The 54,710-nt window shown below is 40.2% G+C and carries 40 protein-coding genes (1 of these 40 only partly in view); 22 read left to right on the forward strand and 18 right to left on the reverse strand.

Annotated elements, in window-relative coordinates; genetic code table 11:
- Together secA and dapF are read right to left on the reverse strand one after the other, a co-directional pair.
- A protein-coding gene (secA, locus tag ACFSKL_RS05945; RefSeq protein WP_376884353.1) for a preprotein translocase subunit SecA crosses the window boundary here: on the reverse strand, positions 1-2,124 show its 5' portion. 1,254 nt of this gene lie to the left of the window's left edge; 2,124 of the gene's 3,378 nt are visible here — the first part of the coding sequence; the start codon lies at positions 2,122-2,124; its stop codon lies beyond the left edge, outside the window.
- 143 nt (positions 2,125-2,267) lie between these two features.
- Positions 2,268-3,050: a diaminopimelate epimerase gene (gene dapF, locus ACFSKL_RS05950; protein ID WP_376884355.1), complete on the reverse strand. Its 783-nt coding sequence runs from the start codon at positions 3,048-3,050 to the stop codon at positions 2,268-2,270.
- A gap of 334 nt (positions 3,051-3,384) precedes the next feature.
- Here dapF and ACFSKL_RS05955 point away from each other — a divergent pair, with 334 nt between their 5' ends.
- From ACFSKL_RS05955 to ACFSKL_RS05975, 5 genes are all read left to right on the forward strand, one after another.
- A complete protein-coding gene (locus tag ACFSKL_RS05955) occupies positions 3,385-4,152 on the forward strand; it encodes a superoxide dismutase (protein ID WP_376884357.1) in 768 nt (255 codons plus the stop codon).
- Positions 4,153-4,366: 214 nt separating this feature from the next.
- A complete protein-coding gene (locus ACFSKL_RS05960) occupies positions 4,367-4,510 on the forward strand; it encodes a hypothetical protein (RefSeq protein ID WP_376884359.1) in 144 nt (47 codons plus the stop codon).
- 23 nt (positions 4,511-4,533) lie between these two features.
- Complete coding sequence (locus ACFSKL_RS05965) at positions 4,534-5,316, forward strand: hypothetical protein (RefSeq protein WP_376884362.1); 783 nt, start codon at positions 4,534-4,536, stop codon at positions 5,314-5,316.
- Between the two features lie 99 nt (positions 5,317-5,415).
- Positions 5,416-5,883 carry a pyrophosphohydrolase domain-containing protein gene (locus ACFSKL_RS05970; RefSeq protein ID WP_376884363.1) on the forward strand — a complete coding sequence of 156 codons (468 nt, stop codon included), beginning with the start codon at positions 5,416-5,418 and terminating at the stop codon, positions 5,881-5,883.
- Between the two features lie 175 nt (positions 5,884-6,058).
- The gene (locus ACFSKL_RS05975) at positions 6,059-7,138 is read left to right on the forward strand and encodes a fatty acid desaturase family protein (RefSeq protein WP_376884365.1); all 1,080 of its coding nucleotides are present in this window, start codon (positions 6,059-6,061) and stop codon (positions 7,136-7,138) included.
- A gap of 496 nt (positions 7,139-7,634) precedes the next feature.
- Here ACFSKL_RS05975 and alr read toward each other — a convergent pair whose 3' ends face one another.
- Entirely contained in the window at positions 7,635-8,789 is a 1,155-nt protein-coding gene (gene alr, locus ACFSKL_RS05980) for an alanine racemase (RefSeq protein WP_376884367.1), read from the reverse strand.
- Positions 8,790-8,988: 199 nt separating this feature from the next.
- On the reverse strand, positions 8,989-10,122 hold the full coding sequence (locus ACFSKL_RS05985) for an amidohydrolase (RefSeq protein ID WP_376884369.1): 1,134 nt from the start codon (positions 10,120-10,122) through the stop codon (positions 8,989-8,991).
- A 197-nt stretch (positions 10,123-10,319) separates the two neighbouring features.
- Between ACFSKL_RS05985 and ACFSKL_RS05990 the strand changes: the two genes are divergently transcribed.
- Positions 10,320-10,496, forward strand: coding sequence for a hypothetical protein (locus ACFSKL_RS05990; RefSeq protein ID WP_376884371.1), 177 nt, complete (start codon positions 10,320-10,322; stop codon positions 10,494-10,496).
- A gap of 125 nt (positions 10,497-10,621) precedes the next feature.
- Here the strand turns inward: ACFSKL_RS05990 and ACFSKL_RS05995 are convergent, their stop codons facing one another.
- Together ACFSKL_RS05995 and ACFSKL_RS06000 are read right to left on the reverse strand one after the other, a co-directional pair.
- On the reverse strand, positions 10,622-11,839 hold the full coding sequence (locus ACFSKL_RS05995) for an exo-alpha-sialidase (protein WP_376884373.1): 1,218 nt from the start codon (positions 11,837-11,839) through the stop codon (positions 10,622-10,624).
- Between the two features lie 16 nt (positions 11,840-11,855).
- The gene (locus tag ACFSKL_RS06000; protein WP_376884375.1) at positions 11,856-12,296 is read right to left on the reverse strand and encodes a hypothetical protein; all 441 of its coding nucleotides are present in this window, start codon (positions 12,294-12,296) and stop codon (positions 11,856-11,858) included.
- Between the two features lie 73 nt (positions 12,297-12,369).
- Between ACFSKL_RS06000 and ACFSKL_RS06005 the strand changes: the two genes are divergently transcribed.
- Positions 12,370-14,043: an amidase gene (locus ACFSKL_RS06005; protein ID WP_376884376.1), complete on the forward strand. Its 1,674-nt coding sequence runs from the start codon at positions 12,370-12,372 to the stop codon at positions 14,041-14,043.
- 67 nt (positions 14,044-14,110) lie between these two features.
- On the opposite strand, the gene ACFSKL_RS06010 is transcribed toward ACFSKL_RS06005, so the two are convergent.
- Positions 14,111-15,142 carry a phosphotransferase enzyme family protein gene (locus ACFSKL_RS06010; protein ID WP_376884378.1) on the reverse strand — a complete coding sequence of 344 codons (1,032 nt, stop codon included), beginning with the start codon at positions 15,140-15,142 and terminating at the stop codon, positions 14,111-14,113.
- 176 nt (positions 15,143-15,318) lie between these two features.
- Between ACFSKL_RS06010 and ACFSKL_RS06015 the strand changes: the two genes are divergently transcribed.
- Positions 15,319-17,094 (forward strand): sodium:solute symporter family protein, encoded by a 1,776-nt coding sequence (locus ACFSKL_RS06015; protein ID WP_376884380.1) that lies wholly within the window; start codon positions 15,319-15,321, stop codon positions 17,092-17,094.
- 530 nt (positions 17,095-17,624) lie between these two features.
- Here the strand turns inward: ACFSKL_RS06015 and gldD are convergent.
- Entirely contained in the window at positions 17,625-18,203 is a 579-nt protein-coding gene (gldD, locus tag ACFSKL_RS06020; RefSeq protein WP_376884383.1) for a gliding motility lipoprotein GldD, read from the reverse strand.
- A gap of 214 nt (positions 18,204-18,417) precedes the next feature.
- Here gldD and ACFSKL_RS06025 point away from each other — a divergent pair, with 214 nt between their 5' ends.
- Positions 18,418-18,948, forward strand: coding sequence for a DinB family protein (locus ACFSKL_RS06025; RefSeq protein WP_376884384.1), 531 nt, complete (start codon positions 18,418-18,420; stop codon positions 18,946-18,948).
- 262 nt (positions 18,949-19,210) lie between these two features.
- Here ACFSKL_RS06025 and ACFSKL_RS06030 read toward each other — a convergent pair whose 3' ends face one another.
- On the reverse strand, positions 19,211-19,816 hold the full coding sequence (locus ACFSKL_RS06030; RefSeq protein ID WP_376884386.1) for a nitroreductase family protein: 606 nt from the start codon (positions 19,814-19,816) through the stop codon (positions 19,211-19,213).
- 545 nt (positions 19,817-20,361) lie between these two features.
- Here ACFSKL_RS06030 and ACFSKL_RS06035 point away from each other — a divergent pair.
- The 5 genes from ACFSKL_RS06035 to ACFSKL_RS06055 all read left to right on the forward strand — a co-directional run bounded on the left by ACFSKL_RS06035 (position 20,362) and on the right by ACFSKL_RS06055 (position 26,106).
- Positions 20,362-21,393, forward strand: a complete 1,032-nt coding sequence (locus ACFSKL_RS06035) for a TolB-like 6-bladed beta-propeller domain-containing protein (protein WP_376884388.1) — start codon at positions 20,362-20,364, stop codon at positions 21,391-21,393.
- Between the two features lie 216 nt (positions 21,394-21,609).
- Positions 21,610-22,869 (forward strand): 6-bladed beta-propeller, encoded by a 1,260-nt coding sequence (locus ACFSKL_RS06040; RefSeq protein ID WP_376884389.1) that lies wholly within the window; start codon positions 21,610-21,612, stop codon positions 22,867-22,869.
- Between the two features lie 83 nt (positions 22,870-22,952).
- Entirely contained in the window at positions 22,953-23,447 is a 495-nt protein-coding gene (locus ACFSKL_RS06045) for a hypothetical protein (RefSeq protein ID WP_376884391.1), read from the forward strand.
- Between the two features lie 188 nt (positions 23,448-23,635).
- Positions 23,636-24,898 (forward strand): 6-bladed beta-propeller, encoded by a 1,263-nt coding sequence (locus ACFSKL_RS06050; protein ID WP_376884393.1) that lies wholly within the window; start codon positions 23,636-23,638, stop codon positions 24,896-24,898.
- 20 nt (positions 24,899-24,918) lie between these two features.
- A complete protein-coding gene (locus ACFSKL_RS06055; RefSeq protein ID WP_376884396.1) occupies positions 24,919-26,106 on the forward strand; it encodes a 6-bladed beta-propeller in 1,188 nt (395 codons plus the stop codon).
- Positions 26,107-26,315: 209 nt separating this feature from the next.
- Here the strand turns inward: ACFSKL_RS06055 and ACFSKL_RS06060 are convergent, their stop codons facing one another.
- Positions 26,316-28,559, reverse strand: coding sequence for a TonB-dependent receptor domain-containing protein (locus tag ACFSKL_RS06060; protein WP_376884398.1), 2,244 nt, complete (start codon positions 28,557-28,559; stop codon positions 26,316-26,318).
- A gap of 187 nt (positions 28,560-28,746) precedes the next feature.
- Between ACFSKL_RS06060 and ACFSKL_RS06065 the strand changes: the two genes are divergently transcribed.
- Positions 28,747-30,798: an alpha-L-fucosidase gene (locus tag ACFSKL_RS06065; RefSeq protein ID WP_376884399.1), complete on the forward strand. Its 2,052-nt coding sequence runs from the start codon at positions 28,747-28,749 to the stop codon at positions 30,796-30,798.
- Between the two features lie 194 nt (positions 30,799-30,992).
- Here the strand turns inward: ACFSKL_RS06065 and ACFSKL_RS06070 are convergent, their stop codons facing one another.
- Positions 30,993-33,320, reverse strand: coding sequence for a M1 family metallopeptidase (locus ACFSKL_RS06070; RefSeq protein ID WP_376884677.1), 2,328 nt, complete (start codon positions 33,318-33,320; stop codon positions 30,993-30,995).
- A 59-nt stretch (positions 33,321-33,379) separates the two neighbouring features.
- Positions 33,380-33,961, reverse strand: coding sequence for a HupE/UreJ family protein (locus tag ACFSKL_RS06075; protein WP_376884401.1), 582 nt, complete (start codon positions 33,959-33,961; stop codon positions 33,380-33,382).
- Positions 33,962-34,056: 95 nt separating this feature from the next.
- Between ACFSKL_RS06075 and ACFSKL_RS06080 the strand changes: the two genes are divergently transcribed.
- Positions 34,057-34,545, forward strand: a complete 489-nt coding sequence (locus ACFSKL_RS06080; protein ID WP_376884403.1) for a DUF6702 family protein — start codon at positions 34,057-34,059, stop codon at positions 34,543-34,545.
- A gap of 117 nt (positions 34,546-34,662) precedes the next feature.
- On the opposite strand, the gene ACFSKL_RS06085 is transcribed toward ACFSKL_RS06080, so the two are convergent.
- On the reverse strand, positions 34,663-35,700 hold the full coding sequence (locus ACFSKL_RS06085; protein ID WP_376884405.1) for a DNA cytosine methyltransferase: 1,038 nt from the start codon (positions 35,698-35,700) through the stop codon (positions 34,663-34,665).
- 278 nt (positions 35,701-35,978) lie between these two features.
- Here ACFSKL_RS06085 and ACFSKL_RS06090 point away from each other — a divergent pair, with 278 nt between their 5' ends.
- On the forward strand, positions 35,979-37,310 hold the full coding sequence (locus ACFSKL_RS06090) for a hypothetical protein (protein ID WP_376884407.1): 1,332 nt from the start codon (positions 35,979-35,981) through the stop codon (positions 37,308-37,310).
- Between the two features lie 255 nt (positions 37,311-37,565).
- Here the strand turns inward: ACFSKL_RS06090 and ACFSKL_RS06095 are convergent, their stop codons facing one another.
- Positions 37,566-37,820 (reverse strand): hypothetical protein, encoded by a 255-nt coding sequence (locus ACFSKL_RS06095; protein ID WP_376884409.1) that lies wholly within the window; start codon positions 37,818-37,820, stop codon positions 37,566-37,568.
- 250 nt (positions 37,821-38,070) lie between these two features.
- Here ACFSKL_RS06095 and ACFSKL_RS06100 point away from each other — a divergent pair, with 250 nt between their 5' ends.
- The gene (locus ACFSKL_RS06100) at positions 38,071-39,384 is read left to right on the forward strand and encodes a 6-bladed beta-propeller (protein WP_376884411.1); all 1,314 of its coding nucleotides are present in this window, start codon (positions 38,071-38,073) and stop codon (positions 39,382-39,384) included.
- 84 nt (positions 39,385-39,468) lie between these two features.
- On the opposite strand, the gene ACFSKL_RS06105 is transcribed toward ACFSKL_RS06100, so the two are convergent.
- The 4 genes from ACFSKL_RS06105 to mfd all read right to left on the reverse strand — a co-directional run bounded on the left by ACFSKL_RS06105 (position 39,469) and on the right by mfd (position 48,025).
- The gene (locus ACFSKL_RS06105) at positions 39,469-40,077 is read right to left on the reverse strand and encodes a hypothetical protein (protein WP_376884413.1); all 609 of its coding nucleotides are present in this window, start codon (positions 40,075-40,077) and stop codon (positions 39,469-39,471) included.
- Between the two features lie 574 nt (positions 40,078-40,651).
- Positions 40,652-43,087 carry an alpha/beta hydrolase family protein gene (locus ACFSKL_RS06110; RefSeq protein WP_376884415.1) on the reverse strand — a complete coding sequence of 812 codons (2,436 nt, stop codon included), beginning with the start codon at positions 43,085-43,087 and terminating at the stop codon, positions 40,652-40,654.
- A 181-nt stretch (positions 43,088-43,268) separates the two neighbouring features.
- A complete protein-coding gene (gldJ, locus tag ACFSKL_RS06115) occupies positions 43,269-44,492 on the reverse strand; it encodes a gliding motility lipoprotein GldJ (protein WP_376884416.1) in 1,224 nt (407 codons plus the stop codon).
- Between the two features lie 179 nt (positions 44,493-44,671).
- Positions 44,672-48,025, reverse strand: coding sequence for a transcription-repair coupling factor (gene mfd / locus ACFSKL_RS06120; RefSeq protein ID WP_376884680.1), 3,354 nt, complete (start codon positions 48,023-48,025; stop codon positions 44,672-44,674).
- A gap of 148 nt (positions 48,026-48,173) precedes the next feature.
- Here mfd and ACFSKL_RS06125 point away from each other — a divergent pair, with 148 nt between their 5' ends.
- The 4 genes from ACFSKL_RS06125 to ACFSKL_RS06140 all read left to right on the forward strand — a co-directional run bounded on the left by ACFSKL_RS06125 (position 48,174) and on the right by ACFSKL_RS06140 (position 54,583).
- Complete coding sequence (locus tag ACFSKL_RS06125; protein ID WP_376884418.1) at positions 48,174-48,782, forward strand: cytochrome c oxidase subunit 3; 609 nt, start codon at positions 48,174-48,176, stop codon at positions 48,780-48,782.
- 175 nt (positions 48,783-48,957) lie between these two features.
- Positions 48,958-49,935 (forward strand): FtsH protease activity modulator HflK, encoded by a 978-nt coding sequence (hflK, locus tag ACFSKL_RS06130; RefSeq protein ID WP_376884420.1) that lies wholly within the window; start codon positions 48,958-48,960, stop codon positions 49,933-49,935.
- Complete coding sequence (gene hflC / locus ACFSKL_RS06135) at positions 49,932-50,870, forward strand: protease modulator HflC (RefSeq protein ID WP_376884421.1); 939 nt, start codon at positions 49,932-49,934, stop codon at positions 50,868-50,870. Before hflK ends, hflC begins: the two co-directional genes overlap by 4 nt.
- A 782-nt stretch (positions 50,871-51,652) precedes the next feature.
- Positions 51,653-54,583: a DEAD/DEAH box helicase gene (locus ACFSKL_RS06140; RefSeq protein WP_376884423.1), complete on the forward strand. Its 2,931-nt coding sequence runs from the start codon at positions 51,653-51,655 to the stop codon at positions 54,581-54,583.
- The last annotated feature ends 127 nt before the right edge of the window (positions 54,584-54,710 follow it).

The following is a 54,710-nucleotide window of genomic DNA, read 5'->3' on the forward strand; positions in this document are numbered from 1 at the left end:
TCCCGCAGACCTTGATTCTGCTGTCAACTTAATATCTGTACCCCTACCTGCCATGTTGGTGGCGATGGTTACAGTTCCTGGCTTACCAGCCTCTGCTACTACATCTGCTTCCCTGGCATGCTGCTTCGCATTCAAAACCTGGTGCTGGATCTTCTTGATTGTCAACATCCTACTAAGCAATTCCGAAATCTCCACAGAAGTGGTACCCACCAAGACTGGGCGGCCTGCTTGGGTCAATTCTACGATTTCATCTGCTACAGCATTGAATTTCTCTCGGACTGTCTTATATACTTTGTCGTCTCTATCTTGTCTTACAATTGGTCTGTTGGTAGGAATGACTACTACGTCCAATTTGTAGATTTCCCAGAATTCACCTGCTTCTGTCTCCGCAGTACCTGTCATACCGGACAGTTTGTGGTACATCCTGAAGTAATTTTGGAGGGTAATCGTGGCATATGTTTGGGTGGCATCCTCCACTTTTACATTTTCCTTTGCTTCTATTGCCTGGTGAAGGCCATCAGAATATCTTCTTCCTTCCATCACACGGCCTGTCTGCTCATCTACGATCTTTACCTTTCCATCCACCAAGATGTATTCCGTATCTTTCTCAAACATACAGTATGCCTTCAAAAGCTGGTTGACCGTATGGATCCGCTGGGCTTTTACCCCGTAATCTTTGATGATCTCTTCCTTTCGGACCAATTTTTCCTTATCATCCAAATCAGGATTTTTTTCCATCTCGGCGATTTCTACACCGATATCGGGAAGTATAAAAAATTCAGGATTCTCATTTTTCTTGGTGATGACTTCAATCCCGTTATCCGTCAATTCTACACCATTGGTCTTTTCTTCGATGGTAAACAAAAGCGGTTCGTCTGCCTCAGGCATGTTGCGCTTGTTGTCTTGCAGGTAGTAATTTTCGGTTTTCTGAAGAATAACTCTTATCCCCGGCTCAGAAAGGTATTTGATCAATGGCTTGTACTTTGGCATGCCTCTATAAGCCCTGAACAATGCCAATCCACCGTCCTTCTCATTTTTCTCTGCAATAAGCTTTTTGGCCTCTGACAAATATCCCTGTACCAATTTGCGCTGCTCGTCCACCAACGTGGCAACCCTTGGCTTCATATCCATAAATTCATGCTCGTCGCCTCTTGGAACTGGCCCGGAGATGATCAAAGGAGTCCTTGCATCATCGATCAATACGGAATCGACCTCATCAATCATCGCAAAATGATGCTTTCCTTGAACCAAATCGCCCGCATCACGAGCCATATTGTCTCTCAGATAATCAAAACCAAATTCATTGTTGGTTCCATAGACGATATCGGCTTTGTAGGCTTTTTTCCTTCCTTCGGAATTTGGGGTGTATTTATCGATACAATCCACAGAAAGGCCATGGAATTCGAATAGAGGAGCATTCCACTCTGAATCCCTTTTTGCAAGGTAGTCATTCACAGTCACCAAATGCACGCCTCTACCTGCCAAAGCATTGAGGTAAGATGGCAAGGTAGAAACCAATGTCTTACCTTCACCTGTTGCCATTTCGGCTATATTCCCCTTATGCAATACCATCCCGCCGATCAGCTGCACATCATAGTGGACCATATCCCATACTACTTCAGTCCCGGCAGCCATCCATTTGTTGTGCCAAATGGCATCATCACCAGACAACTCAACATTTGGTTTTTTGGCAGCCAACTCCTTATCGTAAAGATTGGCTTTTACTTTGAGGCTTCCGACTTCTTTAAATCTCCTTGCTGTTTCCTTTACTACCGCAAAGGCAAGTGGCATTACTTTCTCCAAGACAACTTCCAGTGCTTCGTCCCTTTCTTTCTCGGTCTTGTCAATTTCATTGTAAAGGGCATCTTTTTCATGGACCTTTTCGGGAGCCAAAGCTTCGATTTGATCTCTAAACCCTTTGATTTTCTCATCAAATGATCTCAAATCCTCATTGATTGTTGCCTTGATCTCGGCAGTTTTGCTCCTCAACTCATCATCTGACAGGGATTTGAGCTTTGCAAATTCCTGATTGATCAATGCTACTTTTGGGGTCAATTCTTTTATATCTCTATCTGACTTAGTTCCAAAAACTTTTGCCAGACCTTTTGCAATAATTTCTAACATATGATACTGTATATAAATGGGGCTTAAAATTACTTCGTTTTTATTACAATAGAAAATTAGAAAAAGGATGATACAGCATTTTGAAGGCCAAAAATCACATTTCTGTTTTTCTTTTTTTCTTAAAATTCAAATTCCAAAGGCAATTATTGATGTATGCTTTTCCACTTCCCTTCAAAAACCCGCTCGGCTGGGCCAATCAATTTGATGTTCTTAAATGAGCCATCGGATGCGGCCGTAAACTTTACTTTTAAATTTCCTCCCTGTGTTTTGATACTTACCTCATTGAGTGAGTTTTGATAACCATAGACCAGAGCACAAGCTGTGACACCGGTACCACAAGATAAAGTCTCATTTTCAACACCCCTCTCGTATGTCCTCACATGGATCTGATCAGATGACAGTGGGGTTACAAAGTTCACATTTGTACCCTTTGGCTCGTATGCTGCACTATATCTGATTTCGGAGCCTATCTCGACGACCGGATATTTATCTACATTTTCTACAAACCTTACATGATGTGGAGATCCTGTATTAACAAAGAAATCCTGTCCCATGTTGGAAATGCTCTTTACTTCACCCATTCCCAAGGAGATGATACCATCTTTGATTTTCGCATGATGTGGACCGTCGATGGCAAGGAAAGATGCTTGCTCATCTACAATACCCAAGAAATTAGAGAAAGCAACAGCACACCTGGCACCATTGCCGCACATACTTTGCGAACCATCTGCATTGAAGTAAACCATCTCAAAATCAAAACCTTCCTTGTTCCGAATCAAGATCAAACCATCAGCCCCAATCCCAAATTTCCTGTCACACAGCTGTTGGACAAGAGGCAAATCTGCATCAGGAAACACTTCTGACCTGTCATCAATCATGACAAAATCATTTCCGGTTCCCTGATATTTATAAAAAGATATTTCCATTTTGTTACTTCTCAATTGCTATTTTAACATTACGTACATACGCTTCCTTTGCCAGTAACCTTGATAAACATCTCCAGCAAAGGATTTATCCAGTCCGTTGACTTTCATCCGTTGGCACTTATGCGCCATAGGGTAGTTGATGATTATTTCAAAAACCAAACCAAGGGCTAATGCTACTGCAAACATAAGCATCTTGTCATAAAATCAGACTTATTGTCCGAATATTGGTTTTATTATCGGCATGAAATCTTTAACTTAGGCCAAATTGAATAAATACAACCCGGATAAATTCAGTCTCAAAACAGAAACCAACAAAAGGAAAAACCATAACAAAATGAAAAAATCATCCTTTAATGTATCAAGAAGAGTATTTTTAAGCCAAAGCTCAAAAGCTACCCTAGCCTTGGGAATTGGATCTAGTGTAATTGGATCAGCTTTTCTTTCTGCTTGTGGTGGTGGAGCTGGTGAAGAAAGCAAAATTACGCTAAGCACAGGCTTTGACCAAAACAAATTGGCATATGACTATAATGCACTGGAGCCGCATATCGATGCCATGACAATGGAGATCCATCATACCAAACATGCCGCCGGCTATGCCAAGAATCTTGCCGAAGCCGCTGCCGAAGAGGGTGTAGATGTAAGCAAGCCATTGGAAGACGTCTTGATGAATATCTCAAAATACTCAACCAAAATGCGTAACAATGCCGGAGGCCACTACAACCATGAATTGTTTTGGAAAACAATGGGACCGGATGCAGGTGGTAAGCCTGAAGGTGAATTGGCAGCTGCTATTGATGCTTCATTTGGAAGCTTCGAAGATTTTGCCAAAAAATTTGAAGATGCGGGAAAAACTAGATTCGGTTCAGGCTGGGCTTGGCTGGTATTCGACAAAGACCAAAAGTTGGCAGTCGGATCTACCCCAAACCAAGACAACCCACTGATGGATGTATCAGATTTCCAAGGTGTGCCGCTTTTGGGGATTGATGTTTGGGAACATGCTTATTACCTCAAATATATGAATGACCGTGGTGGATATATCGGCAACTGGTGGAATGTCATCAACTGGAAAGCTGTATCCGAAAGGTATGATGCCCTGACTTAATCGTACCTTGATTTGTTGGAATTTGAGGTTTTCCCATAAAGAAACAACCATTTTATTTCAAATAAGCCAATTTTTTTGGATCAATACCATCAGGCTAAAGGAGAAAGATCAAAGGTGTAACCCCTTAGAGCTTTCTCCTTTTTCATTGTTCCCATTTCCTTATCCGGGATGCTTTTCAAAATAATATTTGGTGGAACGATCTCAAAATTTACTTTTGGAACAAGCCTATATTTTTACACCAACTAAAAATACAGCAAAAACAAAGCTCACCGAACAAGTAAGATCAGCCAGTAAAAAGGCTCAAAATCTCAATATTATGGCATTTTTTGCCCTATTCCTTGGCACAGGCATTGCGTAGGTATGGTTCTAAACCAACATAATATGAAGATGAAAATTTCAATGAAAAACTATCAGAAAATTGCCCTAGCTGCTGCTATCGGTTTTATGTCATTCTCATGTACCAACGATGATGATATCAACGCTGATGGCCCACAAAGTAAGGTTGCACTCAGTGCCACCGCTTCCAATGGTAGTGCTTCTGGCGCAGGGATCAATGAAAGAGTGGATGTAAACGGTTTTGCTGTAAGCCAATTTTCGGTTGGGACAAAGGATGTAGAGATGAAATATGCTGCAAAAGCTGATCTGCTTGCAGGTATCAGCATTGGAGATATTACCTTAAAAACAAACGTCAATACGGCCTTGCATGCTGAGTCTTCCAAGTCCAAGAACCTGATCCTTGTCAACAATGGGGAATTGAGGGTATCGACCATAGCGGAAGGTAGGAGTCCAGATGGCAACTATACCGAAGTGGAATTTAGGCTTTTCAAGAAAACTGAAGGCAATGACAACGATCCTATGCATGAAAAATCACTTTGGATTGCAGGAGAGATTGAAGGAAAAGTATCCACTATTTGGCTAAATACAGAAAAGTTGCTGAAGGCAAAATCTGAAAATGCCACAGGCGTAGAGGTTGATGGAGATACAGAGATGGTTCTTGTATTTGACTTGAACAAGCTTTTTGCAGATGTAAACTTTAGCAGTGCTGTAGATGCGAATGCAGATGGTAAAATTGATATTGGTCCAAACAGTGCCGATGGAAACGCAAGTATCCTTGCAAAAATCGAAAGCAACCTTGAATCTTCAGTAGTATTGAAGAAAAAATAACAGAAACAGTATTTTTTTTGAAAAAAGGTCGGAATGTTCCGACCTTTTTTATTTTCTTTAAGGCTACAAACATCGAAAATAATCAAAATCCAGCCAAACATGGAAGACCCCAAATCCCTAAACTCCGTTGCAGAATTCCACCAAACTTTCATGCACCCAATCCTTAACAGCCCACAAATCCCTGACAAAAAAAGATGTGAACTTCGTGTTTCCCTGATTGCTGAAGAATTGAAGGAATTGGAAGAGGCCATCGCAGAAAACAATTTGGTAGAAGTAGCAGATGCACTGTGTGATATCCAGTATGTACTTTCCGGTGCCATTTTGGAATTTGGGCTGGCAGATAGGTTTAAGGAATTATTTGAGGAGGTTCAACGTTCCAATATGAGTAAGGCTTGTAGAAGCCTTGAAGAAGCTGAAGCAACAGTTGCGCATTACCAAGCACAGGGTGTTTCTTGTTTTTATGAAAAGAAAGGAGAGCTTTACCTAGTCTTTAGGGAAGGGGATAGAAAAACACTGAAATCAGTCAACTATTCGCCGGCAGATTTAAACAGTATTTTGGCTTCCTAGACTTTATTCCCTAACTTTAAAAAAGTTCACATTACTATTTTAGAAGAAGCCGTAGCAAGGCTAAGAATATCTTAATTCTGTGAAGTAAGAAAGCTAAATGAAGTCATTTCAAATGCACAACTTACAAAATGGTGTTTACCCAGCCATCATAAATTAAATTATTCAAATTACCAATATGAACCAGTCCATTAAGTTCGTCGACACGAACAATTCTCAGTTTTTTGCAACCATTAAATCCAGAATTGAACATTATTTCCAAAGCAACAACATCTCCAAAACAGCCAATGGCTTGATGGTTTTCAAAACGGTGTTGTACCTGGCATTATTTGTCTCATTTTATTCCCTCATTCTTTTTGAAGTGTTCCCCCTGTGGGGAAGTCTGATACTTGCAATCGGACTTGGGGCTACCATGTCTTTTATAGGCTTCAACATCTGTCATGATGCCCTCCATGGATCCTATTCCAAAAAACAATGGGTAAACAATTCCTTAGGTTATATTTTCAACCTGATCGGTGCAAATGTCTATATCTGGAAGATTACGCACAACAAAGTCCACCATACCTATACCAATATTATGGGACATGATGGTGATCTTGATGTAGCTCCAGGCCTGATCCGTGTATCCAATGATGAAGAAATAAAACCTATCCATAAGTATCAGCAATTTTATGCGTTTTTTCTCTATTCCCTTGCTTCCATTTCTTGGTTTTTCAGGAAAGATTATGTCAAATTCTTTCAGACAAGAATTGGGGCTCATGTCAACAATCATCCGAAAATCGAGTATTTCAATTTGTTTTTCTACAAAATCCTATACTATACCATGTACATCATTTTGCCATTGGTAATCATGGATATTACTTGGTGGCAGTTTTTGATTGGATATTTGGCAATGAACTTTACGATGGGATTGGTACTGGGACTGGTATTCCAGCTGGCACACCTGGTTGAAGAGACACACATTCCCCATCCGAAGGGAAATGAAAACATCGAGGAATCCTGGGCTGCACACCAAATGAGAACGACTGCAAATTTTGCAAGAAAAAGCAGGTTGGCAGCATTTGTATGCGGGGGGTTGAATTTTCAGGTGGAGCATCATCTTTTTCCAAAAATCTGTCATATCCACTATCCAGCTATCTCCGAAATTGTCAAACAAACCGCCCATGAATTTGATTTGCCATACCATGACAACGAAACTTTCTACTCAGCCTTGAAATCACATTATAATTTCCTCAAAAAGGCAGGGCAGGCAGCTTGATTTGTGATTAGGAAATAAATCATTTGTTGATTGGTATATCTTATAAATGTAGATTATGCTCAATTCTGACATTAATAACCTGAGTTCAACTATTCTCACTTTGTCAACCTGCCTGCCGGCAGGCAGGAACGGTTTTAAATGGTGAGAACTACGAAAAGAAGGTGCGAACTTTTTTATGAAGTAATATTGGGATATTGAGGATTAAAAAAGTGAAGTAGATTGCCGTTTAAAACCGAATAGTCGGCTCAGTCAATAAAAACACCCATTTACTGCGTTAAATTTCTGAGCGATAGCTTAGGCTATCCCTCAAAAATTTGCCTTGTAACTGGATATTTTTATTGATTTTGACTTTGTGATAACAATCGAACTCAGGTTAATAACTTTATCAAAATCTAAATTTTTATAGATATGAAACCCATCACGTCTCTGTAGAATAGGCGTGGTGGATTTTATATCAATTAGAATCAAAAATAGAATTTGTTCGAGAACAAAAACTTCACGCAATAACTTTTCTCGGGATATCCAGTGGCAACCTGGTAAGCAACTCGTAGTTTACCTGTTGTATGGATTCTCCAAAGGAAGCGACTGTGATTTCATTCTTCCTTTGCTTCCCTATCAGGACTACTTCGTCACCTTTCTTTACCCCATTCAAGTCTGTGATATCCACAGCTATGCTATTCATCGTCACTGTACCCACCACTGAGACTATTTTGCCGGAGATCAATACCTTCCCTTGGTTGCTTAGCAGTCTGCTAAAGCCATGGGAGTACCCAATGGGGATCAATGCGATTCTCATATCCCTAGGCGCCATGTAGCTGGAGCCATAGCCTATAAACTCTCCCATTTTGACCTCTTTCAGGCTCATAACACTGCTCTTCCAATTGATCAATCGTCTCAGTGGGTTCTTGTTGTTTTCAGGAAGCGTCTTGAATTTGTACATGTAGGTTTCTTGGGTGGGCCAAAAACCGTAGGAAGCTATCCCTATCCGAACCATATCCATGATGGTTTCTGGATAGCTAAATGTAGCGGCAGAGCAAGCAGTATGAAACTTTTCGAATGTTAGGCCTTTCTCGATAAGCCAATCTTTATAGGCCAGGTATTTTTTTATTTGTCCTCTGACCCTTACATAGTTAGAAACACTCTCTGCTCCAGCATAATGCGTACACAAGCCCGAGAGGGTCAAATGCTCTTGGTTTGCATGTAAAACTTTGAACAACTTCTCCCTGTCTTCCCATTCAAAACCAGTTCGGTGAAACCCCGTCTCCACCTCGACATGGATTTTAGCTTTCACTTGCAATCTTTTGGCAGTGCTCACAGCCTCTTCAAGCCGATCAAATTCAAATACAAAAAAACTTATCCCTTTATTGATCAATTCTTCCAGATCAGCATTTTGCAGCATTCCCATGACCATGATCTCGGATTTCTTTTTGCTGGCATTATACACCCTCAGGGCTTCATCGGCACTGAAAGCACTGAAGTGCCGAATGCCACCCCCCTCAGCTATCGGGACAATATTTTCAATGCCATGCCCATATGCATTGCCTTTTACTACTGCGGAAATTATGGTGTTTTCACCAACCTCAGATCTTAAAAATTGGATATTCTTTTTGTAAGCTGATTTGCTGATTTCAATATAAGAAGTATGGTTCATAGACGATTTGATAGGTTTTGGAAATGAAATAGATGGTTATTGTGGTTATCAGCAATTTTGCCAGTCACTTCCCGCAAAATCTGGCAGAGAGGCAAAGTACGTATTGGGATTATAAAATCTCTGAAGGGATTTGAGACGCATGGACTAGATTATTTAAACAAAAGAATATCTGCCAGCTACTAAAGCCTGACGTTTCGAGTTACCCATGTATTTGATTGATGATTTCCTCAAACATCTTCACTCCCGTGGGGATAATTTCGTCCGGGAAGTCATAATTATTTTCATGGAGTTGCGGTTGGCTTTTGCCAGCTCCCAATCCAAAAAGGAGTGTTTTGGTTTGGATAGAAAACTGCCCAAAATCTTCCGACCACCTAAATGGGATCCTAATATGTTTGGTTTTGAGTTTAAGCTTCTTGGCAGCTTCGTTTCCAAATGTCCACGCTTCTTCATGATTGAGTGTAGCCGCAAAAGCCTCTGTGTACTCAAAACTGATCTCCAAACCATATTCTTTTGCAATCTGCTTGCAGAGTTTTTCCGAATAAGAGACTAGCAATTCCCTGGTTTCGTTCTCGTAGGCTCTCAAGGTAGCCATCATAGTAGCTTCTCCGGGTGTGGTTCCAAAAGCAACCTCGCCCAGTCTTGCATGGATCACTGTAATCAGCGTAAATTTCTTCATTGCGTCCGGCATTTTCTGCAAGGCCACTATGATTTTGGACATCGCTTCTGCGGGACTATTGCCGGACTCAGGATGTGAAGCATGTGCATTTCTCCCTTTTAACCTGATGATCATTCCAACAGATGCGGCGGCAAATGCCCCTTTTTTGATGACGATTTGATTTTTCTCATACCCTGGAAGATTGTGCAAGGCAAAAGCCAGATCAGGTTTGATTTTGGAAAACTTTTTGTCCCCAATGACCATTTCCGCACCTTGTCCAGTCTCTTCTGCAGGTTGAAAAAGCAAAATCACACGCCCTTTGGCAGGCCGATGCTCTTTAAGATACATTCCAACCCCAGCAATTATCGCCATATGGCCATCATGCCCGCACAAATGGGATATACCCACCGCATTGCTTTTGTGCAAGATCCGATTGTCTTCTACGATTGGCAATCCATCAAGCTCACACCTGTACAGGGATGTCAGCCCTTTTTCTTTTCCTTCAAAAACAAACGCCAAACCATGCCTTCCAATATTTTTGATGGTTTGGTCTGGACCAATCTGCTTGAAAAAATCATCGACCCTTTTCGCTGTTTCTTTTTCTTCACCTGACAATTCGGGATTTTGATGTAGTGTTCTCCTAAATTCTTTGAGCAAGTCGAAAGTCGCTTTTTCCATGGTTGATTCTGTTTAGGTCAAAAATTGAATATAACATTCCTATTCCAATTGACAAAAATTATACAGGGATTGTTCCTTCCTATCAGAAATCGCCCGAAATGCCCCAGAAAAAATTAAAATCTTAAGGATCAGAAAGCTGAAAATCTTGGAGAACTTTTTTATATTAGAACTTGCTTAGCATATAAACCAAATATATTATGACAACAGAACAGACCACCTCACTCGAAAAAAGAATTGAAGAATTGAAGTCTAGCCTGACTGGAGACATGTTTCAAGACATGGAGACAAGAGATCAGATCCATAATTTGGAAATGCAACTCAAAGGGATAAAGCCAATGGACAGCCATATTGATTGCATAGGCTGCGGAAGCTGATTTCTTTTTCCCAGAACTTCATTCACACTCAGGATTACATATTGACATCAAAGAAATTTGGACCCTTAAGGATTTGCTCTTTAAGGGTTTTCTTATTGCAGCGCCAAAAGCTGGATTGAAGAAACCTAATTCGTCCTTATCCTTCCAGTCTTGATCACTGCATCGTCTCCAGTAAATACTGACCAGGCCAAAATAATGTCACTGCCTACAACTGTCAATTGTGGAAAACCACTTGATCTCTTCTCTGATGAAGATGCTATAAGAATAGGGTCATCCAACTGCCCATTTCTGTAAACCCTCCTAGCATAGATATTGGCTTGTTCCATCCATGATACCATAGCAGTATCTTCATCCAACAAAGCAATATCTACCCTTCCTATTGTCTTGCCTAAATCTACTTTAATGGGTTTGGAAAAGACAGAATCTCCACTAGAAATAAAGGACACTTTTACTTCAGGCTTTTCATTAACGCCAGTAAACCAGACAACAGCTGTGGATTTACCAAAGCTCGCCGATCTTGGTCCATTTACGGGACAACCTACTACTTTCCAAAAATCACTGTAAACAGACTGTGCCTCTTCCCAAGAGTTATCCACATACTTGATTACTCCCAAATCCCGAACTTCTTCAAAAGAGCGATCCCTAAAGAAAACCATAGGTTGTCCGTCAAAAAGCGTAGCTGACGTTTGACAACAATCACAAACCCGATCATCCAAAAGCCAATCTTCCAGCTTCTCCCCTTCGCTTGTCAACAATCCTGCCCTAAGATTCATCTGACCTGCATGATGATCATGATTCCCATGGTCATGACCGGCAGAATGTGTATTTCTTCCATCAAGCCAAGTTATCAACATATGATCACCCCAAGGAACCATTGAGCCAAAACCGTGTTCGGTTCTTGTTCCATCATCATGTAAGATCCTTGGATCAGACCAGTCAGAACCATCTTTGGAAAATGTGATTTTGATATCATAGGAGAAGGTACCTTCTCCGCTCTTTTCTAAAAAGAAAGCCACAAATGTTCCATCCTTGAAAACTGCCATTTGTGGATAATCTGCCCAGTTGACAAACCAATGAGTGCCGGAGGCTATCAAACGTGGAGGAGCCCAAAAACCATCAATCAATTCACTGAACATCAGTTTGCTCAGCCCATCTTTCTGTTCAATCCAAGAAAGATATACTTTTTCAGAAGGCGAAGTATACAAATAAGGTTCTCCAAATTTGACCCCGGGTTCTGAAAAAGTATAAATATCTTCGACATTGAAACCATCTATTATTTGCTCCTTCTTTGTCGTACAAGAAGCTAAATAGATGAATGTAAATAGAATAGTAAAATACTTCATATCTGATTTTATGTATTTAATCTTCGGGCAAAGTCTTTATGTATGCCCTTACCTTGACTGCACGTACATAGATTGTGATTAGCGGGATCAACCAAAATAACTCTGTAAAGGCAAAATGAAAAATAGTCCTCTTGTTCCATCCCAATTCAGGGATAAAGGCAAAAACAAACCATATGGCCAAAACAAGTTTGCCTACTATGCCAACCACAATCAAATAATGCCAAGAAATCGGGTAAAAAGCACTCAAGAAAACCAAAAAGCCAACCAGCATCCCAAAGCTCCCCAAAGCAGTAGCGCTCAAGGCTGTCGGTTCGGCAGGCCCCATGGCCAACCACCTCAAGAGATCTTGCCCAAAATACCTAAAAAAAGCAGACCAAGCGAAAGTGTACATTCCTGTAAGCAACAACAAGCCTCGCATGGGCATTGGGAATATCGGTGTAAGACTATTGTTATCCATATTTTAAATTAATTATATTCAGACGATTTAACAAAAAAGCGTCATTGAGGTTTCTTTAATTTAACAAAACTACATGAAGGATTTTACAATCACCCGAAGATTAGGGATTATTATGGTTCCTGTATTGATCATGACCGGATTTATTGCCGGCAAAAAAATTGGAGAAATCAACCCCCAAGCCATCGAAGGTGCTGAATCATTGATTGGCCTCTCATTTTCACCAAGCGAAAAGGACAGCATGATCCAAAACCTGAAGAATTACAGGTCAGGATATGAAAACTTACGAAAGACAAAGATTGAAAATTCAATAAGTCCTTCTTTGTTATTCAATCCTCTTCCCCATGGATTTTTCCCAAACCAAAATCAAGAACAGCCAAACTGGGGTTTGCCAACAGAAGTGGATCTTCCCAAAGAGGAGCATGATATTGCATTTTTAACTGTGGCGGAGTTATCCACATTGATTAAAAATCAAAAAATCACATCCGAAAGACTAACAAAAATCTATCTCAATAGAATCAAAAATTATGGCGACACACTACAATCAGTGATTACATTATTGGAAAAAGAAGCACTGGAACAAGCCAAGGCAATGGATGCCGAGATTCGAAAAGGAAAATATAGAGGTCCACTCCACGGAATCCCTTATGGCATCAAGGATCTTTTCGCAGTAAAAAACACCAAAACCACTTGGGGAGCGATGCCTTACAAAGACCAAGTTATCGATGAGACAGCTACGGTTGTTGATAAATTAAATGAAGCTGGAGGAGTCTTTCTTGCCAAATTCACCCTCGGGGCTTTAGCAATGGGAGATATTTGGTATGGTGGGGTAACAAAAAACCCATGGAACCTCACCCAAGGTGCAAGTGGCTCATCTGCTGGATCAGCTTCTTCGGTAAGTGCAGGTTTGATCCCTTATGCATTGGGAACAGAAACTTTAGGAAGCATTGTGTCTCCGTCTACAAGAAATGGTGTCACTGGCTTGCGGCCAACATATGGAAGAGTCAGCAAGCATGGTGCAATGGCTTTGAGCTGGAGTATGGACAAAATAGGCCCTATTTCTAGATCAGCTTTGGATAATGGCATCATACTATCTGTACTCAACGGTGTGGATAAGTTAGACAAAAGCACAATCCCCGCTGCTTTCAATTACAATGTGGATAACTCTATAAATGACCTGAAAATCGGCTATTTTGAGGATTTTTTTAAAGGGGATAGAGAAAATAATGTATTTGATAGACAAGTTTTGGAAGACCTAAAGAAAATAGGGTTATCATTGACTCCCGTCAAATTAGAGACCTCTGTCGATGTGAATAGCATTTTGATTATGCTCTATGCCGAGGGGGCAGCAGCATTTGATGACATGACTAGATTGGACCTGGATGATCTGATGGTAAACCAACGGAGAAATGCCTGGCCAAACCTCTTTCGATCCGCACGGTTTATTCCAGCAGTGGAATATATCCAGGCCAGTCGTCTGAGATCCATTTTGATCGAAGAAATCCATGAACTTTTCAAAACCTATGATGTAATCATTAGCCCTTCTTTCGCAGGCAACCAACTTCAAATTACCAACCTTACGGGACACCCAGCACTCTGTATGCCCAATGGCTTCTTGGAAAATGGTAATCCAGTGTCAATCACCTTTCTGGCCAACCTTTTTGAAGAGGAAAAACTGATCATGTTAGGCCTTGCTTTTCAGGAAAATACCGAATGGCAACAAAAAAGACCTCCTTTTTTCAACAAATAATTTGTGGATAAGTCTAATATCTATTGATGGACTGAACATTCAATTTAGCTATCGAATTGAATGTTCTTTACAGCTCCAATTTCTCCAATGATTTCAAAAGCATCATTTGGTTTTTTGCCCGATGCAGATTTTGCTCACCATACTTGATTTGGTAATAGATGTTCCCATTGAGATAATCTGACAGAAACCTAAACCCAGTAATGCAAGTCATCATCTTTCCACCAAAATGCAAAGAATTCAATTCTTCTTGTGTAAAAATACCCTGACCAACATCGATAAAAGCCTGATGCAAGCTATCATACTTGGATTTGTCCACATTAATTTCACTCCAATCTGTTGAGTTTTCTCCTTGGGTACAGGCAACCGTCCTGACCAAATCGCCAAAATCATTGAAAACATACCCAGGCATAATCGTATCCAAATCAATCACTGCCTTGACACTTTTCAAATCCTCAGAAAAAATCAGATTATTGATTTTGGTATCGTTGTGTGTCAATCTGATCGGCAATTTCCCTTTCCATGTTTTATATTCCCCAACGAGATATTCCCGGGAGAGAAAGAAATCCACCAAAGTCTTGACCTCACCTTCAATCGGGATTTTGGTTTGATCTATCGCCTCCAATAATTGATTGAATCTCAACTCCAAGTCCAGAAACCCAGGAATAACCTCTTTGAATTCCTGAACATTCAGATTGTTTCCCGCAAGTATCAGTTCGGCAAATGCCTTGGCAGCAAGATAGGCCTGGCTAGGTTCACTGATCTCTTCCAGACATACCCCAGCAACAAAAGGGGAAATCCGAAAAAAATCCTCCCTGACAGCAGAAAGTGTAAATCCCAAAACATTTACAATTGGCAAAGGAAACCGGAATGGCAAGTTCAAATAATCCATATATTTGATCAATAGCTCATGGTTATGGGAAATAATTTCCGGATTCTTGAAGACATCCTTATTGAACCTCTGGAGGATATAAGTATCTTGACCATCGATTACCTTATAAGTATGGTGGATATGACCACTGCCAAAAGGAATAATCTGATCATGCCGCCAATTAAAATCATAAAGCCTATTAAGCTCAGGCAAAAAGGAAAAAGTATTCATACATAGATATATTTATTCTGCAAAAATAAGTTTTTTGGATGAATCGTAAATCCAAAAAAATAAAATCCTAAACATAAAGACCCTTTGGGTTTGTCAATATTTTACATACATTAGTAAAAATTTTAATTAAGTAGATTATTTAAAATAAAAATTTTATCTAACAAACCAGATTCCTTATGAATATATCGCTACTAGACTGGGGCATTATTGCAGCATTCTTTGTGATTTCAATGTTGATTGGAGTATATACTTCAAAAAAAGCAGGCACCTCAGCAAAAGAGTTTTTTCTTTCAGGCAGAAATATGCCTTGGTGGCTGCTGGGAGTTTCCATGGTAGCAACAACGTTCTCTGCCGATACGCCAAACCTAGTTACAGATATCGTTAGGACCAATGGAGTTTCCGGAAACTGGGTGTGGTGGGCATTTTTGTTGACAGGTATGTTGACAGTGTTCGTATATGCCAAGCTTTGGAGGAGGTCTGAAGTTACTACAGATTTGGAGTTTTATGAATTGAGGTATGGAGGCAAGTCGGCGGCATTTCTGAGGGCATTTAGGGCAATCTATCTGGGTGTGTTTTTCAATGTTGTCATCATGGCTACAGTATCCTTGGCCGCAATCAAAATTGGCGGTGTGATGCTGGGCTTAAGCCCGATTGAAACACTTTTGATAGCTTCGATTGTAACTGTAGCATATAGTTCTTTGGGTGGGCTCAAGGGGGTCTTGCTGACAGATTTCTTCCAGTTTTTTATTGCCATGACCGGAGCGATTGGGGCAGCTTATTATATTTTGGATCTTCCGGAAATCGGCTCTTTGGATGTTTTGCTTAGCCATCCGAATGTTGTGGATAAGTTGAATTTCTTGCCTGATTTCAATGATTGGAATGTAATAGTACCCTTATTGATCATGCCCTTGGCGATCCAATGGTGGGCAACTTGGTACCCAGGTGCAGAACCTGGAGGGGGAGGCTACATCGCCCAAAGGATGTTATCTGCCAAAGATGAAAAAAATGCCATCGGTGCAACATTGTTTTTCAATATTGCACATTATGGTATGCGGCCATGGCCATGGATCATCATCGCATTGGGTTCATTGGTTATTTTCCCCAATATTTCTGACATGCAGGAAGCATTCCCACATATTCCCGTAGACAAAATGGGACACGATTTGGCTTATTCTGCTATGTTGACGTTTTTGCCAGCAGGATTGATCGGGTTGGTTTTGGCCTCGTTGATTGCAGCAGTCATGTCTACCTTATCCACACATCTCAATTGGGGTTCATCCTATGTCGTAAATGACTTCTACCTGAGGTTTTTGAAACCGGAGGCTACAGACAAAGAGTTGGTTTTGGTTGGAAGGATTTCCACGGTAGTTCTGATGGGCTTGGCAGCATTGTTGGCACTGGCCATGTCCAATGCATTGGAAGCATTTGAAATTTTGCTCCAAATCGGAGCAGGCACAGGTGCGATTTTCATCCTTCGCTGGTTTTGGTGGAGAATCAATGCAAAAACCGAGATTGCAGCTATGTTGATTTCTTTGGTAGTGGCGATATTCTTCCAATACGTCAACCCCAAACTCAATATCATCCCAATTTCTGAAGGGCAAGAATACCTGAAAATATTGTATGGTGTAATCATTACGACAATAGGATGGGTGACGGTCACATTGCTGACCAAACCAGAAAAAGATGATGTCCTGTTGACATTTTACAGAAAAGTAAAACCTGCTGCCTTTGGTTGGAAAAAACTACTGAACCGCTATCCTGAAGAAGAACAGGAACAGGGTCAATTGCCAATGGAGATCGGCTTGATGCTGGTAGGTTCCATCATGGTCTATGCTACTTTGTTTGCTGTAGGTTTTTGGATTTATAGTAATGTCGTGGGCGCCTCAATCGCAACCGGTATCGCAATTTTGGGTGGAATTATCATCTTTGGCAGCTGGAAAAAAATGAAGTAAGGGAACTTGTTAAGTCTTGGTTCTTTTTGAAATTACTGCCGTATTAAAACCAATAAAATATGCTCCCGTCCGGTCAACTCACTGGATGGGATTTTTTTTTTGCATTTTATGGCACACTGATGACACAGATTTGGTAGATGGCCACGGATAAAAACAGTGTCTCGTTCTGAATTTACTTGACACTTTTTCTTATTGTTTTATTTTTGTTTTCAATCCTCTTAAATACCTCTTAGTCCAAGTAAAGAGACCTCTCCTGCCGTCGAGGTGACTTGGTGGTCATTTCGAATTTACCTTACTTTAGGGAGGCGTGGAGCCTGTCCCGCAGGATTGCGGGAAGAAATCTCGAACTGAAATTTATATATACTTTTCATTTTCAGTACACGACAGGGAGGGAAAGTGAGATATCTCCCTACCGGTCGATATGCCTTGACAAGACAATCTCAGTCTTTCGACTTGAATCTTACCTCTTACCTCTTGCTTCTTGTTTCTCACTTCTCGTATCTTGCCTCTAGCATCTCGCTTCTTCTCCATCACTTTACAAACTCCAAAGTATTGATCAAATGCATCATGTCCACTTTGACGTGCTCTATGACCGGTGCCAGAGAGTCGTTTTTCATTGCCGTATTGAAATAGAGTGCTCCCCGGAGAAAGTTTTTGGTGGAATCCGTGACAAAAAACTGGAACTGTGTAGGAACCTCTCCACTCAACTCAGCCACAACACCTGTATATCCCTTTGGGGTCAAAAATACCGACTCTTCAATTCCATAGGCTTTGATTTGGTGCTTGGCAGTCAGATTGATCGCATCATTTAAGACCATTTTCACATCTCCTCCCTTGCTTCCCAATGGCAAATAGGTAAGATGGACTTTGGCTCCGAATTTTCGGTAATTGAGATTGATCCACGCACTTTGCTCCAAATTAAATGAATCCTGCTCAATCTGTGCAGCGATTGGAGAGTCAAAACTATAGGGATAATTCCCCTCAAGCATCTCGAAATCATGCTTTGGGAGGTCTATTCGATTATATCCCATCGGTCTTGGGAGATAATCTCCCCCACAGCTACTGATTATCAACAGAGCTAAAATAAAGACAAAGTTCTTCAACGACATGTTTCAAAGTTATCAATTTGGATTGATTTCAGCTTTGGAATGTCGATATTTATACAAAATTCAATATGTTTATCCCAATTGCACCAGAAGGCGATTTAAACAATTGGTTCAAGCGGAAAAAGTCAACAGCAGTTGAAAAAATAGTGGAATACATAATTTTACGTGGTCCATGGTGTGAAAGAGGGTAAACAAAAAATTCAAAAAAATCAAAATCATGAAAACAACAAAAACTATCCTTCAAAGCGCATTGATCATGATGCTCTTTTTTGCTGGTCAAACTTTGGCTACAGCCCAGACCACCATGGAAGAGTTTATGATGAAATGGGAAAACGGCAAAAAATTGACATTGGCCGTGGTTGATAAAATGCCAGACGATCTGCAAAACTACAAACCGCATGAGACAGCCATGAGTTTCAATGAACAAGTGACCCACTTAAGTTCAGCAATTGTTGGAATCAGTGGTGGTTTTTTGATGGGCGAAGAATCGGGAATTGATCTTGAGAAAAAGCCTACCACAAAAGCTGAGTTAAAAGCCCATGTTGAAGCTTGCTATGATTATGGCAAGGCAACATTTTCAAAATTGACAGAAGCCCAATTGGCTGAAAAGATTGACATTTTTGGAAACACGGCTAGCAGAAGACAGGTATTGGGATTGATAGATGACCACTGCACCCACCATCGTGGAGCAGCGATTTCCTACATCAGAGCCAATGGCATTGAGCCTCCAAGATTCAATGCATTGTAATAAAAAAAGCCGGGATGAACCCGGCTTTTTAATTGGAAAATAACTTTTCCATTTTCCAATGCTATTTTATAGTTTCGGGGAAATCGCTCTGAACAATCTCCGAAATGGGGCAATCACATTTTAGGTTGATCACTTTGGTCTGTGAAGACACAGACCAAAGTGATGAAATATCCATTTCAATATCTAATATCTATGAGTATCTGGATAATGAGAATATCACGATAATTTATTTACAGTCAGAACTGCGAATTTCCATTAAAAATTACCCCTTTACCCACTCCACTTTTTCTTCGATAGGCTTTCTTCGACCCTCAGGCCAATTGTCAGTAGCAGGCTTTGCAATGTAGAAGAATCCCATCAACATATCCTCCTCACCCAAGCCAAACCATTCCTTGGCTTCCGGCCAAAATGTAGGCCCACCAGTACCCCAATATGCCGCCAAACCATGTGCAGAAGCAGTGAGGTACATATTTTGAACAGCCATAGAAACCGCTGCGATTTCTTCCATCACAGGAAGGTTTGCCTTTAGATCACGCTTCATTTTGATGGCAATCACATGTGAGGCTCTCAATGGGCTTTCTTTGAATTTTTGAAAAGTAGCTTCAATGAAATTACCGTTTTTCGTAGCTCTTTCTTTGTAAAGATTTGCCTGAAAATCTGCAAACTTCACGAGTCCATCACCTGAAAAAACAGTGAAGCTCCAAGGCTCTGTCAATTTGTGTGTTGGTGCCCAATTGGCATTTTCGAGTATTTCCCCAATAATGGCATCATCTACTGGGTCATTTTCCTTGAATTGCGCCACAAACATGGATCTGCGTCCACGGATTATTTTATTTACTTCTTCGATGTTGAAATCTGGTTTTTGCATATACTGGATTTTATACTTTTTCTATCTAACTCTTAATGCTTGTTGCGCAAAATTGGTTTCTTTTTTATCAAAATTCAACCTTAAAATATATCGGAGTTGTTCACAACAAAGTAAATTAACATAGTAAATGTAGAGGCGATGCACTTGATGATTTTTGCTATCTTATGTATCAAAAATCAATCATTCCGATATTTATACACTTTAAAATTGAAAAATATAAATATAAAAATAGGTCAATACTGGATAAAACAAAAGGTTTTAACGGTTAAAACAACGGTTAAAAGTACCTATTTTAAGCTTATACAATTAGTTTTTAATATGTTTAGACAATCTTTTAATTAATTTTTGTTGTCTAAAACTAAGTTTTATGAAATCCAATAACCAGCAGCAAGCACTTTTACTTTTATGTAACCGCACGACAGCGCCGATGATCCGCGCATACAGCAAGCTTTATGAAGAAGCTTCCTCTTTTGGTGAAGTATTGTTTCCGAGTTCTTACCAAATGCAATATCTAATTGTACGGTCAATTTTCTAAAAAATCAAATATGAAAAAAATAATACTTGTTTGTCTAATATTTACTGTTTTAGGATGTAATGGAAGAGATGATACTTCTAACCATTTTACAATTGAAAAATTCCCACTAACAAAAGAAATCAATCTTGAAATTCTTAATGAAATCCATGATGTAATTCCAAGCCAAATAATAGTTTTGGACTCTCAATTGGTGCAAGTAAACAAATCAGGCGATCAGTATTTTTGGATAATTGATAAAAGCAGTAAAAATGTAATCAAAAGATTCGGAGAGAAGCAGGGACCATTAGAGCTGTTTGAACCAGTTGTATTGCAACAATATTTTGAAGAAACCGATACGGTTTATCATATCCTGTATGAAGTAGGTAAAAGAAGGGTAAGTTTCGTTGATCTTAAAAACGGAAATCTTGAAAAATTTGATAGGATTGAGTTACCAGATGATATTCATGATACATTTAGATTTGTGTATTATAGTGATAGCTTATCTATAACCGTTCCCACCGGAATGGAAGAAGCTGGTCGATTTAAAATCCTGAAAAACGATGAACTAAAACACATAAAATATTTGCCAGTGTTGCCGTTCAAAGTACATGAAAATAATTTAAACCCGATTTATACAAACGTAAGCTCGTCATACAATTTGGAAAAGGGAGTTTTCGTAGCGACATCTAATTTATTGGGGCAATATGATTTTTTTGATTTTAGTGGGGAATATCTTTATTCCACTATAATTGATAGGGATGAAAATTTAAAGAAAGCAATTCAACCAGAATTGATTTTTAATGAGTCAATAACATTTTACAACACCAGAATCATAAGTGATGACTCCTACATTTATTCTATGTATACAATCATGAATCGTGAAAAGGGATCTTCTTTTTCAAAGCTTCATGTTTTAGGTTGGAATGGCAAACCGGTAAAGGAATATACTTTTGATCAAGTAGTATCTGCTTTTGATTATGATCGCAAAAACAACTGCTTTTATGGAATCACATACTCTAACGATAGTTCGGAAAGATTTTATTTGGTTAAATGGATTATATGATAAAGGGATTCCAGAGTTGGTTGAGAAGTAATCTGAAACCATCAAAGAACTGCTCAATTAATGATTAAAGTGAAGTGTAGATACCTGTAGAGGTGGCGTGAGCTTTATTGTACACCATGCATTAGTCCTTGTGTGGAGAATTGTAGCGGTTAAGATTAAATATGTACGAGGTGTCTATTAATATAGACACCCTGCATTCTAATTAAAAAATTTAACATGAATACAAGAATCTCATTGATCGTGTCTATATCCGTTGTTTTATTGATGATTGGATGCAAAAATGGTACAGAGGACAAACTTGTGAACCTATATAAAGATTCATATAAAGGATACGATAAAGTACTCTCATCAGAAATGTCGGAAATCAAGACCATTAAAAATGACCTAACAACAATCCCTATCCCCCTAGACTTAAAAAAGAAAAAAATAGAACTGGATTTACTAGTGGACAGTGTCCATTTTGTACATTTAGAAACGAGGGAGGATATTCTACTTGGGGATATCAATCGAATTCTTTTTGCTGAGGATCGAATTGTGACCTTGGAAATATTTGCTAGAAATATAGCTCATATTTTTGATAGGGAGGGCAACTTCATCAGTCAGCTTGGAGTGCAGGGGGAAGGTCCTAATGAGTACCAAGAGATTACTAGTGCAGGCATAAACCATGCGAGAAGAGAGATTTTATTGATGGATGTTAGGGGGAGAAAGATGATGTATTATGATTTTGATGGAAAACACTTAAGAAATGAGCGCATGTATTTCTACGCAAATAGTTTTACGGTTCTAAACGATAGTACGATTTTGTTCAAACAGCTATCTCAAAGTAACTTTCACATCGAAAAATTGAGAGATCACATGTTGTATTTTAGTGATTATAGTTGTAAAGTACATCATTATTCAATTCCCTCTTGGGCATTAAGATATCCACAGATGCCCAAAAGATACATTTATGAAGATTTGAACCACAAAGACGGAAAAGCTTTGTACGGAGCATTTTTGAACGATACAATCTATGAGATATCTGAAAGTGGCATAATCAGTTCCAAATATTATTTAGATCTAGGCTCCAATGGACTCATGCAACATATGGATGCAAGTACAAACGATGATGATAGGCATAAATTGACTGAAAAAGGATACTACCATTTTGACGGAAAGTGCCTGGAAACGGACAATGGCTTGTATTTAAAGATTGGGGAATTCTACCATGTTTACTACAATAGATCAACTGGAGGATTTCAGTATGGGGGAAATGTACTGTATAAGTCTTGGTTTGGTAAGAAAATGGATCTTATTCAGTTTAAACACCCTATAGCCTCCGAAGGGAATTTCTTTATAAGCGTGACATGGCCTGACGATATCTTAAGAGCAAACCCAGACCCTGACGAGTATGTCCCTCATGTAGCAGACATGATCCGAAAAGCGGAAAAAGATGGAAATCCTATTCTGTCTTTCTTTACCTTAAAAGATTTTTAACTGTCATTAATCTAAAAGTTATGAAGAACATTGGAATGGGTCTAATTATTTCTCTGTCAATTATTTGTATATTGTATGTATACATGGAACGACAAAAGACCAAAAAGACATTGGCATCCCAATCAAAGAAAGTAGAAAAACTGCAGGAACAATTGATGATCCAAACGATCTATGGGGGGCAAATAGACTTACCCGAAAAAGTGCAGGATTTGAATCATGTAAAGGATATAAACTTCCAGAAAATGCTAGCTGAAGGAAACAAATTATTCTTCCGTTTTACAGACTTTCATTGTTCCAGTTGTATCGAAGAGCAGGCCATACTATTAAAAAGGTTTGCAGAAATTGTAGCTTCCGAAAACATCGTTCTATTGGTTTCAACAAATAATATCAGGAATATCAAATTGGTGTGCAAGGACTTAGACCTGAGTTTTCATTTATTTAATATAGATTATGGCCAGATATCCCATCCTGCCGAAACGGCTGAGTTCCCATATTATTTTGTCACATTGACAAACCAAATTAAAGGTAGTCTAATTTTCATTCCAGATAAAGGGATTCCAGAGTTGGTTGAGAAGTAATCTGAAACCATCAAAGACCTGCTCAATTAATGATTAAAGTGAAGTGTAGATACCTGTAGAGGTGGCGTGCGCTTTATTGTACGCCATGCATTAGTCCTTGTGTGGAGAATTGTAGCGGTTGAGTCAAAAAATAATTAAGGGGAGTCTGACAATCAAACTCCCTATACTTTTATTAAATAAATCTAGACATGAATAGAAAAATTCCAATAATACTTTCCACATCCATTTTTTTATTGACATGTGGATGTAAGTTCGGCTCTGAGGACAAATGGGTAGAGCTGTACAAAGATATATATAAAGGATATGAAGAAGTCCTATCACCTGAAATGTCGGAAATCAAGACCATTGGGAATGACCTGACAGTAATCACAGTGCCAACCGACTTGAAAAAGAAGATGATAGAATTGGACTTGCTAGTGGACAGTGTACATTATGTACATCTGGAGACTAATGAAGATGTCCTACTTGGAGATATCAAACGCATCCTATTGGCGGAAGATAGAATTGTGACATTGGAGCTTTTTTCCAGACACATTGCCCATATATTTGACAGGAATGGCAATTTTATCAGTCAGCTTGGGATACAGGGGGAAGGTCCCAATGAGTACCAAAAAGTCATGGATGTTGCAATAAACCATACCAAGCATGAAATTCTGCTGATGGATCTTGAAGGAAGGAAAATGATGTATTATGATTTTGATGGAAATCATTTAAGAAATGAACGCTTATATTTTGAAGCAAGTAATTTCACATTGCTAAATGATAGCCTACTTTTGTTTAAGCAGTCTCCCAAAAGTAATTTCCATATAGAGAACTTCAGAGATCATATGTTGTATTTGACGGATTACAAGTGCAAAGTCCAGCATTACTCGATTCCCTCTTGGGCATTGCGATATTCGAAATTCCCAGAAAGGCTTGTTTATGAAAGTCTGAATTATAACACTGGACAGGCTTTGTACGGAGCCTTTCTGAACGACACAATTTATGAGATTTCCGGTGATGGAATAATCAGTCCAAAATATTTTATTGATCTTGGAGCTAATGGGCTCATGCATTATATAGATGAAACTACCAACAATGATGACAGGCATAAACTGACGGCTGAAAAAGGATACTACCATTTTGACGGAAAATGCCTGGAAACAGACAATGGACTATACTTAAAGGCAGGGGAATTTTATCATGCTTACTATAGCAGGTCAACAGGAGGTCTTCAGTATGGAGGAAATGTCCTATACAAGTCTTGGTTCGGTAAGAAAATGGACCTTATCCAGTTTAACCACCCTATTGCCTCAGAGGGGAATTTCTTTATAAGCGTGACATGGCCTGACGATATTTTAAGAGAAAGACCAGATCCTGACGAGTATGTACCTCATGTAGCGGATATGATCCGAAAAGCGGAAAAGGATGGCAATCCTATCCTATGTTTCTTTTCCATAAAAGATTTTTAACTGTCATTAATCTAAAAGTCATGAAAAATATCCCAATCTTCTTGATCATCGGTTTCTTGTTATGTTGTAATGGGCAAGATGGTGCTTTGGCCTCTTTTGAAGCCAACATGGTGATTGATGTCGACAAGCCCATCACCATAAAATATTCCCAGCTTTTTGATACCTGTAGCATAGTTCCACTTGAAACAGACGGGGAACATTATATCGGTTCAATAGATAAAATCATTTATGGAAAGGAAAATTTAGTCGTACTTGACAATAGAATGGCTAAGGCAGTTTTTATTTTTGACAGGAAGGGGAAAATAAAAGCAGTTATCAACAATCAAGGAGAAGGTCCTGGTGAATACAAATTTCCGATGAACATATATATGTCTGAAAATGAAGGAAAAATATATATACATGATTCTGGATCTGCAAAGTTACTTACCTTTAGTACGGATGCGCAGTTTTTGGATGAATTCCAGCTTAAACCGGAGTACCGAATGGAAGACTTTTTTATGAAAGATGACAGATTATATTTTGTGAAAACATATGTAGAAAACTGGACCGAAAAAATTGGCTATACCAATCTGGAATTTAAAAACTTTCAGCCGTTGGAAACCTACTTGCCAGGAGATTGGATGATACGAGATGGAGGAAAGCATAAATATTTCTATAAATCCGATAATCCAGAAGAATTTATTTACAAGGACTTTTTGAATAAAAGAATACTGTTCTTTAAATCAGATGAGCTTAGCGAGGTGGTTTCGATCACTTTCAACAAACATTTCTTTGAATACAATAAAGAAGAAAAGTATAACGGCAGAACAATATTCGAAAAAATGGCAAGGGAAAATTTATATGTTCTAGGTGATAATTTAATTGACACCAAAAACTTTATGTTGATCAGCGTGATAAGAGGGAATAGAGGGGGATTGGCAGTCTGGGACAAGAGTACCAATAGCACATACTTGGTTGAGAAAACTGTTAATGATTTGGATGAATTTTATCCTGTCTTATTTATACCGGAATACAATAATGAGTCAGGGCAATTTACTTTTGCTGTTGACGCTAATGAGTTCAACCGCATCAAGACAGAAAAGAAAAGGGAGGAAGATAATCCTTATAACTCATTACTCAGTCAAATATCAGTGGATAACTATGACAACCCTGTTCTATTTATTTATCAGTTAAAGGAGTCGTTGGATATAGAAAAGAAACACCACTAAACTACTTTCTAAGTCTAAAGACCAATAGGTTTGGTATCGCATAAAGGCGACTAAAGTGCATCCAAGACTTAGTGATCTTTGTGGTTATAATTTCCACCACTAAAATCACCAAGTATAAACATCAAGTTCACAAAGAAAAAACACTAAAATATTCACCTAAAGGTGAGGGATATTCCCCAGATAGAAACATTAATTCAAAGATTTTTTTTCTAAAACCTATAGCCAACTTTCACACCGCCGTAATAATTCCTTCCCGGTGCAGGTTGGAAGAATCTATTTGCAAAAGCATTCAGATCATTTCCCAAACTGTAGGACTCATCAAGCAAGTTATCCACACCCAAATATGCCTCCAAGTCCCAATTCCCCATAAATACACTTCTCCAGCCAATTCTGCTACCTACCAAGTTGTAAGCATCTTGATAAACTGTGTTGGCATCATTCAAGGGCAACTTATCCACATATTGATGGGTGAAGTTCAGATATACACCAAACTTGGTCCTTAGATCAAATTGGTTAACTAGGGTATTTGGAGAGACGCCAGTAAGTTGGTTCCCTGAAAAATCATTCCCACCGCTATTGAAATCCGCAAATTCAAAATAATGTCCAGTAAACGCATGATTGATTTTCAATTCTTGGATAATTGACTGGGGATTTTTCCACAAACTATAATCAACCTGTGCCTCAACTCCCCGTTGGTTGGTACTTCCGGCATTTCGGAACAAAACCACCCCTTGCTCATTGGCAAAGGTAGTGATCGTCTGATCCAGCTTGAAATAGAAACCTGTGACATCAATATTGAAGATCCCAAAACTCGATCTGTAACCCAGTTCATAGTTCACTCCCCTTTCAGCTTCCAAACCCAAGTTCAAACTGCCTTCATTAGTCCGAACCTCATCAATACTTGGTGGAGAAAAACCAGAACTTATACTTCCATGCACTGCAGAGGTATTGTTGATCTTGTATGCAAGCGCAAACCTTGGTACGATGATTGGGTCAAATCTCCTTACATTATCAGCGGGTTCATTTGCGCTGGCATCAATAGTTCTGTTGATATCATATTTGGAAAAATTCTCACTTGCCGCCAAAGTCAGCAAAAGCGCAGGAGTCAATTCCATTTCAAATTGTTGGAAAAGAAATGCTTGGGTCGTAATCAAATCATCACTAAACCTCACCGTATCTGCTTGGCCATTTCTATTGCCAAAATTCTGGGCCAATGTCTTACCAAATTGGTATTCCCCACCGGCAATTATTCGAATTGGGAATTTGCCCAACTTATCGTTTCTGGTAAATTTCGTTCTTCCCCCATAGCTGAAGGCTGTCTCCTTTTTATAATCCAAAATAAATGGGTTTTCAAAGTCCGTCGTGTTTACAAATACCGAAGTTTGATTATCCAAATACTCATTGAACTGGTATGTATGTGATAACAAGCCATAAAGTGACTTTTGGGAGATCGAACTGTTTTGATCTACAGAACCCGGTCTTGCTTGCCTTGGGTTTTCCACAACCTGATCCGAATTAAGTGCGCCTGGGATTTCATAATACAAATCTGTATATAAAATCTGTGTGGACAATTCCTGTTTTTCGGAAGGCTTCATGTGTGCCGCCATTTGAAACACCTTCCTATCAACCCCACTGTGCTCACGATAACCATCAGATTTTTGATGAACATATGAAGCACTTATCCCACCATTTCCTATTTGCTGCTCTATCCCAAACCTATATCTCAGCAACCCGAAATCACCAATATTCAAATCTGTAGAAATCCTGTTCTCCTCTATGCCCATACGACTTTCCAGATTGATCACACCTCCATTTCCCGCTCCATAAATACTACTGGCCGGCCCTTTGATGATTTCAGTATTCTGGATATTACTCAAATCAAGCAAATTCAATGGCGTAGTTCCATCGGGAGAAGTAAAAGGAATCCCATTCCAATATACCTTGATGTTTCTCACTCCAAAAGGAGATCTCAAAGAACTTCCCCTAATCGATATCCTATAACTTGCCGGCGCCCTTTCTTCTACCCTAACACCAGCCTTGGTATTGAATGCATTGACGATAGAGGTTTCATTGAATCGGTATAACTCATTTTCCAGCACCCTACTCACTGCACTTGCCTGCATCAACAGGGGTCTGTCAGTTTCAAAAGCGGTCACGGTAACTGTGGATAAGTCGTTGGTAAGTGGATTGAGTGCTATTAGAACTTCTCCATCTGGATTCACCACCTGAGTCAATATTTGGTACCCAATATGGGAAAAAACCAGTTCATTTGGTTTTGTCAAATTAATTTGTGCAACACCATTTTTGTCAGTGGATTGATTCTTTCCACCCTCAACTTTGATCAGGACTCCAGGGATGGGAAGCTCATTCTGAACATCAATGACCTTCACTGAGGTCTGTGCATAACTGGATGAAAAGACAATAAATAGAATAGGAAATATTAGTTTTTGCATGGGGTAGGATTGAATCTATAAAATTACCAAAACTTATGGCGTTCGAGGAAAAAAATCACATGAATAGTGAAATAAGGTGATAAATCTATTTTTTCAGAACAAAATATGTATGATTTTGCCCTTGTAAATTCATAATTAACTTTATCTTCCAGCCACTAATAACTCTATTCACCTGAAAGCAAAAAAAATGTTTAGAAAACTCCTTATCCTCCTGCTTATCATTGCCTGTAACAGTCCCAAAGCCCCTGAGCCAGTACTTCCTATCCCTTCTGAAAGACAATTGGCTTGGCACAAAATGGAATATTATGGTTTTGTCCATTTCAACATGAATACTTTTTCAGATATGGAATGGGGAATGGGTGATGAAGACCCCTCAAACTTTAACCCCACGGAACTGGACACCAGACAATGGGCTAAAGTTGCAAAAGAAGCTGGAATGAAAGGGCTCATCATCACAGCCAAGCACCATGATGGATTCTGTCTTTGGCCCTCAGAGTATACCGAGCATTCCGTGAAAAACTCCCCATGGAAAAATGGCCAGGGTGATCTTATCCAAGAACTGGCTGAATCCTGCAAAGCTGAAGGGATCGGTTTTGGAATATACTACTCTCCCTGGGATAGGAATCATGGCGGCTACGGCACGGATACCTATATTGCTTATATGAAGAACCAGCTCACCGAGTTACTGAGCAACTACGGTGAAGTGTTCGAGGTGTGGTTTGACGGTGCAAACGGAGGAACTGGATACTATGGTGGTGCAAATGAAGACAGAAAGGTAGACAAGCGCTCTTACTACGAATGGGAAAATGTCTATAAGTTGGTTAGGGAATTACAACCAAATGCGGTGATCTTTGGAGACGCTGGCCCAGATGTACGCTGGGTAGGCAATGAACATGGCTATGCATACGAAACTACCTGGTCAAACTTACTGAGGGATTCGGTCTATGCTGGAATGCCTGAGTACGCTGAAATGTATTCAAGTGGACAAGAAAATGGAAGTCACTGGGTTCCTGCGGAAGCTGATGTGTCGATCAGGCCAGGATGGTATTATCATGCTTACGAAGACCATAAGGTAAAATCACTCCCACAGTTATTGGATATATATTACAGAAGTATTGGACAAAACAGTGCACTTCTTATCAACTTTCCAGTAGACCGAAGGGGACTTGTCCATGAAAAGGATGTGGAGCAAATCATGAAGTTATCCACAAAGATCAAAGAAGACTTTGAAAACGACCTGATTCATAATGCCAAACTGGTTGCGAGCAATGAGCGCGGAAAAGGTTATGGGGCAGACAAAGTTCTTGACAATGAATGGGAAACCTATTGGGCAACGGAAGATGGAGTGGTAAATAGCAGCATCGAAATAACTTATCCACAAAAAATCCGCTTCAATAGATTCCTGATTCAGGAATTCATTGCATTGGGACAACGTGTCAAAAGCTTCAGCCTGGAAATCCAAACAGATGAAGGTTGGCAAGAAATCCATCAAGGTACAACTATCGGGGCAAAAAGGATTCTAAGACTGGATGACCATTATACTGACAAAATCAGGCTGAACATATTAGACGCAAAAGCTTCTCCAGCCATATCCAAGGTTGGTGTATTCGATGCACCAAAACTATTGGTTCAGCCAGTTATCCACAGGGACAAAGAAGGGATGGTCAGTATGGAAATTCCGGAATCTGGTGTGGACATCTATTACACCCTCGACGGTACTATTCCCAGCAAATCAAATGGAGAGCAATATACCGCCCCATTCATCCTGAAAAACGCAGGCAAAATCACAGCCATTTCAATCGATCAAAATAGTGACAACTCCAGTGAAGCCCTTACCCAGAATTTTGATATTGCAAAGTCTAATTGGCGGGTGATTCATGACGATCCAAACTCAAAAAACATCATCGATGCCAATCCCAATACCAACTGGACAAATCCAAAAGATGAGGTTATCATAGACCTAGGAGAACTTGTCCACATCAATGGATTTGAATACTTACCTCCACAAGGACGGTATTTTAGCGGTTTGGTGTTCAAATATCGATTCAGCGGCAGCGCAGATGGAAAGAATTGGCGAGACCTGGCCGTTGGGGAATTTTCAAATATCCACAACAACCCCATCAAGCAAGAAATCCGCTTTGGGAACACCCAAACCCGATATATCAGATTGACAAGTCTGGAGACATGGGATGGAAAACCGACCCAGTATGCAGAGATAGGAGTAATTACCCAAGAATAAAAAATGAAAACAGGCAGTTGAATTAATCATACTGCCTGTTTTTTTACAAGTATTTATCAATGTCTTTTAGTATAGAAATGAGACCTGGCAGATTTAAATCTTTCAAATGGCAGTTCTTACCAAAGAAGGACAGTTCTTATATTAATTGAAAACCTGTCAGGTCTTATCTAAACGACATTGAAGTTTATAATAAATTACTTCCTCTTTGCCTTTTTCATAGGATTATCTCCAGTGGACGCTCCTCTTACTCCCCCTGCTCCCTTGAACAACTCAAACCTGCTTGGAGTGAATGTTCTCGGCCAGTAATTGTTGGATTCATCTATGTCTGCAGTCTCCCTGAATGGATCCAGCACAATACTCTTTACCTCTTTTTTCTTCGCAAAAACCTTCGTGACTTCAGTTTCATTGAGTCTCCAGATTTGTGCAGGGATCCTATCTACTTCAGAAGTTCCATCTGTGTAATTGAACTGGATAATCAACGGCATTACCAGCCCCCCAACATTTTTGAACTTCAATTCGTAAAAATTCAACCCGCTGTTCAATAGGTCTTTTTCCTGCTGGCTTAACCTTGCCATAAAATCCTTATAGGACTTTTCGTCCTCTGGTGTTACAGTGAAGGGATTGTAGCTATTGTAGAAATCCCTAGTCCCTGGATCCGCTTCTAAGACTGTCTGCTCCACATCTTTGGTATTATATGTCTTTGAAATATAAGTCTCCTCCCTGTCAAATGCTTTCTTTTCATCCGCCTTTTTCTCTGCGGGGCTTCTGTTGTCCAACTTGAACCAACCCACGGACTCCAAGGAAATATCTACAGGGTCAGTCCCAAAAAACCAACCTCTCCAGAACCAATCCAAATCCACCCCGGATGCATCCTCCAAGGTTCTAAACAAATCTTCAGGTGTAGGGTGTTTGAACATCCACCTTTGGGAATACTCTTTGAATGCGTAATCGAACAACTCCCTGCCCATCACTGTTTCCCTTAGGATATTCAATGCTGTAGCAGGCTTGGCATAGGCATTTGGACCAAATTGGATAATATTCTCGGAGTTGGTCATGATTGGCTCCAATAAACTTTGGTCACTTGCCATATATGGGGCGATTTTGTGAGCAGGACCTCTTCTTGATGGATAGTCTCTATCCCATTCTTGCTCTGCCATAAACTGCATAAAGGTGTTCAATCCTTCATCCATCCACGACCATTGTCTTTCATCGGAATTGACGATCATCGGGAAATAGTTGTGACCAACTTCATGGATGATCACCGAAATCATCCCATATTTCACAGCATCAGAATATGTACCATCTTCATCTGGACGGCCGTAATTGAAGCAGATCATTGGATATTCCATACCATTGCTAGCTTCCACTGATATCGCAACAGGATATGGATAATCGAAGGTTTTTGCAGAATATGACTTGATTGTATGTGCCACTACCTTTGTGGAGTATTGTTCCCAAAGTGGATTGCCTTCTTTGCCATAGTATGACATCGCCATCACATCATTTCCTCCCTGCTTCACCGCCATAGCATCCCATATAAACTTCCTTGACGAAGTCCAGGCAAAGTCCCTGACATTCTCGGCATGGAAAATCCATGTTTTTTTATCTTTTGCTTTTCCTTTTTCCAATCTCTCAGCTTCCGCTTGTGTCCTGATGATAACTGGCTCATCATATGATTTCTTGGCCTTTTCCCAACGATCCATTTCAACAGACGAAAGTACTTCATCGGGATTTTGCAAGACTCCGGTCGAACCGACCATGTGGTCAGCAGGTACGGTGATTTTCACTTTGTAATCCCCAAAAGTCAGGGCAAACTCACCCCTTCCCACAAACTCCTTGTTTTGCCATCCTTCGAAATCCGAATAAACTGCCATTCTGGGAAACCATTCCGCCATTGTATAGAGATAATTCCCGTCTTTTTCAAAATATTCATATCCTGGACGTCCTCCGATAAAACTCATCCTATCGTGGATATTGAAGCTCCAATCTACCGTGAATTCGAATTTTTCGCCTGCTTTCAATGGCTCTGGAAGGTCTACCCGCATCATGGTGTTGTTCACAGTCACAGGAATATCGTCCCCTGCCATTGTCTTTACAGTATGGATCTTATATCCCAAATCTTGGTCATGCCAAACAATCCCCTCAAGCTGCCTCATGGACATTCTTTGGTTGATACTGCTGGTGGCCATTTTTGGTGTATTGGAGTCTGCAGCTCTTTCATTCTGGTCGAGCTGGATCCATAAATAGGTCAATTGATCCGGTGAATTGTTGAAATAGGTGACTTTCTGCCAGCCTTTGATCGATTGGTTGTCATCGTTCAGTTCCACTTCTATTTCGTGATCTGCTTTCTGTTGCCAATACATGTGTCCCGGAGCACCCGAAGCTGTCCTATACACATTTGGTGAGCGCAACATCTGCCCTAGCTGTTCGAACTTTTCGGCATGGTTTCTCTCCGCCTTTTGGCCAAAAGATGCAAATGAACACATAAGTCCAAATGCAAGGAAGGTAAATACTCTATACATATTGTAGCTATTATAGTCAATGACCCGAAAGTCAAAATCTTTGATAAGATAATTATTTTCTACCAAAACTTCGTGTCTATCATCATCATGATAGACATCCCCAAGACAATGGCTGAAATGGCTATTGTCCATTCCTTTCTATTGACACCTATCAACCCGACGATTAGGGAAGAGGCAATCAGGAAAATCGCCACGATCGCCAACTGCCCGACCTCCAGTCCAATATTGAATGCCAAAAGTGGTTGGAAAATGGAGGCTTCACGCCCCAAGAGCGACCTGAGGTAATTGGAAAACCCAAGACCATGGATCAACCCGAAGAAAATGGCAAAGATATAATTCAGCTGGATACCTCGGCTATTGCTGGGTTTCGGTTTGATGATATTGGCAAAGGCAGTGATGGCTATCGTCACCGGAATCAGGAATTCTATCAAATTTGAATTGACTTTGACAATATTCAACGTCGCCAAGGCCAGAGTGATAGAATGGCCAATCGTAAATGCCGTAACCAATATCAAGATTTTTTTCCAATCTCTGGCTAAATAAATAGCACAAAGCGCTACCACAAAAAGGATGTGGTCAAAACCTTTAATGTCTAGGATATGTTTATATCCCAACTCAAAATACAATTGAAATTGGCTCATTTTTGCCTTAAGAATTTTAAAATTATTTTTCCTTCATATTACGGGAATGTAAGTATAATGCATAATTTGCAGAAAAAGTACAATTAAGCTCTCAAATGGTATATAATTATATTTTCACTTTAATATTGGGATGGAAGGTATTGATGCACCCTTTTTATATCAGTCTGACAGACATCAGATACAATGATGCTTCGAACACGATAGAAGTTGCACAAAAGATTTTTTGGGATGATCTGGAGCGCGGTTTGGGAGAAACCTTCAAAACCAAAGTGGATTTTCTAAACCCCAGTTCCCAAGAGCATCTAGCTGAAATGCTTCGGAAATATGTCACCCAACACAATGTGATCATGGTCAACGGGAAAACAATCAAGCTCAGCTACGTCGGTTATGAAATCGAAGAAGATGCTGCTTGGATTTACCTAGAAGGTTTCGATGTCGACTTTCCCAAGACTGTCAATATCAGAAACACCATTCTCATCGAACAATTTGATGATCAACAGAATATTGTGAACTTTTATATTGGGAAGAAACCCAAAAGCCTGATCTTGCACAAAGAAAAACCCGAGGGGGTGATTGGCTTTTAGGGAAGAGATACAGAGTAGATGGAGGCGATAAGTGAGATGTAAGGCCGAATTGTCCGTAGGTCTATCTCAAAGTCTAGGAAAAGTGCCGGGGAAATTCAGGGTATGGCTCTTTTACATTTAAGAAAAAGGCGCTGCTTCTATCCCTTGTTTTGACATTTTCATCGATTCATTCGGAAATCCAATTTGCTCTTTGATACTCAAAGCCAAATGTTTGGCCAGATTAACTGGCACAGCATTGCCTATCATTTTATATCCAGCCGCAATGGTTTTATAATAAAAGACAAAATCATCAGGAAAAGTCTGGATTCTAGCACATTCTCTCACACTCAATCGTCTATACAATTCCTCATACCCCTGCTTAAAAACCTGTTTGTTTTCCCCAACCTTTACCATTTTTGGGGCTTGCGGATGGATTGGGGCATGTCTACCGCCTGCCTGGATTGTGAATGAAGGCTCGTCCCAGCTTCTAACCCTATTTCTTGAAAGAAAAATTGTTGAGAACCCCCCAATCATATACTCATGGTTGGCTACATTCCAATTCTCATCATTCGAATAGTTTTTCTCCTTTGCGGGTACTACGCTATCTTTTAGATCCAATATCGCATCAGCTAGATTCAACTTTTCTTTTTTCGGATCTGGGAAATCAAACGTCACATTGATATCCTTTCTAATCCCTACAAAAATCAATCTTTTTCTATCCTGAGGGACTTGAAAATCCACAGCATTGAGCAATTTTACCGATAAGTTATAACCTGCTTTATCAAACATTGCTTTGATATTCTCCAATGCTGCACTATGCCTGGCAGCCAACATGCCAGACACATTCTCTGCCAAAAAAAACCTGGGCTGTTTCTTTTCCAATATTCTAATAAAATCAAAAAACAATTGTCCCCTTTTATCATCAATCCCCTTCAATGACCCAGCCTCACTCCAGCTTTGGCAGGGGGGACCGCCTATGATACCATCACAATCAGGAATTTCATCGGGATTTATCTCAGTTATGCTTCTTTTGTCCAGAACAGTATGGGGATGGTTTTTTTCATAAGTTTCCCAGATTTCCTTATCATACTCATTGGCCCATACAACATTGAATCCAGCCTTTTCAAACCCAAGATCCAGACCACCGGCACCAGCAAAAAAAGAGACTATTTTCATTATCCGTCATTTAGTATTTAAGATTCAAAAATAAAGAATTTTTTCAGACAATGTCCTATGGCATTTGGTGGTGTCCAGATTTATTGCATTCCCAAATCAAACTAATTCATCAGTAGCTGTTTTACAGAATAAAAGCTATATTGTAGTCACCTTTCCAAATGGTGGGAAGATTTCAATGAGTTTATATTCTAATACCTGAAGTAGTCCCATTTTTATGTTTTGTATTGAAAATCAATTGTTTGAAATAAAAACCAAAAGAAATTACATAAATACTAATCATGGCATTTAAGGTTTTTTTTGATAGTCCAGAGAAAAATAAAGGAAAGCTTCATTTCCACTATAAAGGTGGCTCTCCCAAACTTGTTGATGAATTGATCCGGACAATAGAAGAAAATAAAAATGATATACTGGAGATAAATTTGGCTTGGTATCTTTTTAACAACTGGGTGCTCCATGATTATTTGAAGAGAATATCAAAAGAAGGCATAATCGTAAATGTCATTACGATTCCACTGGAAGGCTATGACAATTCCAATCCCAAAAAACTAAAACTGGAAAATGGAGATTTAACCGATATAAGTTACACTAAATACGACTTGGCAAAGTCTATTTTCCATGAGATTTTCTTTTGCAAGGATTTGCCGAATTACAACATATATTTTTTCCCCCACATCTATCTAAGAAGCAGCTATGTCAAGAAATTTTCCAGGGGAAATTTCCCATATTCTTTGCATTTAAAAGCTGGGTATATCAAAAAAAAAGAAGGGGAGATAATTGCCATTAGTTCCTCAAATATGGCAGTGAGAGATCTCACCAAATTCGAATCCCTATTGATTATAGAAGACGAATCAGCCTATCAAGTGAGTTTCAGGCAGTTTTTTGGCGAACTGCTGAAAAACAGCATCAACATCAAAAATTTCTCTACAGCCCTTAACACGGCTAATATAGACTATCCACATATACCCAGCCCAAGTGGAGAGAAGGCGTTTTTCACAGCACCTTTTTACTTTGATTCCTCCAACCGTCTGGAAGACGAATTATTGAAAATCTTATCCGGAGCCAAAGAGAAGATTATTATCTGTGCTCAACATCTTGCCGCATTTAACTATAAGTTCAAAGCACAATATCATTCACAAATAAAAGAGAACCAAATGCGCCAAGGGATACTCGGCAAAATATTGGAATTGGCAAAAACCGGAATTAGGGTGACTTGCTTATCACAAACATTTGCACCACCGGATTCTCTGCAATCGAAATTCGAGAACCACAATTTCAGAGCTCCCAGCAACAAAGTGAATTTCAAAAATTTTATTGATGAATTGGAAAAGACCAATTCTGCCGATTATTTCGTCAATAAAAACATTCATTCAAAGTTCATTATTGTTGATGATCTATTGGTTTTTTGCACATACAACTTCACCCCTACACAATTTTCTTATTTGGATTCGGTGGAAATTGACCAATTCACACATATGCCAGACATGTCGTACAAAGGTATACACTGTGAAGTTTCTGCACATGTGATCGTTGACAATGATGATATTTGTGCATCTTTCAATCGTCACGTCAGAACAATCATAGATGCTGACACAACGATTAAAGTGCTATGACATTTAAAGTTCAAGTCAAAATTTCATTCGAAGATAATAACAATGCCATGATGTTATTACGGGCCGTCCATTCCAATTGTGCTGAACCGACTCCAATGCGTTATAACAAGGTGATCGATTAGGTATTTGGAAATTGTACGAAGTATGGTGTACAATCCACCACGGTCAAGTTGTGCCAAGAAGTAAACCCTTCAATGTAAGTGGATGCAAACCAAGGATTGCAATAATCCAAGAATTAAAAGCACAGACCATTTTTTATGCGCTGGTATTTTTTATTGCATGGAGCTTCCAAAGATTTTTGTAGTAGTAATATTCATGTTTCATTTCATCATTTTGAAAGAAATAAATCAGTCCTGATGTGCCAAGTTTGAGCCAAAAGAGTATTCCAATTGATTTGCCACCCGAATAAAAAGCAATGACCAAACAAACCACCGTAATCACCAAACTAAATAAGGCAAAAGAGCTGTAGAATACCTTTAATAGTTTGATCTTTTTCTTTAGTTCTATCATAAAAATGCATTCTATACGAGGGGAAAGATTTCTAAAACTAATTATTTTTTTTAAAACCATATGATTTTTATCCTTTGTTATTTTTGGAGGGTTCAATAGCATTCATAATTTAGAAGGGCAAATCTTGTCATTTTATGAAGTTTTTTAACGGTTAAAGAAACCGTTAAATTTAATTTTCATGGTAGGTTTATGATATTAGTTATCATATTGAGAAATATTTTGATCTCATTTTAGCTAAATCCTATAGTTCATGAAACCCAATAATCTACTTCCAGATCGTAATTCCTATCTGCTTTTATACGGTTTGATCCAATCATTTATAGGAAATTTCCTTGATATAATTAAGAAATCCACCTATTTGATAAACAGAGAGCAAAGTTTTCGAATTGGAATGTTTAAATCATCTATTTATGCTGTATTTATAGGCATTTTGTTAATATCTTGTAAACAAGGAGATTACAGGAAGGGCTTGAAAGAAAATGGCATAATCGAGATAGCAATCCCAAAAAAAGCTTCAAAGATTTTCGATTTGGACTCTATTCTGGGTAAAGTTGAAATTACAAAATTGGAGATTCCAATAGAACATTATATTGATTTTGTCAATCCATATAATTTTATCCCATTTGAAGATGGCTACATTGCAGGAGACTTGTATGGGGCCAGACGGATAGTGAAATTCAATCATGATGGTTCCTTCCAAACCCAAATTTTGGAGGAAGGTGAAGGACCGGAAATGTACTCCAACGTCATCTCAATTTTGGAAGGGCATGACAAGAGATTTCTTATTCAGCAATCATTCCCACCTGGTTTTGTCCAGACTGATTCGAAATTTCAGATGCTTGAAAGAATTTCAGTGTTAGACGACTTGAGAAATGGCATCTATTCACCCAAACATAATCAATATGTTTTTTATGGTGGTTTTCATTTTCATCCCGATGGAAACAATAAAATCCACTTATATGATACTGAATTCAACAAATCGGGACAGCAGTTGCAGGAACCTGAAGGTTTTCACAAATTGAAGTTTATAAGTCTGCGCACAAATTTTTCGCTTACTCCCGAAAAAGACGTGCTTTTCTTCGAGTCTTATCAGGACACTGTTTTCCAACTCAATGATGATGGGTCCTTTATGCCCAAATACAGAATCAAATACCCAAACAAACAGACTTACGATGAAATCATTCAGCTTGGTCTGGAGGAATCGGAGAGGGAATATGACCCTTTTCGGAAATCAAAAGTCTCAGAGTACTTCCATCTACATAGAGGTTTCTTTGAATGCGATCGGTATATTTTCTTCAATATCTCCAAGGAGAATATCACATACTATGTTATCGTGGACAAAATGGACTACCAAAATGTGATCTACACAACTTTGGCTGTTTCGAAATCAGGTAAATTTATCTTGCCTCCTGCATGGACTTACGATTCCAATAAACAAAAACTCATCTCCAACATGAGTGGCCAGAATATTAAAGGCTTTTTTGAAAAAGATAGCCCAGTTTTGGAAGGTCTCGAAATCGAGGATGAAGAGAGTTACATGGTTTCTTATTCATTCAAAAAATAATATGCTATATATAAACTTGGTCCAATTCAGCTGTACCTTCCAAGGTTCCAAACCACATATTTCCCCTCTCAAATCTCCATTCCTCTATTTCGCTCCCAAAATTTTATCTAAATCAAACTTCTCATCATCTAGCTTCATGGGGACAACTTTACTCGCTGTGATTACCTGATAATAGTCCCCATGGGTGTTGACTATTTTTAAAGCAAGCGCCCCATTGGTAAAATCCAGATATCTAGCCCAGTTGCCAAAAGTATGGGACTCAAAGCTTGCCGGGTCTACCCTGACTTTTTTGGAATAGAAAGTTACTGAACCTTCTTTCTCTACAGATTTGCACCGATACTTCAGGACTTTAAGTTTCTCCTTTCCTTCGGTGTATTTCTCCTCCCCTTGGAGCCAACTGCCTGCATCCATCTTGTATAAGATTTCACCCCTTTGGTAGTAATAAGCATTTCCTCCCTGATTGTATAACTGCATCAGTTCCCCATCGTGGTCAAAAGCCACATAATTCCCCTCTTTGATATAGTAATGTTGTTCCTTTGGAAGGAATTCTTGCTTCTGATTGCTGATGTCTTCCCCTTCTAAAGTAAAGTACTCATAAGTGTAGTGGATATATCCTTCAAAATACTGCTGCCCCTCTACCTTTTGGCAAAAAAACAATCCCAAAAACAATAAGCAAAACAAGAGGTGTTTCATAAACTAAGTAAAGTTAAGGCCAAATTTAAAAATTAAGTCCTGAATTCTACCCAAAGATCCAATGAAGTTTATCCCCATGTTCAATGTACCCTCCATGGCCTGTGTCTTCACAAAATACACTTTCTTTTCCTAAAATTCTATGATGTTTTGCTGTGAACAGGAGGTTCCCAAAACCCGAAAGATCTAAAAAGCCACTTTCGTCTGCTAATTGTATCAGATTTTTAGACCTAGCAATTTTACTGTTCTAAAGCTATATCAAAGCTACATCAAAGTTAGGGTAAAGCTGGGGTAAAGCTGAGGATAGTCTGACCCTGCAAGTAGACCCTGTGTCAAATAGTCCTGACATCCCAATTCCAACCTCACTCCAAGATTTGTGGGGAAAAGCTATTTAGGACACCCACATCTCACACCCCCAATAAGCCATCTGGCCAGGCTTTGTATCTTGCGTCTCGTCTCTCGCTTCTTGTCTCTTTTCTTGCTCTCCTAATGTTTCACACTTCCAACCTACACTCCCTACACTTTACAAAAAAAAAGCCCCCTTTCGGAGGCCTTTCTATTTATTTGAGACAATATACTATTTCTTGTTTTTCACATATTTTTCCAACCACTCGTGCTGTTCGTAAAGCGTATGGAGGATAGATTCCTCAGCAGCGTATCCATGGCTTTCGTGGGGCAGGAATACCAACCTTGTAGTTGCACCATGGCCTTTCAAGGCATTGTAATAACGTTCTGATTGGATTGGGAATGTCCCGGAGTTGTTGTCAGCCATGCCATGGATCAGCAAGATTGGTGTTTTGACCTTGTCTGCATGCATAAATGGCGCCATCGTGTTGTACACATCCGGAGCCTCCCAGTAAGTCCTCTGCTCGTATTGGAAACCAAACGGAGTCAAAGTCCTGTTGTAAGCACCGCTTCTGGCAATACCGGCAGCAAAAAGGTTAGAGTGGGACAGCAGGTTGGCAGTCATAAAAGCTCCGTAAGAGTGGCCTCCCACGGCGATTCTTTCCCTGTCTCCGATCCCTGAATCTACGATAAAGTCAATTGCCGCTTCCGCATTGGCGACCAATTGATCCAGGAAGAAATCATTTGGCTCTAGGTCGCCTTCTCCTACGATTGGCATTTCGGTCTGATCCATGATTGCATAACCTTGGGTCACCCAATACAGTGGAGATCCCCAGCTCAACCTTGTGAATCTATACTGGGAGCCACGCACTTGGGAAGCTACAGCGGCTGACTTGTACTCTCTGGGATAAGCCCACATCAAAACAGGCAATCTGCCATCTTTGGCAGGATCATAACCCTCAGGGGTGTAGACTACGGCAGATAGATCCAAGCCATCATTTCTCTTGTATTTTACCAATTGCTTCGTGATACCTTTGATCGACTCATATGGATGTCCAAAATCAGTAATCTGAAGCGGGGCTATCCTTTTTCTTGTATTCACCAACCAATAATTCGGTTGTACTTCTACACCTTCCTTGGAGGTGATGAATTCCGTTGCATTGTCATTCAGTACTTTCACGACCCTTTCGTAGTAAGGGGCAGCGCTTCTCCAAAGGATTTTTTCGGTTTTGGTCTTTACGTTGAAAGTCGAGAGATAAGGCATGCTTCCTTCCGGTGAGCCACCTTCGCTTGTCATAAATACTTCGTCACCTTTTCTCAATATCACACTTCTACCATATTCATTGGTCTTGTAAACTGGGCTTCCGGGATCATTGTAGATGTCATCTGAAGACCTTTCGATGATCACAGTCCCTTTGTCCATAGGTTTGGAAGGATTGATCAGCCTCACTATTTGCTTTCTGGTAGCAGACCACCTTTCGCTGAACAATGCAAAACTGTCATCAGACCAAAAAATCCCCCCGTACCTGAAGGGAGTGCTTGCAAACTTTACCTTCTCACCCGAAAATGGCGCATCCAATGTATATACAATATCCCTCTCTTCTATTTCTACTCTTCCATCACCACCATCCTGGGCTTCTGCCCAATACAATGTGGCAGGCTTGTCCGCCCTCCAGTTGATCGATCTTGGACCAGTCACTGTGGCGTCAAAACCAGTTGGCCTTACTTCATCCAGTGGGATCTCTGCAAAGGTTTTGATGTTTTTGCCTGTCATGTCCCAAAGCTGTACATCATATGGGAACCTGTAAGCTGGAACCAGATATGAAAATGGCTTCTTGATTTTATCTACCATGACATATTGCCCATTAGGAGAAAGACTCACAGAACTATACATTCCCGGTTCTCCAAATGCTGTCTTATTGCCATTCAAATCGACTAGCATCAACTGGGAATCCATAAAATATGCAAACAAGTCTTCCTCATGCCTGTTTGTCAAAAGATCCTGGTAGGTCCTCGATGGGGCGGCATTTCCCGAAGTTTCTTGGATCGTCGGCCCGACCGGTGCCAAAGGTGCGACTGGCAGTGAACCTCTTTTGGGATTGATGGCTTTTAGAAGGATTTTGTTGTCGGGAGTCCAGCTCATTGTTCCTCCCATGACATCATTGACTATCTCCTCAGTCAGTTTCTTCGCTTCAAAGCTCGTCAGATCGATAAGCCAAAGACTGATGCCAGTGTTGCTGGTGTTGGTGACAGCGGCATATTTTTCATCTTTTGAAAGGGAAAATCCACCGAGTCTTGCATTTTTAGGCAACCCCGTTATCTGTGTCTCTACTCCGCTTCTGGTGTTCTTTACCTTTACATTTTCCACAGCGCCGCTTCGGCTGGGACCGTTGGTGGCTGGATTGATTCTCATCCCGGCGATTCTCAGCTCTGGCTGTGCCAAATCCTCGATAGAGGGGTTTCCGGAGCGCTCAAGGAGCAGCATAAACTCCCCAGTTCGGCTAAAACTCGCAAGTGGAGTAGAAGGTGCCAATACCAGATCGGCGATTTCTTTTGGCGGGGTTTGATAAGTCAAAGAGTTTTGCGCACTTGCACTTGGTATAGTTATCAACCAAGCGAGGCAAAGCAACAAGGATACTCTCATCGTATTCTGTAATGAGTATAGCATAATTGAATTCGTTATTTGAAGAAAATTACTGCTTTTCATCCAGTTTTCAGCATATTTTTCACTTTGAGGTTTTGCGGATATATAAACGGTAAATTCTGAGGCTTGGAAACAAAAAAAGGAGCTCGAAAGCTCCTTTTTTAATCAAACAAGTTTTTGTTTGGTATTTTTTGTTCCAAATGCCTTATTTACCTACCGCACCTACGGAAATCATCGCACATCTAAAGCCAATGTGGTTGGTAGCAGAGTCTTGGTGAAGAAATCTCCTGGTGCCTGGAGAAAGCCAGTAAGCCATGTCTCTCCAAGAGCCACCTTTGTATACCCTGTATTTATCGTCAATCAAAGTTGTTTTGTAATCTTCCTCTTCATCATAGATCCCATCTTTTCTCAATGGGTTCAAATCATCAAAATCCGTGAATGAAAGTGGTCTGTAAACATCCTGAACCCACTCGTTCATATTGCCTGCCATTTGATACAAACCAAAATCATTGGGTGGATAATCATATACGTTGGTCGGGATGATGTCGCCATCGTTGGCCTGTCCACCCGCAATACCTGCATAATCACCTCTGCCCCGCTTGAAGTTGGCCAACATATCTCCTTGCTTGCCTCTTCTCTTGATATTGTATGGATTTCTTACTCCCCTGCCATCCCAAGGATAGATTCTGCCATATTCTTGGTTTTCGTCCATGTATTGGGTGCCGATCATCGCTTTGGCAGCATATTCCCATTCTGCTTCATTTGGAAGTCTGTATTCCGGTATGGCGACCCCTCTTTCGATCAGTTGGTTTTTTGTCAATGTACTGTCTAGACCTTCTTTTTCCCGCATCAATTCACTCACCCGGAAAGTCCTCCATTTGGCATAAGTAGTCGCTTGTGTCCAGCTAACACCGGCCACAGGATAGAAATTGAATCCCGGAAATCTGAAATAATAGGTGTCATACACATCATTGTAGGACATTGCACCTGCCCATACTTTCTCGGAAGGCTCAAGCTTCAACAATGAATCCGCACTTACAGTCTTGCGCATGCTGAACAAAAACTCCTTATAGTCATTGTTTGTGATTTCCGTCTCATCCATAAAGAACGATGCAATTGTGACCGTTCTCTCAACATTGTCACGGAAAGCCATGACATCCTCTTCCTGGGAGCCGATTACCGCACGGCCACCTTGGATGTACTTCAAGTTGGGACCAACAAACTGCTTTGCCATCTTGGTGACAATGAAGTTTGTACTATCACTGGAATCAAAACTGAAATTTGCACCTGTTGTAGCACTCTTTTTCCCTGGCTTTGCGGCGGTTCTTCTACCATAACCTGGGGTCTTATTACAGGATGATAGGATGCCTGTCGCTATAAAAAGCAACGCAATAGCTACCATTCCCAATTTATTCTTTCCAAAAACCATATGACATTTAGTGTTTTTTGTGCACAAATAGAACGCTAATATATAATCAATAATATCTTATCACAATATTATTTTTTCTCTTCTTACCTTTAATATGCTTGAAATTCGCTTAAATCATAGATATTATACAAAAAATATCTCCGAAGTGACAAATTTAATCCTACCAAATATTTTCAATCTTATTGTATTTTCATCTCACTTAACCATTGCTTGGCCCGGCTGATGTGTTTTACCCCGCTGATAGTGAGTATCAAGCGGTTTTTATGTTCCTTCATCTTGCAATATTTCGGTTGGGAACTTACATACCTCAATATATTCCCGAATACTGTTGACTTGAAATAACTTTCCCTGGTCGATGCTACAAAATAACATTTCATCACATCGTTTTTCAAAACCAGCTTTTCAAAACCCAACTGCTCCGCCAACCATCTCAAGCGAACAGTCTCAAACAAATCTCCGACCACTTTTGGGATTGGACCAAATCTATCTTGGATAGTTTTGATATAAGACAGCAATTCTTCCTCTTTTTTGATGTTATCCAGCTTTGAATATAAGCTCAGACGTTCGGAAATATTGCTCACATATTCTTCTGGGATCAATAGCTCCATATCTGTCTCGATAACACAATCTTGTACGAGGATTTCCACCTTTTCTTTCAAATCCTCCTCAAACAATGCCGCAAATTCATTCTCCTTCAATTCCTGGACGGCTTCATCCAGTATCTTATGGTACATCTCAAATCCCAAGTCTGTGATAAAACCACTTTGCTCAGCTCCCAGCAAGTTGCCTGCACCACGGATATCCAGATCCCGCATTGCGACCTTGAACCCATCTCCCAAATCGGAGAATTCTTCTAAAGTCTGCAAACGCTTCCTTGCCTCAGTGGTCAGTCCAGTGGTAGGAGTGGTCAGCAAATAGCAAAATGCCTTTTTGTTGCTTCTACCAACCCTGCCTCGCATCTGGTGCAGATCACTCAACCCAAACATATGCGCACGGTTGATGATAATGGTATTGGCATTGGGGATATCCAATCCAGACTCAATGATATTGGTAGATACCAACACGTCAAATTCTCCTTCGATAAACTTCACCATGATCTTTTCAAGAGTTTTGCCATCCATCTGCCCATGGGCTCCTGCTACCCTGGCATCAGGTACTAACCTCATGATAATATTGGCAATGGTGTCGATCTCACCCACCCGGTTATGGACAAAGAATACCTGCCCACCCCTTCTCAACTCAAAAGCCACAGCATCCCTGATCACCTCTTCCTCAAAGGTATGGATCTCAGTCGTCACAGGTTGCCTGTTGGGTGGAGGGGTCGCTATCACTGATAGGTCCCTGGCGCCCATCAATGAAAAATGCAATGTCCTCGGAATTGGTGTAGCTGTCAATGTCAATACATCGACATTCAACTTCATCTCCTTGAGCTGATCCTTGACCTTTACTCCAAACTTCTGCTCTTCATCGATTACCAAAAGTCCCAAATTCTTGAACTTGATATCCTTGTTGACAATCCTGTGGGTACCGACCAAAATGTCGATCTCTCCAGTGGTAACCTGTTTGGTGATTTCTTTGATTTCCTTGGCAGTTCTGAACCTGTTGATGTAATCCACTTTCACCGGAAAAGCTTCCAACCTTTCCTTGAAAGTCTGGAAATGTTGCATCGCCAATATCGTGGTGGGCACCAAAATAGCCACCTGCTTTCGGTCATTGACGGCTTTGAAGGCTGCCCGAATCGCCACTTCCGTTTTTCCAAAACCCACGTCTCCGCAGACCAACCGATCCATAGGATAAGGTTTCTCCATATCCACTTTTACATCAGCTGTGGCAGCTGCCTGATCTGGTGTATCTTCGAAGACAAAGGAACTTTCCAACTCTACCTGTAGGACAGAGTCTGGGGAAAATTGGAATCCTGAAGCATTTCTCCGCTTTGCATACAGGGCAATCAAATCCTTTGCAATGTCTTTGACCTTGCCTTTTACCTTTTTCTTTTTGTTATCCCATTCTGGAGAGCCTAGCTTTGACATCGTCGGGGCAGTCCCTTCCTGTCCGGAATACTTGGAAATCTTATGCAATGAATGGATGTTCACATACAGCAGATCATCATCCCTGAAAACCAGTCTTACCGCTTCCTGAAATTTGCCGTTGACATTGACTTTTTCCAAACCTGCAAACCTTCCCACCCCATAATCTATATGCACAATGTAATCTCCCGCATGCAGGGACTTGATTTCCTTCAAGGTCAGAGCCTTGGATTTACTTGACCTGGGCTTGGTCTTATACCTGTGAAACCGCTCAAAAATCTGATGGTCAGTATAGCAGGCGATCCTTAAAGTCTTATCTATAAATCCCTCTCTGAGTCCAATCAATAGGGACTGTGTCTTCAGAGTAGGGTCCAATTCATTCAGAATGTTATCCAGTCTATTGATCTGCTTGTCATTTTCAGAACAAATAATATTCAGCCAGCTGTTTTTTTCATTGCTGACCAAATTTTCCACCAAAAGATCAAAATTCTTGTTGAAAGATGGCTGTGGCTGTGAGTCAAACTGGATTACCTGGCTTTCTTTGGTATAAAATTTATGGCCAAACTCTACCTTGACAAAAGAATTGACCAGACTTTCAAACGAAGCGGCATTGTCAAACAAGTCTTTGGGTTTTGGCAGAAGCTTGTCATTGTTTGTGCTGTTTACAACCTGATCAAAATGCCTGGTAGCTTTGTCGAAATTCTCGTCCAATACATCAAAGGTAAACTGCTGATCCTTCATCCAGATGACTGTATCATTTGGCAGAAACTCCAAAAATGACTGCCTTACTTCCTGTAGCAACCTGGTCTGTACGTTGGGAATGATACTGATCGAGTCTATATTTTCTACAGAGAGCTGCGTTTCGGGGTCAAATGTCCGGATGCTTTCTATTTCTCTTCCAAACAACTCGATCCTGTAGGGAAGGTCATTGGCATAGGAGTATACATCCAAGATTCCCCCACGAATGGAAAACTGCCCCGGTTCGTACACAAAGTCGGATTTCTCAAAATCATAGGTAGAAAGGATTTCCGCAATGAACTCCATGTCCACTTTTTCCCCTACGGATGCCACAAAGGTATTTTCTTTCAGGGAACGCTTATTGATCACTTTTTCGTAAAGCGCCTCTGCATAGGTGATGACTACTTCGTTTTTGTTTTCTTTGGCGAGGATTTTATTCAAAATCTCCGCACGCATCAAAATATTTGCGTTTTCTACTTCATCAAACTGATATGGGCGCTTGTAACTTGAAGGGAAAAACAAGGTGTCTTTTTTCCCCAGCAGTTCCTGCAAATCGGAATTGAGGTAGGCAGCTTCCTCCTTGTCATGTGCTATGATCAAATGAAAACCACCAATACTGTTGAGTACGGAAGTAAACAGCACCATGTCCAAACTTCCAGAAACCCCCTTCAACTGAAAGCTTCTGTTTTTGCGATATTTCAGATTCTCACAAAAGGTCTGTACAAAAGGATCTTTTTCGTAGAGCGATAAGAATGCTTTTTTCTCCAAAATGGTAATTGATAGCTTTGGTAAATATGGCTGCAAGTTAGGAAATTGATTCGTTTCCTTCTTTAATTGATTGATATGAATTTGTGGCCAATATTCTTGAACCTATCCCTGGTTAAAATGTTTAGATGGCAAGAGATAGAATTTCTGGATGAAAGCAAAAGAAGAAAACTGGTTTCAAAAAATTGAAAAGATGCATCCCTACCAAACTTTGATGTACCTGGGGATGTTTGGCAGTGGTTTGCTTTTTTTGTTTCTGGCAGTCGCATTTTTGGCTTCTGGATATGGGGTTCTCGGGGATTTGGGTTTCAAGATGCCTCGTTCATTCATTTTGAGTACGATTGTGATTGTTTTTTCTGGATATACCTGCTCCAAAATGGCCCTGTACTATCAAGAAGAGTCTGTCGGAAAACTCAAAAACAGCCTGCTAAGCACATTTCTCCTTGGGTTGATTTTCACCATACTGCAGGTTGTTGGATGGAAAGAATTGACCGATATGGGGATAGATTTCAGGGGGTTGCCAAGTGGTAGTTTTTTGTATGTTTTGAGTGGCATTCATATTTTCCATTTGGTAGGAGCGATGATATTTGCCCTGATTCTGATCAGGCAATACAACAAGAGAGAAAAGGATGCCATCCAAAATCTCATCTTGGTCACAAACCCATTTGAAAAAATGCGGATAGACCTGTTTACCAAATACTGGTATTTCATGGATTTCATTTGGCTTGCCTTGTTCTTGCTATTTGCTGTGTCATTTTGAAATGGAATTTGGAAATACGCTTTTCTTTCCTGTAGCAATCTAATAATACTGTAATTAAACGAATATCTGTATTCTTTAAGGTATTTAGCCTTATTCTTATCATATTGAGGGATTATTATTCCGTATTCGGACAGATTCTTTAATCTTCAAAACAAAAACAAAATAATTTCTAATTATGTCAGAGAAAAATTATGAAATCAATATCAATCCTGACTGGATCAAAAAGTATCTGGGCAAGATTGTGATTGGCTTTTTCCTATTGGTCGCACTGTTTTCAAGTATAAGGACAGTAGGACCAGAGGAAGAGGGGGTTGTGGTCCAATTGGGAGAATACAATAGGACGGTACAGCCAGGCTTGAATTTCATGATTCCATTTGGAATCGAGAAAATGCACAAAATCCCAGTCCAAAGACAACTGAAACAGGAGTTTGGGTTTAGGACATCCAATGCCAGCAGAAGCTCGGATTATGTCAAGGCCGGGTATGTAGACGAAAGCATGATGCTCACGGGTGATTTGAACCTGACAGATGTGGAGTGGGTGGTACAGTACAGGATCACAGATTCCTTCAAGTACCTATTTAGGGTAAGAAATGCAGAGAAAACACTCCGTGACATGTCGGAATCGGCGATGAGGAAGATCGTCGGTGACAGGACAGTCAACGAAGTATTGACCGTCGGAAGGCAGGAAGTGGCTTCCAGTGTGGAAGTATTGCTCCAATCCATGTGTGATGATTATGAAAACGGAATCCGCATAGATCAGGTGGTCTTGCAGGATGTCAATCCTCCAGAGCCAGTAAAGCCTTCATTCAATGCGGTAAACCAAGCCCAGCAGGAGAGGGAAACCCTCATCAACCAAGCAGAGGCTGAATACAACAGGGTCATCCCAAGGGCAAGGGGAGAAGCAGAAGAGACGATACAGTTGGCGGAGGCATTTGCCCTCAACCGTGTCAACCGCTCATTGGGTGAAGCCGAAAGGTTCAATGCCTTGTACGAGGCATATATGAAAGCGCCTGAAGTCACAAAACAAAGAATCTATTTGGAAACGATGGAGAAAATCCTTCCAAAAATCGGCAACAAAATCATCGTGGACGAGAAAGGAAACAATGTATTGCCGCTTTTGAATATTGACAAAGTAAAAACAGCTAAGCCATGAGAAAAAACAGAATAGGATATATCGTATTGGGGGCTATTTTGGCAATTTTGATCTTCAATAGCTACTTCATCTTGGATGAAACCCAACAGGCCATTGTCACCCAATTTGGGAAACCCGTGGGCGAGCCAAGGACTTCTCCAGGAATCAATTTCAAAACACCCTTCTTGCACAAGGTACAATTCTTCGACAAGCGCTATCTGGAATGGGATGGGGACAAAAACCAAGTACCTACCAAAGACAAAAAGTTTATTTTCGTCGATACCTATGCCAGGTGGGAGATTACCAATCCACTCCAGTTCTTTATCAGACTGAGGGATGAGCGGTCAGCACAATCAAGATTGGATGATATTCTTGATGGAGAGACTAGAAATGCCATCGCAAGCCATGATTTGTTGGATTTGGTCAGGTCTACCAACAGGGATCCTGAGGTCACGGAGGATTTTATGGAAGAGATTGAGATATTGGATGAAATATCGGTTGGAAGGGACAAAATAGAACAGATAGTACTCCAAAAAGCCAATGAAAGGACCACTGACCTAGGGGTACGGATTCTTGATTTCAGATTCAAGAGAATGAACTATGTGGACGAAGTAAGGGATAGGGTCTATGACAGAATGATCTCAGAAAGAAACAGGATCGCAGACCAATTCAGGTCAGAGGGACAGGGAAGGGCAAGATCAATAGAAGGTAACAAAGAAAGAGACCTTGCACAGATCCAGTCCGAAGCGTTCAAAGAAGCTGAAGAGATCAAAGGAAAGGCAGATGCAGAAGCGACGAATATCTATGCGCAAGCATACAACAAAAACAGACAATCTATCGAGTTGTATAAGTTTCTGAGAACAATGGAAAGTTTCGAAAAATCTATGGATGAAAACACCAGTATAATATTATCCACAGATTCTGAATTTTTCAGATACCTTAGAAAGCTGAATTAAGCAAGTTCCCGACATCCGCAGCACATTCCAAAACCAGTTGTTTTGTAGAACGGAAACCATCCAGATTTCGCACGATTTACTTTTTATAAAAGTTGACAAAGAACAAAATCTGAAAGATTTGCTGATGTTGGGGACTTGATAGCCGGCAATGCTGCCAGGGAGATAGTTTAAACCTGAGTTCGACTATTCTCACTTTGTCAAAATGGTTTTAAATGGTGAGAACTACGAAAAAGAAGGTGCGAACTTTTTTATGAAGTAATATTGGGATATTGCGGATTGAAAAAGTGAAGTAGATTGCCGTTTAAAACCGAATAGTCGGCTCAGTCAATAAAAACACCCATTTACTGCGTTAAATTTTTGAGCGATAGCTTAGGCTATCCCTCAAAAATTTGCCTTGTAACTGGATATTTTTATTGATTTTGACTTTGTGATAACAATCGAACTCAGGTTTTAAAGTTGTCCATACAAGGACAATCCTGATCCGTTATCTGTGCTTCAAATGGTATTGGAGGTAGGCTTTTGTTTTTACTGGTAAGTAAACTTACACAGTTTATGAAATACTCCCAAAAATACAGAACTAGCCCAAAGGAAGGGGAATAAGTGGATTCACAACTTATTCCCCTCTTTTATTTTCAGACTTATCGGGTTATCGCAATCTGAACAGGATTCCGGCAAAAGTATTTTTTCATTTAATCGAATTTATTCCTTATTTTTCGAACTAGTTTAAACCACAAAAAAACCGCTTGTCGTTGATTTCGTTTCTTTGCCAAGCTTCACCCATTATGAAAGTTTCTGCTGATCAGCCATTTGAGATTATTTATTCACTCTTTAACCATGAATACTTGGGATTGCTTTTTGAGTCCTTTGTGATTCAATTGGATGAGAAAGGGAGGTTGTCTTTGGCACACCAAAACATCTCCCATGTCAATGCCAAAGAGTTTGAGGCTGGGTTGGATGAAACAGACTACCAGCTGATCAAGATGATGGATGAAATGCAGCAGGATGCCATCACCAAAAAGCTCAACACCAAAAAGCTGAAACCCAAGGAATATTTGAGAAAAATCTATGATGAAAAAACGGGAAACAAAGTTTCCCAAGAGATGATAGAGCTCAAACTTGAAGGCTTGCGGTCCAGGATACTTGCAAAAATGAAGGGGAAGAGGCTTTTTGAAATGGCAAATGATGGAAACCCTATCTGGAAGGAGATTTTTATCATGGAAGAGCCCGCATCCATACTGTTTCACTTCAGGAGAAATGAGGAAAACACACATTATTTCCCAACGATAAAATACCAGGGTGAAAGATTGGAATGGCAGTATCGCAATGCCTATTTGATCTGCAATGAACCTGCGTGGTTGGTTGTGGACAACCACCTGTACCATTTTGCCAAGGGTGAGGACGGGAAGAAACTGATGCCATTTCTCAACAAGAAATTTATCGTCATTCCCAAAAAAGTCGAGCAGCAGTATTATCAAAAGTTTGTAACCCAACTGGTAGCTTCATTTGACGTTTATGCCAAAGGCTTTGACATCAAAGTGGAGCGAAGCCAGCCTGAGCCTGTATTGAGTTTGAGTGATCTTCCCGGCTCTCCAAAAGCCGATTTGTTCGGCAATAAGGCTGTAGTGGAAGAGGAGGAGAAAATAGTCTTTGACCTCAAATTCCAATATGGGAATTATTCATTTCGCTCAGAGGAAAGCGCATCCAATAATGTGGAACTGGAGCAGGAAGGCGACAATTATACTTTTCATAAAGTGATCAGGGACGTGGTCAAAGAGAAATCATATGGAGATTATCTGAAAAACCTGGGCCTGCCTGTAAAATCCTCCCGCTTTGCATTGGAGAAATCCAAGGCCTTCGGCTGGATCAATACACACAAGAACAGTTTGGAGGAGATGGGCATCAAAATCCAGCAATCAGCGACCTTCAAAGGAAAGCAATATTTCATAGGCCATGCCCATATTTCTGTGGAAGTCAACGAAAATATTGATTGGTTTGATGTAAATGCCCTGGTCAAATTTGGCCAATATAAAATCCCCTTTGCAAAGATCAGAAAGCTATTGCTCCAAGGAAAGTCGGAATTTGAGCTTCCAAATGGAGAAATTGCGGTGATTCCGGATTCTTGGTTTGTCAATTACTCCGAGATATTTGCGTTTTTGGAGAACAATGAAGCTTCCGAACAACCAGGTTTGGTATTGAAAAAACACCACCTCGCCCTGGCCCAGGAGTTGCAAAACAATAACCTGGTACAGCTGACCATTAGCCGAAAATTGGAAAAACTGCGTGATTTTTCGCAAATCGAGGAATATGACTTACCGGACAATTTCAATGGTACCTTGAGGCCCTATCAGAAGGCAGGATACAATTGGCTTAGGTTCCTCAACGAATACAAGTTTGGCGGCTGCCTGGCTGATGATATGGGTTTGGGAAAGACTGTGCAGACTTTGGCTATGTTGGCACATGAAAGGAAAGTCTCCGAAGGAACCACTTCCCTACTGGTGATGCCCACTTCCCTGATATATAACTGGGAGTTGGAAGCAAAAAAATTCACCCCGGGATTGAAGATATTGACCTATACAGGCACGCAAAGAATCAAAGACAGTACCCGGTTTGCCAATTATGATTTGGTACTCACATCCTATGGGATCATCCGGTTGGATTTGGAAGTGTTGAAATCCTTTTATTTCAATTACATCATCTTGGATGAATCCCAAGCGATCAAAAACCCGGGAAGTATCATAGCGAAGTCAGTTGGGGAATTGAACTGTAGGCATAAATTGATCCTTACAGGTACACCAGTTGAGAATGGCACGATGGATCTTTGGTCCCAGATGAATTTTATCAATACCGGGCTTTTGGGTAACCAAAGCATGTTCAAAAAGCAGTTTTTGCAACCCATCGAAAAAAAGAATGACATGGACAAAGCCTCAAAGCTCCATGCGATGATCAAGCCGTTCATTATGAGAAGGCTCAAGACACAGGTAGCAACAGACTTGCCGGAGAAAGTCATCAATGTGAAATATTCTTCGATGACCGAACAGCAGGAAAGGGCCTATGAAGAAGTGAAAGGCTATTACCGTGAAAAGATAGTCAGCGAGCTTTCCACTCCGGGGATGAGGAATCAGCAGTTTACCTTGTTGAGGGGGTTGACGCAATTGCGTCAGATAGCGAACCATCCCAAACTGACCAATAAGGACTATGATGGAGATTCCGGAAAACTTGATGATGTGATCCATATGCTTCATTCTACTGCTAGTGAAGGGCACAAGGTGTTGGTGTTTAGCCAGTTTGTGCGGCACTTGGCGATTGTAAAAGAGTACCTGGACGAGCACCAGATCAAATATGCCTACCTCGACGGCTCTACAAAGAATAGACAAGCTGAGGTCACGATCTTTCAGGAAGATGAATCAGTAAAGATTTTCTTGATCTCACTCAAAGCAGGTGGAGTTGGGTTGAACTTGACAAAAGCTGAATATGTGTTCTTGTTGGATCCATGGTGGAATCCAGCCGTCGAAGCGCAGGCAATAGACAGGGCGCATAGAATCGGTCAGGAAAACAAAGTGATCATTTATAAATTTATCACCAGAAATACGGTGGAAGAAAAAATCATGGCGCTTCAAGAGCGAAAGATGGCCCTGGCCGGTGAACTGATCAGTACCGAAGAAAGCTTTATGAAGAGCTTGAGTAAAGATGATATCGAAGCCTTGTTGGATTGATTGTAGATATGAGACGTGAGCCGAAAGTTGCAGAGATGCGCTGAGGATAGTAGATGCGGGATTACAATCAAGTATCTGGCGAATTCTTGATTCATTATTCGGAGTTCAAAATTCATAATTTAAAAAA

Source organism: Belliella marina (assembly GCF_042682445.1).
Classification (GTDB): Bacteria; Bacteroidota; Bacteroidia; order Cytophagales; family Cyclobacteriaceae; genus Belliella; species Belliella marina.

Excerpts from the sequence above, each read along its gene's own strand:
- dapF (WP_376884355.1), bottom strand. The coding sequence starts at position 3,050 with ATGGAAATATCTTTTTATAAATATCAGGGAACCGGAAATGATTTTGTC.
- ACFSKL_RS05955 (WP_376884357.1), top strand. The coding sequence starts at position 3,385 with ATGAAAAAATCATCCTTTAATGTATCAAGAAGAGTATTTTTAAGCCAA.
- ACFSKL_RS05965 (WP_376884362.1), top strand. The coding sequence starts at position 4,534 with ATGAAGATGAAAATTTCAATGAAAAACTATCAGAAAATTGCCCTAGCT.
- ACFSKL_RS05970 (WP_376884363.1), top strand. The coding sequence starts at position 5,416 with ATGGAAGACCCCAAATCCCTAAACTCCGTTGCAGAATTCCACCAAACT.
- ACFSKL_RS05975 (WP_376884365.1), top strand. The coding sequence starts at position 6,059 with ATGAACCAGTCCATTAAGTTCGTCGACACGAACAATTCTCAGTTTTTT.
- alr (WP_376884367.1), bottom strand. The coding sequence starts at position 8,789 with ATGAACCATACTTCTTATATTGAAATCAGCAAATCAGCTTACAAAAAG.
- ACFSKL_RS05985 (WP_376884369.1), bottom strand. The coding sequence starts at position 10,122 with ATGGAAAAAGCGACTTTCGACTTGCTCAAAGAATTTAGGAGAACACTA.
- ACFSKL_RS05990 (WP_376884371.1), top strand. The coding sequence starts at position 10,320 with ATGACAACAGAACAGACCACCTCACTCGAAAAAAGAATTGAAGAATTG.
- ACFSKL_RS05995 (WP_376884373.1), bottom strand. The coding sequence starts at position 11,839 with ATGAAGTATTTTACTATTCTATTTACATTCATCTATTTAGCTTCTTGT.
- ACFSKL_RS06000 (WP_376884375.1), bottom strand. The coding sequence starts at position 12,296 with ATGGATAACAATAGTCTTACACCGATATTCCCAATGCCCATGCGAGGC.
- ACFSKL_RS06005 (WP_376884376.1), top strand. The coding sequence starts at position 12,370 with ATGAAGGATTTTACAATCACCCGAAGATTAGGGATTATTATGGTTCCT.
- ACFSKL_RS06010 (WP_376884378.1), bottom strand. The coding sequence starts at position 15,142 with ATGAATACTTTTTCCTTTTTGCCTGAGCTTAATAGGCTTTATGATTTT.
- ACFSKL_RS06015 (WP_376884380.1), top strand. The coding sequence starts at position 15,319 with ATGAATATATCGCTACTAGACTGGGGCATTATTGCAGCATTCTTTGTG.
- gldD (WP_376884383.1), bottom strand. The coding sequence starts at position 18,203 with ATGTCGTTGAAGAACTTTGTCTTTATTTTAGCTCTGTTGATAATCAGT.
- ACFSKL_RS06025 (WP_376884384.1), top strand. The coding sequence starts at position 18,418 with ATGAAAACAACAAAAACTATCCTTCAAAGCGCATTGATCATGATGCTC.
- ACFSKL_RS06030 (WP_376884386.1), bottom strand. The coding sequence starts at position 19,816 with ATGCAAAAACCAGATTTCAACATCGAAGAAGTAAATAAAATAATCCGT.
- ACFSKL_RS06035 (WP_376884388.1), top strand. The coding sequence starts at position 20,362 with ATGAAAAAAATAATACTTGTTTGTCTAATATTTACTGTTTTAGGATGT.
- ACFSKL_RS06040 (WP_376884389.1), top strand. The coding sequence starts at position 21,610 with ATGAATACAAGAATCTCATTGATCGTGTCTATATCCGTTGTTTTATTG.
- ACFSKL_RS06045 (WP_376884391.1), top strand. The coding sequence starts at position 22,953 with ATGGAACGACAAAAGACCAAAAAGACATTGGCATCCCAATCAAAGAAA.
- ACFSKL_RS06050 (WP_376884393.1), top strand. The coding sequence starts at position 23,636 with ATGAATAGAAAAATTCCAATAATACTTTCCACATCCATTTTTTTATTG.
- ACFSKL_RS06055 (WP_376884396.1), top strand. The coding sequence starts at position 24,919 with ATGAAAAATATCCCAATCTTCTTGATCATCGGTTTCTTGTTATGTTGT.
- ACFSKL_RS06060 (WP_376884398.1), bottom strand. The coding sequence starts at position 28,559 with ATGCAAAAACTAATATTTCCTATTCTATTTATTGTCTTTTCATCCAGT.
- ACFSKL_RS06065 (WP_376884399.1), top strand. The coding sequence starts at position 28,747 with ATGTTTAGAAAACTCCTTATCCTCCTGCTTATCATTGCCTGTAACAGT.
- ACFSKL_RS06070 (WP_376884677.1), bottom strand. The coding sequence starts at position 33,320 with ATGTATAGAGTATTTACCTTCCTTGCATTTGGACTTATGTGTTCATTT.
- ACFSKL_RS06075 (WP_376884401.1), bottom strand. The coding sequence starts at position 33,961 with ATGAGCCAATTTCAATTGTATTTTGAGTTGGGATATAAACATATCCTA.
- ACFSKL_RS06080 (WP_376884403.1), top strand. The coding sequence starts at position 34,057 with ATGGTATATAATTATATTTTCACTTTAATATTGGGATGGAAGGTATTG.
- ACFSKL_RS06085 (WP_376884405.1), bottom strand. The coding sequence starts at position 35,700 with ATGAAAATAGTCTCTTTTTTTGCTGGTGCCGGTGGTCTGGATCTTGGG.
- ACFSKL_RS06090 (WP_376884407.1), top strand. The coding sequence starts at position 35,979 with ATGGCATTTAAGGTTTTTTTTGATAGTCCAGAGAAAAATAAAGGAAAG.
- ACFSKL_RS06095 (WP_376884409.1), bottom strand. The coding sequence starts at position 37,820 with ATGATAGAACTAAAGAAAAAGATCAAACTATTAAAGGTATTCTACAGC.
- ACFSKL_RS06100 (WP_376884411.1), top strand. The coding sequence starts at position 38,071 with ATGAAACCCAATAATCTACTTCCAGATCGTAATTCCTATCTGCTTTTA.
- ACFSKL_RS06105 (WP_376884413.1), bottom strand. The coding sequence starts at position 40,077 with ATGAAACACCTCTTGTTTTGCTTATTGTTTTTGGGATTGTTTTTTTGC.
- ACFSKL_RS06110 (WP_376884415.1), bottom strand. The coding sequence starts at position 43,087 with ATGCTATACTCATTACAGAATACGATGAGAGTATCCTTGTTGCTTTGC.
- gldJ (WP_376884416.1), bottom strand. The coding sequence starts at position 44,492 with ATGGTTTTTGGAAAGAATAAATTGGGAATGGTAGCTATTGCGTTGCTT.
- ACFSKL_RS06125 (WP_376884418.1), top strand. The coding sequence starts at position 48,174 with ATGAAAGCAAAAGAAGAAAACTGGTTTCAAAAAATTGAAAAGATGCAT.
- hflK (WP_376884420.1), top strand. The coding sequence starts at position 48,958 with ATGTCAGAGAAAAATTATGAAATCAATATCAATCCTGACTGGATCAAA.
- hflC (WP_376884421.1), top strand. The coding sequence starts at position 49,932 with ATGAGAAAAAACAGAATAGGATATATCGTATTGGGGGCTATTTTGGCA.
- ACFSKL_RS06140 (WP_376884423.1), top strand. The coding sequence starts at position 51,653 with ATGAAAGTTTCTGCTGATCAGCCATTTGAGATTATTTATTCACTCTTT.